At 67.4% G+C, this 56,824-nt stretch carries 47 protein-coding genes and 1 pseudogene (2 of these 48 running past the window's edge); 26 read left to right on the top strand and 22 right to left on the bottom strand.

Going from position 1 to position 56,824, the window contains the following annotated elements; genetic code table 11:
- The 3 genes from ACFXP9_RS11700 to ACFXP9_RS11690 form a co-directional block, all read right to left on the bottom strand.
- Positions 1–646, bottom strand: the 5' portion of a protein-coding gene (locus ACFXP9_RS11700; RefSeq protein WP_397209219.1) for an NAD(P)-dependent alcohol dehydrogenase. It extends 428 nt beyond the left edge of the window; the window shows 646 of its 1,074 coding nt (coding positions 1–646); it begins with the start codon at positions 644–646; its stop codon lies beyond the left edge, outside the window.
- 71 nt (positions 647–717) lie between these two features.
- Positions 718–2,322: a flavin-containing monooxygenase gene (locus ACFXP9_RS11695; protein WP_397209218.1), complete on the bottom strand. Its 1,605-nt coding sequence runs from the start codon at positions 2,320–2,322 to the stop codon at positions 718–720.
- 1,132 nt (positions 2,323–3,454) lie between these two features.
- On the bottom strand, positions 3,455–4,468 hold the full coding sequence (locus ACFXP9_RS11690; RefSeq protein ID WP_397209217.1) for an alpha/beta hydrolase family protein: 1,014 nt from the start codon (positions 4,466–4,468) through the stop codon (positions 3,455–3,457).
- A gap of 113 nt (positions 4,469–4,581) precedes the next feature.
- Here ACFXP9_RS11690 and ACFXP9_RS11685 point away from each other — a divergent pair, with 113 nt between their 5' ends.
- Positions 4,582–5,568, top strand: a complete 987-nt coding sequence (locus tag ACFXP9_RS11685) for a helix-turn-helix domain-containing protein (protein WP_397209216.1) — start codon at positions 4,582–4,584, stop codon at positions 5,566–5,568.
- On the opposite strand, the gene ACFXP9_RS11680 is transcribed toward ACFXP9_RS11685, so the two are convergent.
- A complete protein-coding gene (locus tag ACFXP9_RS11680; RefSeq protein WP_397209215.1) occupies positions 5,556–5,924 on the bottom strand; it encodes a winged helix-turn-helix transcriptional regulator in 369 nt (122 codons plus the stop codon). The two genes, ACFXP9_RS11685 and ACFXP9_RS11680, sit on opposite strands and share 13 nt — an antisense overlap.
- A gap of 86 nt (positions 5,925–6,010) precedes the next feature.
- Between ACFXP9_RS11680 and ACFXP9_RS11675 the strand changes: the two genes are divergently transcribed.
- Positions 6,011–6,649 (top strand): pyridoxamine 5'-phosphate oxidase family protein, encoded by a 639-nt coding sequence (locus ACFXP9_RS11675; protein ID WP_397209214.1) that lies wholly within the window; start codon positions 6,011–6,013, stop codon positions 6,647–6,649.
- A gap of 9 nt (positions 6,650–6,658) precedes the next feature.
- Here the strand turns inward: ACFXP9_RS11675 and ACFXP9_RS11670 are convergent, their stop codons facing one another.
- Positions 6,659–7,033 (bottom strand): carboxymuconolactone decarboxylase family protein, encoded by a 375-nt coding sequence (locus tag ACFXP9_RS11670; RefSeq protein WP_397209213.1) that lies wholly within the window; start codon positions 7,031–7,033, stop codon positions 6,659–6,661.
- On the bottom strand, positions 7,030–8,010 hold the full coding sequence (locus ACFXP9_RS11665) for an aldo/keto reductase (protein ID WP_397209212.1): 981 nt from the start codon (positions 8,008–8,010) through the stop codon (positions 7,030–7,032). The genes ACFXP9_RS11670 and ACFXP9_RS11665 overlap by 4 nt, the downstream gene beginning before the upstream one ends.
- Between ACFXP9_RS11665 and ACFXP9_RS11660 the strand changes: the two genes are divergently transcribed.
- Positions 8,009–9,010, top strand: a complete 1,002-nt coding sequence (locus tag ACFXP9_RS11660) for a LysR family transcriptional regulator (protein ID WP_397209211.1) — start codon at positions 8,009–8,011, stop codon at positions 9,008–9,010. The genes ACFXP9_RS11665 and ACFXP9_RS11660 overlap by 2 nt on opposite strands.
- Before the next feature lie 284 nt (positions 9,011–9,294).
- Here ACFXP9_RS11660 and ACFXP9_RS11655 read toward each other — a convergent pair whose 3' ends face one another.
- The 3 genes from ACFXP9_RS11655 to ACFXP9_RS11645 all read right to left on the bottom strand — a co-directional run bounded on the left by ACFXP9_RS11655 (position 9,295) and on the right by ACFXP9_RS11645 (position 11,232).
- Positions 9,295–10,005 (bottom strand): hypothetical protein, encoded by a 711-nt coding sequence (locus ACFXP9_RS11655; RefSeq protein WP_397209210.1) that lies wholly within the window; start codon positions 10,003–10,005, stop codon positions 9,295–9,297.
- Between the two features lie 302 nt (positions 10,006–10,307).
- Entirely contained in the window at positions 10,308–11,000 is a 693-nt protein-coding gene (locus ACFXP9_RS11650; RefSeq protein ID WP_397209209.1) for a 4'-phosphopantetheinyl transferase family protein, read from the bottom strand.
- A complete protein-coding gene (locus ACFXP9_RS11645; protein ID WP_397209208.1) occupies positions 10,981–11,232 on the bottom strand; it encodes a phosphopantetheine-binding protein in 252 nt (83 codons plus the stop codon). The genes ACFXP9_RS11650 and ACFXP9_RS11645 overlap by 20 nt, the downstream gene beginning before the upstream one ends.
- A 201-nt stretch (positions 11,233–11,433) precedes the next feature.
- Here ACFXP9_RS11645 and ACFXP9_RS11640 point away from each other — a divergent pair, with 201 nt between their 5' ends.
- The 6 genes from ACFXP9_RS11640 to ACFXP9_RS11615 all read left to right on the top strand — a co-directional run bounded on the left by ACFXP9_RS11640 (position 11,434) and on the right by ACFXP9_RS11615 (position 26,853).
- Positions 11,434–17,415 carry an amino acid adenylation domain-containing protein gene (locus ACFXP9_RS11640; RefSeq protein WP_397210223.1) on the top strand — a complete coding sequence of 1,994 codons (5,982 nt, stop codon included), beginning with the start codon at positions 11,434–11,436 and terminating at the stop codon, positions 17,413–17,415.
- Between the two features lie 282 nt (positions 17,416–17,697).
- Positions 17,698–19,779 (top strand): TonB-dependent receptor, encoded by a 2,082-nt coding sequence (locus ACFXP9_RS11635; protein WP_397209206.1) that lies wholly within the window; start codon positions 17,698–17,700, stop codon positions 19,777–19,779.
- A gap of 78 nt (positions 19,780–19,857) precedes the next feature.
- Positions 19,858–22,161 (top strand): ABC transporter ATP-binding protein, encoded by a 2,304-nt coding sequence (locus ACFXP9_RS11630; RefSeq protein WP_397208671.1) that lies wholly within the window; start codon positions 19,858–19,860, stop codon positions 22,159–22,161.
- Positions 22,158–23,939 carry an ABC transporter ATP-binding protein gene (locus ACFXP9_RS11625; RefSeq protein WP_397208672.1) on the top strand — a complete coding sequence of 594 codons (1,782 nt, stop codon included), beginning with the start codon at positions 22,158–22,160 and terminating at the stop codon, positions 23,937–23,939. The genes ACFXP9_RS11630 and ACFXP9_RS11625 overlap by 4 nt, the downstream gene beginning before the upstream one ends.
- Positions 23,940–24,316: 377 nt before the next feature.
- Positions 24,317–25,162, top strand: a complete 846-nt coding sequence (locus ACFXP9_RS11620) for a 3-hydroxyacyl-CoA dehydrogenase (protein ID WP_397208673.1) — start codon at positions 24,317–24,319, stop codon at positions 25,160–25,162.
- Between the two features lie 230 nt (positions 25,163–25,392).
- Positions 25,393–26,853 (top strand): condensation domain-containing protein, encoded by a 1,461-nt coding sequence (locus ACFXP9_RS11615; RefSeq protein ID WP_397208674.1) that lies wholly within the window; start codon positions 25,393–25,395, stop codon positions 26,851–26,853.
- 276 nt (positions 26,854–27,129) lie between these two features.
- On the opposite strand, the gene ACFXP9_RS11610 is transcribed toward ACFXP9_RS11615, so the two are convergent.
- From ACFXP9_RS11610 to ACFXP9_RS11595, 4 genes are read right to left on the bottom strand one after another with little or no spacing between them, the layout of a single operon-like run.
- The gene (locus ACFXP9_RS11610) at positions 27,130–27,807 is read right to left on the bottom strand and encodes a glycosyltransferase family 2 protein (protein WP_397208675.1); all 678 of its coding nucleotides are present in this window, start codon (positions 27,805–27,807) and stop codon (positions 27,130–27,132) included.
- A complete protein-coding gene (locus ACFXP9_RS11605; RefSeq protein WP_397208676.1) occupies positions 27,804–28,379 on the bottom strand; it encodes a DedA family protein in 576 nt (191 codons plus the stop codon). The genes ACFXP9_RS11610 and ACFXP9_RS11605 overlap by 4 nt, the downstream gene beginning before the upstream one ends.
- A complete protein-coding gene (locus ACFXP9_RS11600) occupies positions 28,376–30,052 on the bottom strand; it encodes a ceramide glucosyltransferase (protein ID WP_397208677.1) in 1,677 nt (558 codons plus the stop codon). Before ACFXP9_RS11600 ends, ACFXP9_RS11605 begins: the two co-directional genes overlap by 4 nt.
- A 12-nt stretch (positions 30,053–30,064) precedes the next feature.
- Positions 30,065–30,946 carry a UDP-2,3-diacylglucosamine diphosphatase gene (locus tag ACFXP9_RS11595; protein WP_397208678.1) on the bottom strand — a complete coding sequence of 294 codons (882 nt, stop codon included), beginning with the start codon at positions 30,944–30,946 and terminating at the stop codon, positions 30,065–30,067.
- A 324-nt stretch (positions 30,947–31,270) separates the two neighbouring features.
- Here ACFXP9_RS11595 and ACFXP9_RS11590 point away from each other — a divergent pair, with 324 nt between their 5' ends.
- The 3 genes and pseudogenes from ACFXP9_RS11590 (at position 31,271) to arsB (ending at position 33,296) form a co-directional block, all read left to right on the top strand.
- Positions 31,271–31,606 carry an ArsR/SmtB family transcription factor gene (locus ACFXP9_RS11590; protein WP_397208679.1) on the top strand — a complete coding sequence of 112 codons (336 nt, stop codon included), beginning with the start codon at positions 31,271–31,273 and terminating at the stop codon, positions 31,604–31,606.
- A 29-nt stretch (positions 31,607–31,635) separates the two neighbouring features.
- Positions 31,636–32,049: pseudogene (gene arsC, locus ACFXP9_RS11585) on the top strand (arsenate reductase (glutaredoxin)); the annotation flags it as partial.
- Positions 32,050–32,147: 98 nt separating this feature from the next.
- Complete coding sequence (gene arsB / locus ACFXP9_RS11580; RefSeq protein ID WP_397208680.1) at positions 32,148–33,296, top strand: ACR3 family arsenite efflux transporter; 1,149 nt, start codon at positions 32,148–32,150, stop codon at positions 33,294–33,296.
- Between the two features lie 160 nt (positions 33,297–33,456).
- On the opposite strand, the gene ACFXP9_RS11575 is transcribed toward arsB, so the two are convergent.
- Entirely contained in the window at positions 33,457–34,326 is an 870-nt protein-coding gene (locus ACFXP9_RS11575; RefSeq protein WP_397208681.1) for a fumarylacetoacetate hydrolase family protein, read from the bottom strand.
- A 192-nt stretch (positions 34,327–34,518) separates the two neighbouring features.
- Between ACFXP9_RS11575 and ACFXP9_RS11570 the strand changes: the two genes are divergently transcribed.
- The 4 genes from ACFXP9_RS11570 (at position 34,519) to ACFXP9_RS11555 (ending at position 38,380) form a co-directional block, all read left to right on the top strand.
- Complete coding sequence (locus tag ACFXP9_RS11570) at positions 34,519–35,469, top strand: DnaJ C-terminal domain-containing protein (protein ID WP_397208682.1); 951 nt, start codon at positions 34,519–34,521, stop codon at positions 35,467–35,469.
- Positions 35,466–35,795, top strand: coding sequence for a hypothetical protein (locus tag ACFXP9_RS11565; protein WP_397208683.1), 330 nt, complete (start codon positions 35,466–35,468; stop codon positions 35,793–35,795). The genes ACFXP9_RS11570 and ACFXP9_RS11565 overlap by 4 nt, the downstream gene beginning before the upstream one ends.
- A gap of 130 nt (positions 35,796–35,925) precedes the next feature.
- The gene (locus ACFXP9_RS11560) at positions 35,926–38,085 is read left to right on the top strand and encodes an esterase-like activity of phytase family protein (protein WP_397208685.1); all 2,160 of its coding nucleotides are present in this window, start codon (positions 35,926–35,928) and stop codon (positions 38,083–38,085) included.
- Between the two features lie 112 nt (positions 38,086–38,197).
- Positions 38,198–38,380: a KTSC domain-containing protein gene (locus ACFXP9_RS11555; protein ID WP_397208686.1), complete on the top strand. Its 183-nt coding sequence runs from the start codon at positions 38,198–38,200 to the stop codon at positions 38,378–38,380.
- A gap of 10 nt (positions 38,381–38,390) precedes the next feature.
- Here the strand turns inward: ACFXP9_RS11555 and ACFXP9_RS11550 are convergent, their stop codons facing one another.
- The 3 genes from ACFXP9_RS11550 to ccmI are packed head-to-tail and all read right to left on the bottom strand — an operon-like array spanning position 38,391 to position 40,689.
- On the bottom strand, positions 38,391–38,597 hold the full coding sequence (locus ACFXP9_RS11550; protein WP_397208687.1) for a DUF1289 domain-containing protein: 207 nt from the start codon (positions 38,595–38,597) through the stop codon (positions 38,391–38,393).
- A complete protein-coding gene (ruvX, locus tag ACFXP9_RS11545) occupies positions 38,594–39,061 on the bottom strand; it encodes a Holliday junction resolvase RuvX (protein ID WP_397208688.1) in 468 nt (155 codons plus the stop codon). Before ruvX ends, ACFXP9_RS11550 begins: the two co-directional genes overlap by 4 nt.
- Entirely contained in the window at positions 39,058–40,689 is a 1,632-nt protein-coding gene (ccmI, locus tag ACFXP9_RS11540) for a c-type cytochrome biogenesis protein CcmI (RefSeq protein WP_397208689.1), read from the bottom strand. Before ccmI ends, ruvX begins: the two co-directional genes overlap by 4 nt.
- A 215-nt stretch (positions 40,690–40,904) precedes the next feature.
- Here ccmI and ACFXP9_RS11535 point away from each other — a divergent pair, with 215 nt between their 5' ends.
- The 9 genes from ACFXP9_RS11535 (at position 40,905) to der (ending at position 51,569) form a co-directional block, all read left to right on the top strand.
- Positions 40,905–42,170 (top strand): sarcosine oxidase subunit beta family protein, encoded by a 1,266-nt coding sequence (locus ACFXP9_RS11535; RefSeq protein WP_397208690.1) that lies wholly within the window; start codon positions 40,905–40,907, stop codon positions 42,168–42,170.
- 82 nt (positions 42,171–42,252) lie between these two features.
- A complete protein-coding gene (locus ACFXP9_RS11530; protein ID WP_397208691.1) occupies positions 42,253–42,576 on the top strand; it encodes a sarcosine oxidase subunit delta in 324 nt (107 codons plus the stop codon).
- Entirely contained in the window at positions 42,573–45,497 is a 2,925-nt protein-coding gene (locus tag ACFXP9_RS11525) for a sarcosine oxidase subunit alpha family protein (RefSeq protein WP_397208692.1), read from the top strand. The genes ACFXP9_RS11530 and ACFXP9_RS11525 overlap by 4 nt, the downstream gene beginning before the upstream one ends.
- Positions 45,490–46,023, top strand: a complete 534-nt coding sequence (locus ACFXP9_RS11520; RefSeq protein ID WP_397208693.1) for a sarcosine oxidase subunit gamma — start codon at positions 45,490–45,492, stop codon at positions 46,021–46,023. Before ACFXP9_RS11525 ends, ACFXP9_RS11520 begins: the two co-directional genes overlap by 8 nt.
- A gap of 167 nt (positions 46,024–46,190) precedes the next feature.
- Positions 46,191–46,790, top strand: coding sequence for a superoxide dismutase (locus ACFXP9_RS11515; protein WP_397208694.1), 600 nt, complete (start codon positions 46,191–46,193; stop codon positions 46,788–46,790).
- A gap of 239 nt (positions 46,791–47,029) precedes the next feature.
- Positions 47,030–47,938 carry an EamA family transporter RarD gene (gene rarD / locus ACFXP9_RS11510; RefSeq protein WP_397208695.1) on the top strand — a complete coding sequence of 303 codons (909 nt, stop codon included), beginning with the start codon at positions 47,030–47,032 and terminating at the stop codon, positions 47,936–47,938.
- An 86-nt stretch (positions 47,939–48,024) separates the two neighbouring features.
- Positions 48,025–48,714 (top strand): tetratricopeptide repeat protein, encoded by a 690-nt coding sequence (locus tag ACFXP9_RS11505; protein WP_397208696.1) that lies wholly within the window; start codon positions 48,025–48,027, stop codon positions 48,712–48,714.
- 51 nt (positions 48,715–48,765) lie between these two features.
- On the top strand, positions 48,766–50,088 hold the full coding sequence (locus ACFXP9_RS11500) for an outer membrane protein assembly factor BamB family protein (protein ID WP_397208697.1): 1,323 nt from the start codon (positions 48,766–48,768) through the stop codon (positions 50,086–50,088).
- Entirely contained in the window at positions 50,085–51,569 is a 1,485-nt protein-coding gene (der, locus tag ACFXP9_RS11495; RefSeq protein ID WP_397208698.1) for a ribosome biogenesis GTPase Der, read from the top strand. The genes ACFXP9_RS11500 and der overlap by 4 nt, the downstream gene beginning before the upstream one ends.
- 15 nt (positions 51,570–51,584) lie before the next feature.
- Here der and ACFXP9_RS11490 read toward each other — a convergent pair whose 3' ends face one another.
- From ACFXP9_RS11490 to rpsD, 4 genes are all read right to left on the bottom strand, one after another.
- On the bottom strand, positions 51,585–52,424 hold the full coding sequence (locus ACFXP9_RS11490) for a hypothetical protein (protein WP_397208699.1): 840 nt from the start codon (positions 52,422–52,424) through the stop codon (positions 51,585–51,587).
- Positions 52,425–52,512: 88 nt separating this feature from the next.
- On the bottom strand, positions 52,513–53,442 hold the full coding sequence (locus ACFXP9_RS11485) for a prephenate/arogenate dehydrogenase family protein (protein WP_397208700.1): 930 nt from the start codon (positions 53,440–53,442) through the stop codon (positions 52,513–52,515).
- Positions 53,439–54,539, bottom strand: a complete 1,101-nt coding sequence (hisC, locus tag ACFXP9_RS11480) for a histidinol-phosphate transaminase (RefSeq protein ID WP_397208701.1) — start codon at positions 54,537–54,539, stop codon at positions 53,439–53,441. The genes ACFXP9_RS11485 and hisC overlap by 4 nt, the downstream gene beginning before the upstream one ends.
- A 188-nt stretch (positions 54,540–54,727) precedes the next feature.
- Positions 54,728–55,348 (bottom strand): 30S ribosomal protein S4, encoded by a 621-nt coding sequence (gene rpsD / locus ACFXP9_RS11475; RefSeq protein ID WP_397208702.1) that lies wholly within the window; start codon positions 55,346–55,348, stop codon positions 54,728–54,730.
- Positions 55,349–55,742: 394 nt separating this feature from the next.
- On the opposite strand from rpsD, the gene ACFXP9_RS11470 reads away from it, so the two are divergent.
- Entirely contained in the window at positions 55,743–56,543 is an 801-nt protein-coding gene (locus ACFXP9_RS11470; RefSeq protein WP_397208703.1) for a glycosyl transferase, read from the top strand.
- 2 nt (positions 56,544–56,545) lie between these two features.
- Here ACFXP9_RS11470 and ACFXP9_RS11465 read toward each other — a convergent pair whose 3' ends face one another.
- A protein-coding gene (locus ACFXP9_RS11465) for an MFS transporter (RefSeq protein WP_397208811.1) crosses the window boundary here: on the bottom strand, positions 56,546–56,824 show its final stretch. The gene runs 876 nt beyond the window's last position; 279 of the gene's 1,155 nt are visible here — the last part of the coding sequence; its start codon lies beyond the right edge, outside the window — the gene reads right to left on this strand; its stop codon occupies positions 56,546–56,548.

Raw genomic sequence — 56,824 nt, 5'->3', positions numbered from 1 at the left:
CGTACTCCTCTTGCGCCAGCTTCAGGCGGCGGTCGTCGCCATCCACTGCGATCAGCAGCCCGGCCCCAAGCATGCGCGCGCCAGCGACCGCCATCAGCCCGACAGGACCGCAGCCAAACACCGCGCATGACCCACCCAGCGGGATGTGCGCATTCTCGGCACCCATGAAGCCGGTCGACATCATGTCGGTCGTGTAGGCGGCGGCCTCGTCCGAGACATCGTCGGGGATCGGGGCGAGGTTGGCCTTGGCGTCGTTCACCTCGAAATACTCGGCCATGTTGCCGTCTTTCTGGAAGGTGAACTTGTAGCCGCCCAGCATACCCCCGCATTGCGAGGTCACGCCGTTCTGGCAGTTCTCGCACTGAAAGCACGGCGTCACGGCGTTCACGGCGACGCGCTGGCCGACCTTGAACCCTTGCACATTGGCGCCAAGTTCATGGATGATCCCCACGGCTTCGTGTCCAAGGCAGCGATCCACGATCTCGCCCAACCCGCCATGAATCGTATGCACGTCCGAGGTGCAGACCAGCGCCAGCGTGGTCTTGACGATGGCGCTGTTCGGCCCCGCCTTGGGGATCGCGCGATCCTTCACCTCGGCATCGCCGACCTTATTCATTACATAGGCTTTCATCATGTCCAGAGCCATCAAGTCTGTCCTCTCTTTTCTAGATTGCAGAAATTGGCCGCCACCAGTCCCGCGGCAGCCAGTCAGGAAGGTCACGCAGTCTCGAAACCGGCATATCCGCTGTCGGCGACATCTTGGCATTTCTGCTTATAGGTGCCGGCTCCGCCTGTGTAGGACATGAAGCGCTTGGGCTTGCCCTCGATATTAGACCCGTTATACCAGCTGTCGAACTTGGAAAACAGCGAAGCGTTCACCAGTTCATCGTGGTGCTTGATCCAGGCGCGTTCGAAGCTTTCGGATGGCTCGATGACCTTCTTGCCGTTGTCGCGCAGATGGTTCAGACAGCCGGTGATCCATTCGGTCTGCTGTTGCAGACAGGTGGTCATGTTGCACAGCGCCGCCGACGGGGCCAGCGGCGCGCCGGTCATGAACAGGTTCGGGAAGCCATGAACCTGCATCCCAAGCGACGTGCGGGTCTCTTTGTTCCACTCGTCCCGCAGCGTCATGCCGTCGCGACCGGTGATGTCGATGCGGGACATGCCTCCCGTTCCGGCGTCAAAGCCGACCGCCATGATGATGACGTCAAGGTCATAGACCGAGCCATCTTCCAGCCTTATGCCCTCTGGCACGATCTCGGCAATCGGGTTGTGGCGCACGCAGACCGCCTCGACATGCGGAAGCAGGTAGGTTTCCAGATAGTTAGTCTCCAGCGGGACGCGGACCTTCCCGAAGCCAGCATCCCCCTTTTGTGGAACCAGAATGCGGATGAGCTCCGGATCTTTCAGGCGCGCTTCCATCTTTTCGCGCACGAACTGCGAGATCTCGTCGCTGACTTCTTGATCGAAGAACATCTCCGAGAAGGACGCCAGCCACAGCTTCAGCGAACCGTCATTGTAGATCTCTTCCAGGCGCGCCATGCGCTGTTCATGGGTCAGATCGGCCCAAGCATATTCGAAGTCGTATTCGAAGCCGGTGAAGGTGTTCGGCAACGTCGATTTCAGCTCCTCGAACCGGCCTTTGTATTCCTTGACCTCATCTGGGCCGAATTTGGGGTTGCGCATCGGCAGCGAGAATTGCGGCGAGCGCACGAAGACCTTCAGCTCGCCCACCTCGCGGGCGATGGTCTGGATGACCTGAATCCCCGTCGCTCCGGTGCCGATCACGCCGACGCGCTTGCCACGGATATCCAGCCCGCCCTTGGGGTAAAGACCGGTATGCACGATCTGCCCCTTGAAACTGTCCTGACCCGGGAAGCGGTTCGCCAGCGGTGCCGACAGCATCCCGGTGCAGCCGATCACGAACTGGGTGTCATAGACATCGCCCTGATCGGTCTTGACGGTCCAGCGTTCGGTTTCCTCGTCAAAGGTCGCGCTTTCAACGCGGGTCGAAAACTCGAAGCTGCGGCGCAGGTCCAGGCGATCGGCAACATAGTGCATCCAGCGCTCGATCTCGGGCTGGGCGGGGAAGCGCTCGCTCCAGGTCCAGTCCTTGTAGAGCTTTTCGTCAAACAGATACTGGTAGATATAGCTTTCGCTGTCGAACCGCGCGCCAGGATAGCGGTTCCAATACCACGTCCCGCCCACATCCGAGGCGGCCTCCAGGCCCAGCACATCCCAGCCCTGCTCGCGCAGCTGATGGACCTGATACAGCCCCGAGACGCCAGCCCCGATCACGATTACATCGACTTCTTTGGTCATTCAGACATTCCTCCCTTGTTCCGGTGAGGACGGCCGCTGCCTTAAGATCAAACCTCACCTGACACAAAAGGCTAAGGACGCGGGAATGAGGCTGTCTTGAACAATTAAGGACGATGTTTTGAACAGATCGATGAAGTAAGGTGACACCGTTCAGACAGAAGGAGATGATGATTGGTCATAGATGTTCACCTCAACGCCACCTCAACCCTTGGCTGCAGTTTGATATCTTTCGGGGAAGTGCGAAAGCGCCTGATGCCATCGAGCGCCGGAATGGAAATCGCAAGAAATCAAAGGGTTGCTGTGTAAGGTGCTGACATCACTTGGTTTCACGTTTTCTGCGTTGATCGGCTCATAACCTGAAGGTCGTAGGTTCAAATCCTACCCCCGCAACCAAAAACCCGTCGCAACAGCGGCGGGCTTTGTCGTTTTGGCACCCCTCCCAATCGCGTGCCCCCCGCCTGACCGGGGAGGCTGCGCCAGCGTGCAGCCTGACGCAAATCGCACCGCGTTTGGGACCGGGGGCCAGCACATTCCGATCACGCATCACCCATGTGACCGCGCTTCAGTTCCGTTACGATAAACCACACCCAGCGCAGCACCTAAACCCGCACGCCGCAAGCCGCCGCTGTCAGATGGGTTGCGGATCATGGTCGCTGCGATGCCGCTCTGTCCGCTCAAGCCCGCCGGGTTGGCCTATGGTCCGTCGCCAGATTGCGCAGATGCAGCACCATAGCGGTTGGCAGGCTGCCTGAATGTCCCCCTTCGACCCCAGGTATCAACCGGCGCAGCAAGGCACTGGCCATCGCGCGCGTGTATTCCGCGCAGAAGGCCCGCACGAAATGCGGCGACATCAGCTGATCGCCCAGCGCGTTCCTCACCCCGACCTCAGGCACATCGCGCCCGGATCAGCCGGGCATGGCCGCGCCCGCCGCCCCCTTGCTGGCCCCGCCCCAAAGCCAGACACCATGCATCCCGCCTTCGCCTTCAGCGCAGCGCAGATCCTGAATCGTGGAACCGAACAGGCAGGATGGCGCATCTGGCGTGGCCGGATGCCGGCGGGTCAGGGCTGGCCATCCTGTTGCCTGAAGGGTTGCTGACCGGGTGAGGTCGTGATCCTCACCCGGTCGCGGTATCACAGCCCCAACGCGCGCCCGATATCCGCGATCAACGCCTGATGAAGGGCGGCGCGATCCGTGCCTGCGGGGTCGGTGCAGATCGGATCATCGCCCTCTTCCTTCAGCATCTCGGGGCCGCCGGGTTTGCATTCTGCCAGAAAGCTGAAATGGTTGGCCGGCGCGAAGGTCTGATAGCTGGCGCCGGGCAGCCGCCCCGCGAGGTCATAGCCATCTGGTCCGACATCGACGGCGCCCAACCGGTCAGGGCCTTCGCCCAGATTAATGAAATGCACCGGCACGGCGCTTGGGCTGTCCGTTGCCACCGCCCCGACAAAGCCCGGATCAATCGCAACCACGCGGGTAACGCGCCTGTCACGCGTGTCGGCGTCAAAGCCCTTGGCGGCGGCGAAATCCACCCCTCCGCGAAGGAAAAACCCGCAATCGGCGGCGTCGGGACCGGTCTGGCAATTGGCCTGTTGCATCGCGCCATCGAATTGCAGCCCCCCCAGTCCCAGCGCCGTGGTCCCACCCAGCGAAAAACCCACCGCCGACACGCGGGCCGGGTCGACAAACCCGGCAAAGCCCGGATCAGCCAGAACCGCATCCAGCGCAGCGCTTAAATCCTGCGCCCGCGCCGCCAGATCGACCGATCGGCGCGGCGAGCTGTCCCCAGAGGTCGAGCCAGGATGATTGACCGCCACCACAATCGCACCTCGCGCCGCAAGCCCCGCCGAAAGCCAACCCAGACTGTCGGCATTGCCCCCCGAACCATGCGACAACAAAACCAAAGCATGATGACCAGGCGCCACGGCGGCACCGACAAAGGCGCGCTGCGGCTGAAACAGCGGGCCATCGCCCACCGGCGCCGCATAGGTCGGCGCGGCGGCGGGATACCAGATCGACGCCGCCACCGGGCGGGCGCGATGCGCAGCATCGAGGTCGAACCGGTCATATCCCGGCAGGCCGTCGGCCAGCGCAGGGGCAGCCAGCGCCGGCGTGGTCATCAGGGCAAAAGCAAGGGTCAGTTTCATCATGGCCTCCTTTGGGCATTTGGTGGGGCAAAACTGGCGCAGGGACGCAGATTTGGCGTCCTCAATCCCGGATTCAGGTCGCCTTGATCGCGAAAAAGGACCACACAGGGTGCATGTTGATGCTGCCCATTCCCGCGTTCACCGGTCTGATTCTGCTGTGGCTTGCGCTGCGCAGCGCGTTGCGACGGCGACAGATGCTGGCGCTGTTTCTGACAGCCTGTGCAGGGCAATCGCTGGGGATTGCACTGGCCTTGGGCTATGACGTGCAGGCGCTGCGACCGCTGCTGCCGGTCACGGCTGCGGCGATTCCGGCGCTGGCCTGGGTGACGTTTCGCAGCCTGATGCTGGGGCGGATGCGGCCCACACAGATGGCGCTGCATCTGGCCGGGCCGGGGTTTGTTCTGTTCGCGCGTCTTTTTGCGCCGCAGACGGTGGATGTCGCGGTGGCAGGGCTGTTCGCGGGCTATGGCGTGGCGATCCTGGCGGTGCTGCGGTCCGGCGATCTGCCGCTGGCACGGCTGGAGGCGGGCGGCTTGCCCGCGCTGATCTGGCGGGGCCTTGGCTGGGCGCTGATCTTTTCAGCCGCCAGTGATGGGCTGATCGCGGTGGCCTTCATGGCCGGGCGGCCCGAACTGGCGGGGGTGATCGTCAGTCTGGGATCGTCGCTGTCACTGCTGGCGCTTGGGCTGTTCAGCGTCCAGCCTGCCGCCAGTGGCGAGGCCGAGGACAGGCCCGCGCGCCCCGACCCCGATATCGACACCAGTGAAGACGCCCAGATCATTGCCCGCCTTGACGCCCTGCTGTCACGCGAAACGCTGCATCTGGACCCGAACCTGACGCTGTCACGGCTGGCGCGGCGATTGCGCCTTCCTGACAAGCGCCTGTCGGCGGCGGTGAACCGCGCGACCGGGGGCAACGTCTCGCGCTATATCAACGGCTTTCGCATCCGCCACGCCTGCGGCCTGATTGGGGACGGTGCCTCGGTTACGCAGGCGATGCTGGACAGCGGTTTCAATACCAAATCGAACTTTAACCGCGAATTCACGCGGGTGACGGGCACAACGCCAAGCCAGTGGAGGGCGCAGGATCAGTCACGCTGAGGGCCGAGGGCCAATTGACTGCGCCCCCATTTTTGTAAGGCATACAGCATCGGGGCCAGCGCGGCGCCCTTGTCGGTCAGCGCATAATCGACATGCGGGGGCTGCACAGGGTGAACGGTGCGGGTGATAATTCCATCGGCCTCCAATTCGCGCAGCTGTCGCGTCAAGGTGCGCTGGGTCACCTTTCCAATCGCCTGCCGGATTTCGCCAAAGCGCATTGTTCCGTCCAGCAGGTGAAACAGGATCACGCCTTTCCACTTGCCGCCAATCACCTCCAGCGCGCGCTCGACGGCGCAGCCCTCGGATTGGTCGTAACGCTTGAATCGCGGTGCGCGGGTGCTGGAGGTGTTTTGCATGGTATCAAAATTGTGCGTTCTGGTGGCGTTACGGTCAGTTAACCACACTTGGCGGCGCTACTGAACCAGACTGCACAGGTTAAGATATGTCTGATTTCGACCGGTCCCCCGATGGAATTGCCTTTTCTGAAGCCGTGCGCCGTGTGCAAACGCAGCGCGGCTCGCGCCGGATATACGAGGTTGCGGAATGGCCCATTGATATCACCAAAAACCTTGAGGTGTTCATTTCCGCACAGCGCAGCGCGTTTCTGGCCACGGCCAGTTCGGGCGGGCTGCCCTATGTTCAGCATCGGGGCGGGCCGCCCGGTTTTCTGCGACTGTTGGACAGCCGCACGCTTGCCATGGCGGATTTTCACGGCAACCGGCAATATATCACGCTTGGAAATTTGTCTGAAAATGACCGCGTGCTGCTGTTTCTGATTGATTACACCCACCTGCGACGGGTCAGGATCTGGGGTCGCGCCGAGGTGGTTGAGAATGACATGGCGCTGGTTGCCGCGCTGACACCCGCAGGCGCGCGCGCCGACCGCGCGCTGGTGATCCGTGTCGAGGCGTGGGATGAAAATTGCCCCCGGCATATCCCGATGCTGCTTGAGGCTGACGAGCTTCGCCAACGGCTTGCACAAAGGGATGCGCGTATTGCTGATCTGGAACGCGAGGTCGCCGTCCTGACGCAGCAACTGGCGACCCGCGATATCTGTGGTGACGACCTTTGGTCTGATTAATGCCCCCGATCACGCGCCCTTTGCGCTGGCAAAGGCCTGACGCGCCGCGCTGATCGCGTTCATCGCGGCGGGCACCCCGGCATAGACCGAGACCTGAAGAATGATCTCCACGACCTCATCGCGGGTCACGCCGGTGTTCATCGCGGCGCGGATGTGGAATTCCAGCTGCCCCGGCGCGGTGCCCATGGCGGCCAGCATCGCCACGGTCAGCATTTCGCGGGTGGGCAGGTCAATGGCCGGGCGACTAACGATATCAGCAAAGGCATAACCCAGCATCAGCCCTGCCGCGTCGGGCGTGAAATCGTCCAGATTGGCCTGCACCCGCAATGCGGCGCCGGGTTCAAGCCGTTCCAGAACAGCCAGCGCGTCGGACAGGCGGGTCATGCGTCCACGCCTTTCATCCCCTCGGGGGTATAGCGCGCACCGGCGACGGGGTGGGCGGCAAGGCTGCGCCCGATCCCGGCCATGTCATCTGCGCTTAGCACAATATCAGCCGCTGCCGCGTTGTCGCGCAAATACCCCAACCGTGTCGTTCCGGGGATCGGAACGATGTTGTCACCCTGTGCCAGCAACCACGCCAGTGCCAGTTGCGCGGGCGTGCAGCCCTTGCCTGCCGCGATCTGCGCGATGCTGTCCGCCAGTGGACGGTTGGCCGATACGGCGTCGGGCTGAAACCGGGGCAGGTTGGCGCGGAAATCGCCCTCTGCGAAATCGCCATCCTGAAAGCGGCCGGTCAGGAACCCCCGACCCAGCGGTGAATACGGCACAAAGCCAATGCCCAATTCGCGACAAGCCGGCAGAATTTCGGCCTCGACACCGCGCGACCACAGCGAATATTCCGTCTGCACGGCGCTGACCGGATGCACGGCATGGGCGCGGCGCAGGGTTGCGGCGCTGACCTCGCACAGGCCGATGCGGGCGATCTTGCCTTCGTCGATCAGGCGGGTCAGCCCGCCCATCGTTTCCTCTATATCGCGGCTGCGGTCGATGCGGTGGACATAGTAAAGGTCGATCCGGTCCACCCGCAGGCGACGCAGCGACCCCTCGACCGCGCTGCGCGCGTATTCGGGGCTGTTGTCGATACTGCGCCGGTATTCGCCGGGTGTGCGGACAATGCCGAATTTGCTGGCGATGGTCATCGGGGCGCGGGTTTGCGCCAGAAACTGACCGATCAGTTCCTCGTTGTGATGGGGACCATACATGTCGGCAGTGTCCAGAAAGTCGATGCCCAGATCCGCCGCCGCGTGCAGCACCCGCAGCGACCGGGCGTCGTCTCGGGGGCCGTAAAATTCGCTCATCCCCATGCAGCCAAGGCCGATGGCGGAAACACGCAGGTCCGGTGTCAGGTGGCGATAGCGCATGACGCCCTCTCTCTTGCTTTGGTCGGGGTCACTGTGGCATTTCCGATGGCGGCGGAACATTCCGCAGATCGGTAAGGGGGTTTCCGAAATCGGAAGGGAAGACGGCTTTATCTGGGATGATGTCCACTGCTTTCTGGCGGTTGCACGCAGTGGTTCGCTAAGCGGCGCGGCGGAACGGCTTGGGCTGGGGCTGGCCACCGTGTCGCGCCGCATCCAGCGGTTCGAGGCGGCGATGGGCCAGCCGCTGTTTACCCGGCATCAGTCGGGCTATGCCCTGACCAGTGATGGCCGCGCCCTGATGGGCAGGGCCGAGGCGACCGAGGCCGCCGCGCTGTCGCTGCGCCAGGGCGCGGCGGCGCAGGCCGAGGTGGCGGGACGGGTGCGCCTTGCCACCGCCGAAAATCTGGCCACGGCGTTGATCCTGCCTGCGCTGACGAAATTGCGCGCGCGTCATCCCCGGCTGCTGCTGGAGGTTGTCACCGACATCGCCACCGTCAACCTGCACCGCCGCGATGCCGATATTGCCCTGCGCATGGTCCGGCCCGAACGGGGCAACGTGTCGGTTCAGCAACTGGGGGTGCTAGGCTTTGGCCTTTATGGGGCGCCGTCCTGTCTGGCCGCGCGCAAGGTGGCACCGGATGCGGCGCCCTATGACGGCGATGAGTTTATCGCCTGGTCCGAGGCCCAGTCACATCTGCCCGCCGCGCAATGGATCGGGCGTGTTTTGCAGGGCCGTGCGCCAGCGGTGGTGACGACCACGCTGGCCGGTCAGGTTGCGGCCTGTGCCGGTGGTGTCGGGCTGGCCGTTTTGCCGCATTTTCTGGCGCGGCCCCGCGGGCTGATCTGTGTTGATGGCGATCTGGGGCTGGATCAGCCGATCTGGCTGGTCACGCAGGCCGATCTGGCACAGTCCCGCCGGGTTCAGGCGGTGGCCATATTTCTGCGTGATCTGGTGGCGCAGAACCGCGCCGCGCTGGCAGGGCAGGCGGGTTCGGGCTGATGGTCAGGGCGGCTGATGCCGCGGGCGCTGGCGTGCAACAAAAGCCTGAACAGCCGGCAATCTGCCTGTGGCGTGCAAGACCGCGCCCTTTGCGCAAGACCCCTTACGACCGACCATCCGCTGACCCGCTGACCGGGGCCTGCCCAAGGCTGAACAGGCGGCCTGATCCACGAATGGCCATTGCTGAATCTTTCCCCGCCGCAGCCTTTTGACGATGCGCCTGATGCGTGGTGCCGCGTTGCCCCGGCCCGCCACGCCCGTCCCGTCGTCCGCTGCAAAGGCTGTCAGCGGCGGCGCCATTGCCAGATGGCGTGACCGGCCAGTGCCGCCATGCCCGCCGCGGCCAGTGCGGCGGTCGGCCAATATGCCGCGCTGGCATTCGCGACCACAATACCCAGCAGCGCCCAGCCCACCGCCAGCGGATAGGACCAGATGGACGGCCTGCGCGCCTGCACGGCCAGCGCCACGGCCAGCACCGCCAGCAGCAGCGCCAGCGCCGCCATCTGGCCATCAAGGATGCCATGGCCCGACAGGGTGACCGCCACCGCAACGCCGGTCGCCGCCGTCAGCCAGCCCGCATACAGCCCCGCCGGTCCGGCCTGCCACAAGGGGTCATGCCGCCCGCTGCGCAGCACCGCCATGATCGCCCCACCGGCCATCACCGCAATCATCACCGTGGCCGCGACCGGGGCGGTATTGGCCACGGCGATCCACGGCACGCCCACCGCCAGCGACAGCGCCATGGCGGGCCTCGCCGGGCGCCAGTCCGGGTCATCGGCGCGGCGTATGGCGCCAAAAGCCAGCCCGGCGATCAGCCACAGATAGATCACCCCCCAGATCGAAAACGCCCATGGCGCCGGCTGTGCCGGCCAGTGATCCAGCACCACCGGAAACTGGCCTTTGGTAAAGCCGTTAAACCCGTCGCTGAACAGGGGCGAGGCCGCAAACGCCACCGCAAGCCCCAGAACCAGCCATGCCCATATCCGGTTTGTCATCTCTTCAAGCCTTTCCTCAGTTGCGAACAGGGCCACAGCGGGCCACGCAGATATACCCGCCCGCCCAATTTATAATCGTCCGCCCTGTTTATAACCGCCCGCCGGCTGGTGGGTTGCCAGGGCGGCGGGCATTCCCAGATTTCCGGGGCGGACCGGCAGGGCAGGGGGCCTGAACGGCCCGGCCCGGTCTGGCCTGCGCAGGTGCCGCCCATCGGCGCTGCGACAGGCCTTTCTGCGCGCCGGGCGTGCGCCCTGCCATCGCCACGGCCTGGCCTTGCAATGGCGCAGGTGCCCGTGGGCGGTCATGCCGCGCTGTCCCGAATGCCGGGCACAGGCGGCACCGCAATGGCGGTCAGCACCTGCCCCTGCCACAGGGTCCAGCGAAACCCCAGACATTGCCCGCCCCGCCACGGCGGCAGCGGCGCGGACAGCCGCAGCACCCCATGCCCCGGCCCGATATCCAGCAGCCGCGCCGCGTCAAAGCCAAAGCGCCGCCGCACCGTGGGGTAAAGCGCCTTGAACAGCGATTCCTTGGCTGAAAACACCACGGTCAGCGCCTGCTCCGGGGGCAGCGGCAGCGCCGCCAGACAGCGCGCCTCGGCGGGGTCAAGCACCAGCGGGGCGATCTCGGACGGGCAGGGGATGACCTGTTCCAGATCCACCCCAAGCCCGGCATGGGCCGCGCCAGATCCGGCCAGCGCCACCGCGCATCCGCCGGAATGGCTGATCGCGCCGACAAGCCCCCTGGGCCAGACCGGCGCGCCATCGGCATCGCGGCCAATGACGCCGGGCTGGCCGCGCAATTGCTGAACCGCCCGCGCGGCGGCGCGGCGCCCGGCGATATAGTCAAGCTGCCGCCGCGGCACGGCACGATCCAGCGCGGGCGGCAGTGTCACATAACCGCCCGCCGCGCCGTGGCGGCAATGGGCAAAGACCACCCCCGCAGGCAGGCGCAGGGACTGGGCTGCGGCACCGTCAGCCGGGTGTTGCGGCATTCTGTCGCGCCTGAATCAGCGCCCACCAGGCGTTTGCCGTGGGCTGGGTGATCAGATCCTCGAAGCTGACGGAAATGCCGCGCTGGTGCAGGCGTCCGGCAAAGGCCATGACCCGGATCGAATCCAGCCCATGCATGATCAGGTTGTCATCGGGGTTCGCGGCATCGCCCGGATCGGTCATGGCGGCGATCTGGTCGTTCAGCCAGTCACGGTCCGGTGGGGTCTGGGTCATCGGGATTTTCCTTTCAAAACAGTGCCCCGGCCCTTCGAAACAGTGGTCCGGGCTTTCACAAAAACGGTCCGGGGCCGCCACAGCCCCTGGCCGGGTGAACAGGCGGCAGGCGGGCGTCTGGCGAAATGGGGCTGGACAGCGGCAAATTGACGGTTCAATTATCCGAGTATTTTTATCGGCAAATGTCAAGCGGAGGCCGCGATGACCGATCTGACCCCCATGCAGGCTGCTTACTGGTCGGGACGCCAGTCCGGCGGCATCGCCGCGCATCTTTATGTGGAACTGGATGGTGGCGGCGGTCAGGGTCAGGCTGGTCAGGCTGGTCAGGCGCCGCTGGATGCGTCGCGGCTGGCCGATGCGGTGCGGCGGCTGATGGCGTTGCACCCGATGCTGCGGCTGCGCGTCACCCCGGCTGGCCGCCAGATGGTGACGGATTTTTGCCCGCAACGCCACGGACTGGTGGTCGAGGATCTGTCCGCTGCGGGGCCGCAGGCCTGCGTCGCGGCGCTGACCGCCACGCGCGACAGGATGACCCATCAGGCGCTGGACCTGTCGCGCGGAATCGCGGCGCAGTTTCGCCTGACCCTGCTGCCCGGCGGGGCGCATCGCCTGCATGTCGATCTGGACATGATGGCGGCGGACCCGTCCTGCTTTGGGCGCTTGATGGACGATCTGGCGCGGCTTTACGCCGATCCGCATCTGGCGGCGGATCACCTGCAACCCTGTTATCTGGAACTGCTGACCCCGGCGGCGGCGGATGCCGGGGACCGGGCATGGTGGCAGCGGGCGCTGGCCGACCTGCCGCCGCCGCTGGACCTGCCGGGGCCGGCCACCTGCCTGCCGGTGCCGCGCAGCACCAGCCTGTCGGCGCGTCTGGACGCGGGCGCCCGCGCGGCGCTGACCCGGCAGGCGCGGGCGGCGGCGGTGACGCCCGCGATGCTGTCGCTGGCGCTGTTTGCGCGGGTCATGGCAGACCAGACCGGCCGCGACGATTTCCGCCTGACGGTGCCCGGCTTTCTGCGCCCGGCGCAGCATCCGCATGGCGACCGCATGGTCGGGGATTACGCGGGCATCAGCATTCTGGCGGTGCGGCGGGCGCGTGCCACCGGGCCTGGCGATCTGGGCCGCGACCTGTCGCGCCAGCTGGCGGCGGCGCTGTCGCATGGCGGCTGGCCGGGGGTGTCGGCGCTGCGCGACCTTTCGCGCCAGCGCGGCCGGGTCGAGGCCTCGCCGGTGGTATTTACCGCGGGCTTTGGCCTGCCCGGCGGCTCGATCCTCAGCGGGCGGGCGCGTCAGGTTCTGGGCCGGTTGGGCTGGGCGGTGTCGCAGGGGCCGGGGGTGGCGCTGGATGTGCAGCTGGCGCAAGAGGATGACGGCCTGCTGCTGAACTGGGACCTGCGGCTGGATCTGGTGGACGAAGGCTGGGCGCGGCGGGCCTTTACGCAGCATGTGCAGGCGCTGCGCGCGCCGGTCGCGGATGCGGCACCGGCATTGCGGGCGGGCGAAACCCCGCTGGGCGATTTGCGCAAAGCCTATCTGCTGGGGCGGGGCGATGCGCTGCCGCTGGGCGGCGTGGCGATGCAGGAATTTCGCGAATATCGCGGCGCGCTGACGGTTGCGCAGATCACCGCGCGGCTGGCGCGGCTGGTGGCGGCGCATCCGGCGCTGCGCTGTCGCATCGACCCGCAGGCCGGCACGTCCTGGTGCGGCGATACCGCGCCCGCGCCCCAGATCGTCGATCTGCGCGACCTTGACCCCGCCACCGCCGAGGTCCGCATCGCCGCCGGGCGCAGCGCCTTTGCCCATCATGTCGACGATCTGGCCACCAGCCCATGGGCCTTGCGCCTGTATCAGATGCCGCAAGGTTCGCCTGACGCGACGGTGGCGCAATTGCGTGTCGATGCGCTGATCCTTGACGGGTTCGGCATTGCGCGCATTGCCCGCCAGCTGTTCGGCGGTGATGCGGTCGCGCTGCCCGATGCCGCCCCGACCGATGCGCCAAATCCCGCCGCGCTGCCTGTGGCGACCACCGCCGCGCGTGATGCGGCGGAACGCTGGTGGCGCGACCGGCTGGCGGATGCGGTCGTGCCGCCGCGCCTGCCATGGCGGCAGCCGCCCGACCAGATTGTGTCCTCGGGCTATGCCCGCCGGCAGGTCCGGCTGTCCGCACCCGATCTGGCGCGGCTCAGGCGGATCGGGGCGCGGGCCGGGCTGACGGCCAACAGCATCCTGTCGGTGCTGGTGCTGGACAGCCTGGCGCGCTGGACGCCCGATCTGTCGCTGTGTGTTGCACTGCCGGTCGCGCCGCCCGATCAGGGCGTGCTGGGCAATCGCGCGGGGTTCGTGGCGCTGTGCCATGATGCCGGGGACGCGACACTGCCTGAACGCGCCGCACGGCTTCAGCGAAATCTGGCCGGGGCGCTGTCGCATCTGGCATTTTCCGGTGTCGCGCTGACGCGGATGCTGTTGGCGGGCCGCGATGCGCGCATTGCGCTGCCGGTGGTGCTGACCAACGGTCTGGGCTGGGACGCGCCGGTTGCCGGGGCGCCGATGCGCTGGACCGGGGGGCTGACGCAGACGCCGCAGGTGGCGCTGGACCTGCGCTTGTCGCTGGACGAGGCCGGCGATCTGATCATCGCCGCCGATTATGCGACCGAGGCGCTGGAGGATCAGACCGTTCACGACATTCTGGCCGCGATGGGCCAGACTATGCGCGCCGTGGCCGCCGCCGACAGCCTGCCCGCCCATCTGCCGCCTGGCGACCCCGAACCCGCCCCTGAGGCACAGCCGGGGGCAGATGCGGATGCGGGCGCGGAACCGCTGCCCTATCTGGCGCAGATCGCCGCGCGGCTGGATGACCCGCATTCCGGCACGGCGCTGATCCGAAACGGTCAGGCGGTCAGCTATGCCCGGCTGGGGCGGCAGGTGCGGGCGCTGATGGCCGGGCTGCGCGACCGCGGGCTGGGGGAAGGGTCGGTGCTGGCGATCTGTCTGCCGCGCGGGCGCGACCATCTGGCGCTGCAACTGGCGGCGGCCTTTGCGGGCATCATCTGGGTGCCCATAGACGCCGCATCCCCGCCCCGGCGGCTGGCCTATCTGCTGGAAAACTGTCGTGCCGCGCTGGTTGTCGGTGATGTCTGGGCCACGCCGGGGCTGCCCGCCCGCGCCGTAACCGCCCGCCAGCTGGAGGGCGACCCCGGCACGGTCACGCTGGACCCCGAATTGCTGGCGCGGCGCAGCCATGCGGAAGGGGCGGGGTATTACCTTTATACCTCGGGGACGACGGGGCTGCCGAAATGCGTGGTGCTGTCCAACGCCGCCACCGCCAATGTCATTGGCGCCAGCCTGTCGCGCTGGCGGATCGGGCCGGATGATGTGGTGATGTCGGTGACGCCGCTGCATCACGATATGTCGGTTTTTGACCTGTTCGGGGCGCTGACGGCGGGGGCCTGCATTGTCATGCCCGATGCGGGCGCCGACAAGGACGCGGCGCATTGGGCGCAACTGGTGGCGGCGCATCGGGTCACGGTCTGGGTGTCGGTCCCGGCCATTCTGGACATGCTGACAAGCTGTGCCAGCGATGCGCAGATCGCCTCGTTACGGCTGATCGCGCAGGGGGGCGACTATATCCGCCCCGCCGCGATTGACGCCCTGCGCCGGCGTCTGCCCGGTTGTGTGCTGTATGCGCTGGGCGGTCCCACCGAAACCACGATCTGGAGCATCTGGCACCCGATCGGTCCTGATGACCGGTCGGTCATTCCCTATGGGCGGGCGCTGCCCGGAAATACCTATTCCATTCTGGACCCGCTGGGCCGGCCCTGCCCGCCGGGCGTGACCGGGCGCATCCACAGCGCGGGCCGCAATCTGGCGCTGGGCTATCTGCGGCAGGGCGGGCTGGTGCAGGATGATTTCATCACCCCGGATCAGCCCGGCAATCGGGCAGCACGGCTGTTTCGGTCCGGCGATCTGGGCTGGCGGCGCCGTGACGGCACGATCATCTTTGCCGGGCGCGTCGATGGCTATGTCAAGGTGCGCGGGGTCCGGGTTTCGCTGCCCGATATTGCCGGGGTGCTGTCCGACCACCCCGCGATCAGCGCGGGGGCGGTGGTCGACCTGCCCGATCCGGCCAGTGGCGAAACCGTGCTGGGGGCGGCTTATGTGGCCGGGTCCGGGCTGGCGCCGGGCGATCTGCGGGCGTTTTTGCGCAGCCGCTTGCCGGCATCGCATCTGCCCTCGCGGATGCTGGCGCTGGACCGGCTGCCGCTTAGCCCGAATGGCAAGCCTGACCGGGCCGCGATGCGCGCCGCGCTGGCGCGGCTGGACGGGGCCGCTGCGGCACCTGAGGCGGCACCTGTGGTGGCGGCGGATGTCGCGGATGGCGGCGCTGACAGCGGGCTGACGGCGCTGATCTTGCAGGAATTCCGCGCGGCGCTGGCCGCCGCCGACATGACCGCCGATGATGATTTCTTTGACCGTGGCGGCCATTCGCTGACCGCAACCCGCATTGTCGGACGTCTGGCCAGCCGGCACCGGGTCCGCCTGCGGTTCGAGGATATTTTCGCCCATCCGACCGCCCGCGCTTTGGCGCGCGTGGCGGTGGTGCAGGACCGGCCTGCGCCGGATGTGGGGCTGCGTGTCGACGGATTGCCGCCCGATGGCGCCCGCGCCACAGCGCCCGTCGCTGCGCCCGTGCCCGTCCCCGTCCCTGCGCCCGGACCCGCGCCCGTGACCCCTGCCGGGGGACATGTTGCCAACACCGCGCCCGCCACCCCGGATGGCGCGGGCATTTCACCCGCCCCGACCCCCCACCAGCCCCCCGGCACCATGCCTGCCGGTCCCGGCCCGGACCCGTTGCCACGGCCCGCACCGTTGTCGCTGGCGCAGGCCTCGCTGTGGAAGGTCTATGCCGCGCTGGGCAAGGGCGATCTGTTCAACATCCCCTTTGCGCTGCGCTTTCCTGACCCGGTGGACGAGGTCTGCTTTGGGCAGGCGTTCCGCGATCTGCTGATCCGTCACAGTGTCCTGCGCAGCCTGTTCACCGAGGACGCCGATGGCCGGGTCACCCAGCGGCCCGTGCCTGTGGATGAACTGGACCGCTTTGACTGGTTTTGGACCAGCGAGGCCGGTCACACCCGCACCGCCGAGGCAGGCCATGTCTTTGACCTGTCGCGGGAATTGCCGCTGCGCCTGTGCTTTGCGCCTGAGGGCGGCCAGCAGGTGCTGTCAATGCTGTTCCATCATATCGTGCTGGATGAATGGTCGGTGGATCTGTTGATGACCGACCTGTCCCACGCCTATGCCGCGCGGTCGGCCGGTCAGGCGCCGGTCTGGGCCAGTGACCCGCCGCCCTTTGCCGATTTCGCCCGCGCGCAGGCGGCGGCAGGGCCGGGGGCGGGGCATCTGGACTGGTGGGTGCGGCATCTGCACGATGCGCCGCCACGGCGTGCCTTTACCGACCCGGATGCGACGGATGCCTGCGCCGATGGGGTGGCGGGCGGCGCCGGCACCGATGGCGGCTGGCGCGAAATCGCGGTGCCGGCAGCGGTGGCCGCAGGGCTGCGCCAGACCGCGCGACAGGCCGGGGCGTCGCTGTTCAACGTGGTTTACGCGGCCATTGCGGCGGCGGTGCGGGGGGTGTCGGGGCAGGATGACCTGGTCATCGGGACCTCGGCTGCGGGGCGCGGCGATCCGGCCTTTTTCGACACGGTGGGCTATTTCACCACTGTGGTGGCGCATCGGCTGCGGCTGGCGCCATCGGCCACGGCGCTGGATCTGACGCGGCAGGTGTATCAGATGATCACTGCCTCGCTGCCCCATGAATCTGTCCCGATTGATCTGGTCGAAGAGGCCATCGGCCATTCCGGCCCCGAACATCTGTTCGGGCTGTTCATCCAGATCCATTCCGGCAACCGGATGAATGGCCACCTGACCGGGGCTGACGGCCGCAGGGTCCGCTATCGCCAGATTGACCCGGACAAGACGGAATCGCTGTTGGGCCTGCAATTCGAGGTGCTTGAGGACGTGATCGACGGCGCCCGCGACCTGCGGGTCATGATGAGCTTTCGCAGCGCCAGCTATGGTCCCGGCGATGTGGCGCGGCTGACCCGCGCGGTTCAGGCGATGTTCGCGCGCTTTGCCGACCCGCAGCGCCGGGACCGCCCGCTTGGTCCCGAACCGGCGTAAGGGCAGGGCAAGGGTGAACGGGCCGGGGGATGCCTGCGGGGCATGGGCAGGCGGCTTTGCCGCCGGGCCGCGGCCCCTGGCACGCGGTGATGGCGCGCAGCCATGGTGGGGGCTGGCATGAACGGGCAGCGCAGGGCGGGCTGGCAATTTTGCATCACCGCTGGCGGAACTGCTGGGCAGCCGTTGCCAAAGAAAAACACTTGGGTTCAGCCTTGCGCCGTTCAACAGGGATTCGCAAGCCAGTGCCAGCAATTCCCCATCACCGGATGAAGGGTTTGCAAGATGAGAAAAGGCACTTTTTCAAGGCTTTTGTGCAGCTGTGCCAGCGGGGTGATCCTGTGCGGAATGGCCGTGCCCGCCCTGGCGCAGGACGCGCCGAAAACGGGCCGGGCCGTCGTGCTGGAGGAGATCGTGCTGATCGGGGAAAAGGTCGCGCGGTCGCTGGCACGGACGGCGTCCTCGGTCACCGTTCTGGACAGCCGCGACGCGGCGGCAGCGCCGGGCGATGCCAGCGTGGCCAGCGCCTTGCAGGGGGTGCCGAACCTGATCTTTACCGACAGCGTCGGGGCGCCGATGATCCGCGGTCAGGACAGTCAGGGGCCGAATTCCGGCGCCGGGGCGTTTTTCAGCGGCACGGTTCCTCGGGCCTCGATCAATGTCGACGGGCGTTACCTCAGCTATAACGAATATGCGTTTGGCGCGGCCTCGGTCTGGGACGTGGCCGGGATCGAGGTCTATCGCGGGCCGCAGACGGCGGCGCAGGGCGCCAACAGCATTGCCGGCGCCATCTTCGTGCGCACCAATGACCCCAGCTTCACCCCCGAGGGGCAGGCGCATCTGCAATACGGGTCAGGCGGGCGGCGGCGCGCCGCGCTGGCCTATTCCGCGCCGGTGGCGCCCGATCTGGCGGCGCGGATCGCGCTGGATTACAGCGCCCGCGACACCTTTATCGACTATGTCAGCGACAATTTCGCCAAGGGCAAATCGGATCAGGATTTCGAATCGCGCATGGCGCGGGTCAAGCTGTTGTGGCAGCCCGCCGATCTGACCGGGTTCGAGGCCAAGCTGACGCTGGAACATGACCAGACCAACCGGCCCAGCACGGAATCGGCCTTTGCCCCCTTCGAGGACCTGAACAGTCTGGCCTTGACCATGCCCAGCTGGAAACAGCGCAGCAACGCGGCGGTGCTGGATGTCAGTCAGGATTTCGACAACGGTCTGCGGCTGATCAACCAGTTGCAATATGCCGATACCAACAGCCGCCGGGTGATCGAGCCGTTTCAGGGCGGGTCGGCCAATATCGACCTGCGGTCGGTGTCGAACGAAACCCGGCTGACCTTTGGCGATGCCGGCGGGGCGGGCCTCAGCGGTGTGGTCGGGCTGTTCGTGGCGCGTCGTGATACCGACGAAACGCTTTGGTTGCGCGGTGTGTCGTCCTTTGACGACCAGAAAGACAGCCTTGGCCTTTATACCGAGGTGACATGGCGCGGCGAAAGCCCGTGGTCGGTGACCGGGGGGCTGCGCTATCAGCGCGACCGTGTGCAGCGGCGCGGCAATTCCTCATTCGCGGCGCGACCGCTGGATTACGACGAAACCTTTGACGCGGTGCTGCCGCGTGTGTCGGTGTCCTATGACCTGTCCGACCGCACCACCATCGGCGGTCTGGTCAGCAAGGGCTATAACCCCGGCGGCATCAGCCTGAATCTGCGCAGCGGCGAATATGTGCCGTTCAAGGCCGAAACCGTCTGGAATTACGAATTGTTCGGCCGGACCGAGCTGATGGGTGACCGCCTGATCCTGACCGGCAACCTGTTCTATAGCGATTTCAAGAATGCGCAGCGCTATGTTCAGGTCAGCCTGCCGGAAAATATTGGCCAGAGCCTGACCGTGAACGCGGAAGAGGCGACCTCTTACGGGCTGGAACTGGGGATGGATTATCAGGCCACCGACAGCCTGCGCCTGCGCGGCGGCCTTGGCCTGCTGCATACCGAGATCGGCAAATTCACCAGCGCCATTGCCGATTTCACCGGCAAGGAATTTGCGCGCGCGCCGCGCTATACCGCCAGCCTTGCGGCGGATTGGGACATCACCGCGCAATGGCGCCTGTCGGGCGATGTGCGGCTGACCGATGGCTATTATTCGGATGATGCAAACACCGAAGAATTCAAGATCGGGTCTTATGCCATTGCCAATGCGCGGGTGACCTATACGGCGCAAAACGGGGTCGAGATGTTTGGCTATGTCAACAACATCTTTGACGTGAGAGAGCCGCTTCACAAGCAGGTCAACCGCTCGGTCAAGGCTGTCGAGGCCGCGATGACCCAACCGCGCGAGGTCGGCATTGGCCTGATCCATCGCTTTTGACGGCTTGCGGCGCGGGCGGGCTGTGTCCCCGCCCGCGCCGCGCATCGGTCCGGGCCGTGCAGCAGGGGATTTGAAACGATGACAGGCAAGACATCTGACCGCGCGGTGCCCGCGCCGGACGGGGCGGGGGCGGACCGCGCATGGGCGATCATGGACCCGGTGCGCGGGCGCATCCGGGTGGGGATGGCGCTGGGGGCCGGGTCCGGGCTGGCGGTGCTGGCGACGATGATCTGTCTGGCGATGGTGATCCAGTCGCTGCGCGCGCAGCCGGGGGTCTGGCCGCTGGGCTGGATGCTGGGGGCGCTGGCGGGGACGGTGGCCAGCTATCTGGCGCGGCTGGGGGCGTTCAACCAGTCGCATTACGCCGCTTTCCGGCTGGAACGCCTGCTGCGCAGCGATCTGGCCGCGCGTCTGGCCGAGGTGCCGCTGGGCTATGTTCAGGCCCAGGGCGCCGGGGCGCTGGGCAAGGTCATCCATGACGATGTCAAGGCGCTGCATGTCTTCGTGGCCGACAGCACCCCGCTTTATGCCCGCGCCTATGTCACGCCGCTGGTCACGCTGGCGCTGTTGTTATGGCTGGACTGGCGGCTGGCGCTGGCGGTGCTGGGGGTGCTGTGTCTGGGCCTGCTGGCGATGCGCGGCGCACAGCGGCGCCGGCACGAGATGGCGCGGCTGTATAACGCCGCGCGCGAGGCGGTGGCGGCGGCGACGGTGGAATTCGTGCAGGCAATGCCGGTGGTGCGCAGCTTTGACACCGGCCAGACCAGCTTTGGCCGCTATGACCGGGCGCTGCGCGACTATCTGGCGGTGGTGACGCGCTGGTATCGCGAATCGGGGGCCGGGGTGCGGCTGACCTGGGCGGTGCTCAGCCCGCTGCCGACGCTGGCGGTGGTGCTGTGGCTGGGGGTGGCGCTGATGCGGGGCGGCGATCTGACGCCGGATCGCTGGCTGGCGGTGCTGCTGCTGTGCACCGGCATGGCGGAATCGGTGATGCCGATGATGATGCTGCGCCACATGATCGACAAGGTGCGCCTGTCGATCACCCGCATTCAGAACGTGCTGGCCGCCGCGCCGCTGCCGGTCCCGGCCGTGCCGCTGATGCCGCGCGATGCCAGTGTGGTTTTTGATCATGTCAGCTTCAGTTATGGCGACGGCCTGCCGCAGGTTCTGTCGGATATCAGCTTTACCGCCGCGCCGGGCAGTGTCACGGCGCTGGTCGGGCCGTCCGGGGCGGGCAAAAGCACCATCGCGCGGCTGATCCCACGGTTCTGGGACGTGACTGGCGGGCGTATCCTGATCGGCGGGGTGGATCTGCGCGATCTGCACCCCGCGACGCTGATGGACCATGTGGCCTTCGTGTTTCAGGAAAACTTTCTGTTCGCTGACAGCATCGCGGAAAACATCCGCCTTGGCAGCCCCGACGCGACCGAGGCACAGGTCATTGCCGCCGCCCGCGCCGCGCAGGCGCATGATTTCATCATGGCGCTGCCGCAGGGCTATGACAGCCCGGCGGGCGAACGCGGCGGGGCGCTGTCGGGCGGCCAGCGCCAGCGCATCACCATTGCCCGCGCGATTTTGCAAAACCGCCCCATCCTGGTGCTGGACGAGGCCACGGCCTTTGCCGACCCCGAAAACGAGGCGGCGCTGATCCGGGCCATCGCGGCGCTGACCCGCGGCAAGACCGTCATCATGGTCACCCATCGCCTGCAAAGCGTGACCCGCGCCGACCAGATCCTTGTCGTCGATGACGGACATCTGGTCGAGGCGGGCAGTCACGACACCCTGCTGGCGCGGGGCGGTCGCTATGCCCGGCTGTGGGACAGCCACCGTCAGGCGCAGGGCTGGACGCTGGGGGGCGGGGCAGGGCCGGTCGATGCCACCGCGCCGGATACGCCGCCTGCAACCGCAGCCCCCGCTGCCACGCAGCCTGATGCTGCGGCCCCCCCCGCCGCGCAGCCCGCTGACGCGCAAACACCCGCCGCGCAGCCCACAGCGCCCGCCCCGGCTGCGCGACCCGCTGCTGCCCCCGTTCCGGCCACGCCTGTCCCGGCCATGTCCTCACCCGCTGCGCAAGCAACCGCTGTGCCGCGCCCCGCTGCGCCAGCATCCGCTGCGTCTGCCCCGGCCATGCCAGCCCCTGCGGCGTCAGCTTCTGCCACGCCAGCCCCTGCCATGCCGGGCAAAGCCGTGTCAGACGCGGATGCGCAACCCACCGCCGCGCAACCCACCGTCGCGCAGCCTGCTGACGCGCCGCCCCCGGCTGCGTCAACAGCCGCCGCGTCATCCCCCGCCGCGCCCGGCAAAGCCGCGGCAGACGCGCCGCCGCCCGCGACCGGCACATCACCCTCTGCCGCCCCCAAATCCGACGAGGCCACGTCATGACACCGCCCCCCGCCAACAGGCCCGGACCCACCCCGCTGCGCGTGACATGGCGGCAATTGCTGGACAGCGTCGACCCCGATCAGACCCGCTTTGGCGCGGCGATTGCCGGTCTTGCGGGGGCGGCGGTGCTGCAAGGGCTGTCGCTGGCCGCCATCGTGCCGCTGTTTACGCACGCCTTTGCCGCCGACTGGCCCGGCACCGGGCGCTGGCTGATCGGGACGACGCTGCTGATGCTGGCGGCGACCGGGCTGCGCTGGTGGGCGCAGGGCTATGATTTCGACGGGCGCATGGCCGCCGCCACCCATCGCCTGCGGCTGCGTCTGGGCACCCAGCTGCGCCGTATCCCGCTGGAGGTGTTGGGCAGCCGCCGCAGCGGCGAGATGACCTCGATGGTGCTGAACAATGTCGACGAAAACCTTTTGTCCACGCTGACCATCCTGAACCTGATCTTCATCGCGGTGCTGACCCCGCTGGCCACCGGTCTGGCGCTGCTGGCGGTGGACTGGCGGGTGGGGCTGATCCTGCTGGTGCTGTTTCCCGCCATCGTGCCGCTGTATCGCTGGCGCCGCCCCGCCATCGGGCGCGGCAAGCGCATTCTGGCCGAGGCCCACCAGCAGGCCAGTGCCGATGTGCTGGAATATACGCAGGGTCTGGCAGTGCTGCGCGCGGCCAATTGCGCCGGGGCGCGGGCAGCACGCCTTCAGGCCAGTTTCCGGCGGCTGGAAGACATCCAGACCTATGGCCACCGCAAGGGCGAAAAGCCCAACCTGATCGTGTCCACCACGGTCGAGGCCGGGCTGATGCTGATGCTGGGTCTGGGGGTGGCGTGGGTGGTCGGTGGCTCGCTGTCGGTGGCGGTGCTGGCGGCGCTGTTCGTCATCGTCGCCCGCCTGTCCGAGCCGCTGGCGACCTTCATCCTGTATACGGCGATTCTGGAACTGATCGAGGCCGCGCTGGCCCGCATCAAGGCGCTGCTGGCGATTGCCCCGCTGCCCGACCAGATGCCGGTCGCGCTGCCGCAGGGGCATGACATCAGCCTGCGACAGGTCGGTTTCACCTATGCCGGGGCCGACGCCCCGGCGCTGCGCGGGGTCGATCTGGACATCCCTTCGGGCAGCCTGACGGCGCTGGTCGGGCCCTCGGGGTCGGGCAAGACGACGCTGACCCGGCTGATCCTGCGCCATGCCGACCCGCAAAACGGTCAGGTCCGCATCGGCGGCGCCGATCTGCGCCAGATCCCCGAGGATCACCTGCGCCGGATGCTGTCGGTGGTGTTTCAGGATGTGCATCTGTTTAATGACACCGTGGCCGCGAATATCCGCATGGCCCGGCCCGAGGCCTCGGACGCGGAGCTGCGCGCGGCGGCCCGCGCGGCGCAATGCCTTGATTTCATCGAAAAGCTGCCGCAGGGCTGGGACACGCCCCTGGGCGATATCGGGGAACGGCTGTCGGGCGGCGAACGCCAGCGCATTTCCATCGCGCGGGCACTGCTGAAGGATGCGCCGATCGTCATTCTGGACGAACCCACCGCCGCGCTGGACACCGAAAGCGAACGCGCCGTCCAGCGCGCCATCGACCATCTGGTGCGCGACCGCACGGTGATCGTCATCGCCCATCGCCTGTCCACGATCATGGGTGCCAGCCGGATCGTGGTGGTCGAGGATGGCCGCATCGTCCAGCAGGGCACCCATTCCCAGCTGATCGCACAGCCCGGTCGCTATGGCGCGATGTGGCGCGCGCAGCAGGCCGAAAAACACTGGTCGCCCGAAGGCGCGTGATGGCGCGTTGGGGTGGCCCGGCTGGCGCATTTGGTCTGGTCGTCAGCCGGTGCCGGTGCTGTGTCGGGCAGCCTCGGGCGCCTTTGGCGGGGCAGGTTGCGGGCCAAGGCAGGGCGGCAGCCCGCCCGCTTGAGCCCGCCCGGTCAGCCCCGTGACGGTGACGGTCTGTCATTCATCGTCTGACAATCGCCCCGTTTCTGGCGCGGGCGATCTGTCCTGACGCCACCTTCGCGCCATACCCCGCCGACGGCAGCGGCCCTTGGGCGCGGACCAGCCCGTTGAGCCGCGACATTTCGCCCGCTGCGTGCCGCAGGCTTGCAGGGGGCGGGGGTTTGGCCTTTCATGACGGCATCCATCATTGCCACAGGGGGGACAGAATGGCCATCAAAACCGTTGCCGTGCTGGGGACCGGGGTTCTGGGTGCGCAGATCGCGTTTCAGGCTGCGGTGCATGGGTTTCGCGTCAGGGCCTGTGACCTGACTGAGGCGGGTTTGCAGGCAGCAGGCCGGACCATCGACTGGATGGCCGCCGGAATGCAGCGCGATCTGGGGCTGGCGGCCGGGGTGCTGGCCGATGCGCGCCGGGGGCTGGTGCTGACCACAGATCCGGAACAGGCGCTGGCCGGCGCCGATCTGGTGATCGAGGCGATCCCCGAAGACCCGGACCTCAAGCGTGGGCTGTATGCACAGATCGCGCCGCTGCTGGCGCCGGGGGCGATCAATTCCTCGACCCTGCTGCCATCGGCTTTGGCGGATGCGGTGCCGGACCCGGCGCGCTTTGTCGCGCTGCATTTCGCCAACGAGATCTGGCACCACAATCTGGCCGAGGTCATGGGCCATCCCGGCACCGATCCCGGCGTCATAACGGCGGTGGCCGGTTTTGCCCGTGCCATCGGGATGGAAGCGATCGTGCTGGACCGGGAACAGCCGGGCTATGTCCTGAACACCCTGCTGGTGCCGTTTCTGATGGCGGCGGGCGGGCTGGTGGTTGACGGGGTGGCCAGCCCGCCCGATATCGACAAGGTCTGGCGCATTGCCACCGGTGCGCCGGTTGGCCCGTTCCAGATCTATGACATCGTGGGGCTGCGCACGGCCTTTCGGATCGCCTCGGCGGGCGGGCCGAAATCGCAGGAATTCGCGCGGTGGTTGAAGGCGCATTATCTGGACCATGGCAAAACCGGGCGCGACAGCGGTCAGGGGTTTTACCGCTATGACGCGGGGTAAGGGCGCGGCAGCGCGTGCCGTTCGCGGCGGCTGATTGCCGCGCCGCCCGCGACCGCGCCCGGGCCATCGCGGCCTGCCGGGCGCGGCGCCGTTGGGCGCGGTTCTGGCTGGCATCCGGGTGGGCGGGAACTTGCTGACCGGGCCGCGGCGCGGATGATGCACGGGGCGGTGAATTGACGGGCGGTGATAATTGATTATTTCTATCGGAAATTATCCCCGCCGAGGCCGCGATGACCGATCTTTCCCCCCTTCCGCCCGCATCATCCCCCGACAGCGCCGCGCCTGACCGACCCACCAGCGATGCCCGCACGGACAGTGCCGCCGCCATCGCCCACCCCGAGGATGCCGGCCCAACCGGGGCAGAGACCACGGGCTGGATGCCGCTGACCGCCGGGCAGATGGATTTCTGGGAGGAATTTCGGTTTCACCCCGATCAGCCGGTTTCGACCGTGGCGCATTGCCTTGAGCTTGAGGGGCCGCTGGACAGCGCCGCGCTGGCCACCGCGATCACCCGCACCGTGGCCGAGGCCGACACGCTGGCGCTGCGCTTTTGCGAAACCGCCGATGGCCGGGTGGTCCAGCGCGTCGACCCCGCCTGCCGTCCCAGGCTGACGCAGATCGACCTGCGCCACGATGCCGACCCTGACGCCACCGCGCGGGCGCTGATGCGGGCCGATCTGAACGCGCCGCTGGACCTGCGCCACCAGCCGCTGTCGGCGCAGATGTTGCTGCGGGTGGGGGCGCGGCGCTGGCTGTGGTATTGCCGGGGCCATCACATCATTCTGGACGGGTTCGGCATGGCGCTGATCGAAAGGCGGGTGGCGCGGCTTTACGCGCAGGCGCTGGGGCAGGGCGGGGGCGGGGCCGCTTTTGGCCGGCTGGCCGATTTCCTGCATGAGGAAACCGCCTATGCCGCCAGCCCCGATTGCGCCCGCGACCGGGCCTTCTGGGCCGACGCGCTGGCGCCGTTTCGCGACCGCCTGCCGGTGCTGCGCAAGGGCGCCGAGGATTACGGCACGCCGCCGCTTTGCGCGGGCTTCCGCGCCGGACCAGAGGTCGAGTCCGCGCTGAACGCAGCAGCGGCGCGGCTGGACACGCATTGGGCCGATGCGCTGACGCTGTTATCGGCGGTCTGGCTGGCCTGCCACGATCCGGGGCGCAGCGATGCCGGTCCGGTCCCGGTCTGGCTGCCCTACATGAGCCGGATGGGCAGCCTCAGCGCCAATATCCCGGCGATGGTGGTCAATATCATGCCGCTGATCGTCGACCCCCGGCAGGCACAGCCGCTGCCCGCGCTGCTGGCGCGGCTGGGGAAGGTGCTGCGCCGCCAGCGCCGGCATGGCCGCTATCGGATCGAGGATCTGGCCCGCGATTGCGGGCTGGGGGCGGGGCAGCGGTTCCATTTCACCCCGCTGGTCAATGTGATGCCGTTTGACCCGCCGCGCTTTGCCGGGCTGACGGTGCGGCGTCAGGTGCTGGCGGCGGGGCCGGGCGACGGGTTCAACCTGTCCTTTACCGCCGATGCGCGCGGCGCGGGCCTGACCGCCAGCATCGAGGCCGACCCCGCAACGCAGGACCGCGCCCTGTTCCCCCGCCGCGTCGCGGGGTTTCAGCACTGGCTGCGCGCCACCGTTCACGACCTGGCGCAGGGCGGGGACGGGGCGCGGGCGATGGCGCGCGGCGCTGGCTGACACGCCCTTGGCCCCGGCAAGGCGCGGTGCGGGCCTGACCGCCAGCACCTGACCGTCGGCATCGGGGCCGCCAGCATCGGGTCCGATCCCGCGACGCAGGGCCGCGCCCTGTTCCCCCGCCGCGTCGCGGGTTTGGAACACTGGCTGCCCGCCACCATTCACGACCCGGCACAGCGGGCAGGGCGGCCGCGCCGCGAAATGGCGCTGCGGCATGGCGCTGCGGCTGACCGGTTCCCGGCACGGCATCCGGTGCCGGTCGCCCGCTGCGCGCATGGGTCAGACCCGCATCCGGCGCATGGTGACGATCTGTTGCAACAGCGTCGCCGGGCCCTGGGTGCGCAGCATGTCGGCCAGCATTCCGGCATCGGCGCGCAACCCGCGCCACAGCCCGTATTTGCGATGTTTCAGCGGGCTTGCGACCTCGGGCCAGCGGACCACGGCCAGCGGGCTGCGGGCCTCGATCAGCAGGGCGTTGACGAAGACCTCGAAGCCAAAGGCGGGCAGGTCGGGCAGGCGGTCCAGATGCGGCAGCAACAGCGCCCGCGGCAGCACCCGCTCGCCCGAGATATAGTCCAGCCCGATGCGCCGCCACAGCCCCGGCGCATTGCCGCGCAGGCTGATCGCGGCCTGCGCGCGGCCCTGCGCCACCGGGGCGATCAGCGCGCTGAGGTGGCGCTGGTCCAGCCCGGTCAGGTCGGCATCCAGCAACAGCACATGCTGGCCGCGCGCCTCGGCCAGACCACGGGCCAGCGCGGCGGTCTTGCCGCCATTGCGGGGCTGGCGCAGCAGCCGCAGCCCGTCAATGGCCCCGGCAATGGCGGCGGTATCATCGCTGGACCCGTCATCGACCACGATCACCTCGGCCAGTTGCGGGTGGCGGGCGGCGATGCGGGCCACGGCGGCAATGCGCGGGCCTTCGTTATAGGCCGGGATGATGCAGCTGATGGTGGTCATGTTTCCCCCCTTGCGGCGATCCGGCGCCGGATGGCCCAGATCAGCAGCCCCGACAGCGCCAGCGCCAGCCCCACCAGCGAGGCCTTGGCGATCCAGCCCTCGACCCGGCTGGCCGCGCCGCCGAAAACATATCCGATCAGCAGGAATACCAGCGTCTTGGGCAGGCTGGCCAGCAGGTTCCACAGCAGGAAGCGCCCAAACGGCATCCGCGACGCCCCCGCCCCCAGCAGCACCGCCAGCCCCGCCGTATGGGTCAGCTTGCCGATCACCACGATGCGCGGGCCGTGGTCGCGGAACCGGGCCTTCAGCACCCGCCGCCGCGCCGGGGTCAGGCCGAAACGGCGCTGCCATGCCGGTGGCAGGCCGTGGCGCCCCAGCGCGTAAAACAGCCCATCCCCCACCAGATCGGCCAGCACGCAAACGCCATAGACGGCGGCGATATTCATCAGCCCCTGACGCGCCAGCCATGCGGCGATAACGGTCAAGATCGGGCCTTCCAGCACCGCCACGGGGAACAGCAGCACCAGCCCGTGCGACTGGATGATCTGGGTCAGCGTGGACAGGTCGATCATGCGCTGCCCTTCCCGTCGGGGGCTTTCCTGGCCTGAACCCGGGGGTGGTGCCGGGTCAGGCGGGTGCCCCGGCCGGCGGCCTGTTCGGGGTCGTTCTGTGGCGCGACCGTCTGCTCCGTGTCGGTCCGTGCCGCGTCTGTCTGTGCCGCGTGTGTCTGCGGCGTATCGCCCTGTGCCGCGCCCTGACCGACCGCATTGCCGCGCCAGACCGGCGCCCCGCCCCGCCAGCCGGTCAGCCACAGCGGCAGCAACAGCGCATCGCGCAGCCCCCAGGCCAGCACATCGCCCGCCCCGCCGGGCCAGCCCGCGCGCTGCGCCAGCAGCCATTCCGCACCATACCAGGCCAGCGCAAACCCCGGCAGCAGCCCCGGCGCGGCGACGGCCAGTGCCAGCCCCGGCAGCACCGGCCCGGTCAGCGGTTCCAGCAGGTAAAGCCCCGCGAACCCGTCGCGGCGCAGGCGCGCCCACCGTGCCTGCCGCTGCCAGACCGCGCCCGCCGCGCGCCGCCCCAGCGGCTGGGCAAAGGGCCGCCGCGTCACCGCCACCCGCAGCCCGGCGGCCCGGACGGTTTTGGTGGCGGCGACATCCTCGGCCATTTCGGGGGCCAGCGCGGCCAGACCGCCGCGCGCGTTTAGCCAGTCACGCGCGAAAGCCAGCGTCTTGCCCTGCGCAAAGCCAAGGCCAAGGCTGTCTGCCGCCAGTTGCCAGCGCGCCTGATAGCTGTTCAGAAAGCCCGCCTCGACCCGCGCCCACAGGCCCTGCGCATCGGTGCCAAACGCGGGCGAGGACACCATCCCCACCCCCGGCCCGCGATGGGCCAGCACCTGCCGCAGGTAATCGGGCGGCAGCAACAGGTTGCTGTCGGCCATTACCACCCAGCCCGCTGGCGCGGCGGCCCATCCCTTGACCAGATTGTTCAGCTTGGGATTGCCGCTGATATGGCCGCGCCCGATCAGCAATTGCGCCCTGACCTGCGGATAGCGCGCCATCAGCCGGCGCAGCAGCGGCAGCGCCGGATCGCCCGGATCGTCGATGCAATGGATCAGCGTCAGCCCCGGAATATCCTGCCTGAACCCCGATTCCAGCGTCTGCGCCAGCCCATATTCCAAGCCGCAAACCGGCCGCAGCAGGGTGACGCCGGGCGGGGTCTGGGGGGCGGGGTCAGTTGTTCCAGACGCGGCGTCAGGACCCGCGTGGGGACGGGCTGGCACCGGATACGGCGCAGCGGTCCGGGCGGGCGGGGCAGTCGCGGGTGCGGCCCCGGCCGGTATGGCATTGGCAGGTGTGAGGGCGGCGGGTGTGGTGGCGGATGGACCCGCGATGGGGTGGGGCGATGCGGGTGGCATCTGCTGGGGCGTCGCTGGTGCCCGGCCAGGCTGGGGCGGGGCATCCGCTGGCCTGTCACCCTGCGTCTGGTTGCCCACCGCATGGGCCGCGCCCGCCACAGCCCCGTCAGCCCGCGCGTCCCCCGCCCCCGCGGCATAATCCCGTGCGCCACCAGCCCCCGCGCCCTCAGTCGGCGCGCCCTCTGTCAGCGCCTGATCAGCTTGTTCGGCGCCTGCCTGTGCGGGGGGCAGGGTGGGGCCGGGGCGTGACAGCCGCCACAACACCAGCGCGATGGTCAGCAGATGCAGCGCCAGCAGCGCGGCGGCAAACCCGATCAGCAGCGACATACGCGCCCCCCGTCAGGCCGGTCGCACATGCAGGTCCGGCGCGGTGGCAGACCCCGGCGCGGCCCCCGGAGCGGGCTGTGCCCGGTGGGTCGGCTGGCCAGCGCCGTTCCAGCGGATCAGGCGCAGATTGCCGTCGTGATCCTCGGTCAGGGCGGTGGCGTGGTCGACCCAGTCGCCGCAATTGGCGTAAAGCGGGCCGTGGTCGCAATGCAGCGCGGGCTTGTGGAAATGGCCGCAGACAATGCCGTCAAAACCGCGCTGAGCGGCCATTTGCGACAGCCGGGCCTCGAACCGGTCGCGTGACCGGATCAGCCGGTTGATGCGCGCCAGCGTGGCCTCAAGCCCGTCCCAGCCGTCATGGCCCAACTGGTGGCGCAGCCGGTCGATTCCGCGTCCCAGCCGGCGGATGCCGGTTTCGGCCAGACTGCCGGCGCGCGACAGCATGGCCAGCCGCCCCGAGAAGATGTCGCAGCAATCGCCATGCGTCACCAGCAGGCGGCGGCCATCGGCGGTCAGGTGGGTGGCCTCGGGCAGGATCTGAAAGCCCAGCAGGCTGGTGCCGCAATGGTGGCGGAAAAAGCCGTCATGATTGCCGGGGACATAGATCACCTGACGCCCGGCCTGTGCCTGCCGGGTCAGTTCGCGCAGAACGGCGTGGTGGCTGGCGGGCCAGTTATTGCCCAAGGGCCGCCATGTGTCGATGATATCGCCCACCAGATAAATGGTCGCGGCCTCGTGCTGGCGCAGGAATTCCAGCAGCGGGCCAGCCTTGCAGCCGATCATGCCCAGATGCAGGTCGGACAGAAACAGCGTGCGTCCGGGGCGCGGGGCGGTCGGGGGTGTGGCCTGCATCCGGGCCGTGGGGGCGAGGGTCGGGGAACTGCCGTGATCCATCCTGCGATCCTTGTTGCTGCGCCGGCGGAAAAAGCGGGGCGGTGCCATGTCCCCAACATATGTTTGTGGCAGCGCGATGACAGTCAGGCCGTCACCCCGCGTTGGTTTGACCCGGCTTGCGCCCGGTCACAGGCGGTCATGCGCCCATCGGGGCGGGCCTGTTTTACGGGGCGGGCCTGTTTGCAGATGCAGCATCCGGGCGGGGCAGCGCAAAGTCAAGCCATCGCTGCTGGGGCGCGCGCGGACAGCCGCAGGCAGGGACGAAAAGCGGTTGCGAATCGCGCGGCACGATAATATTTCAATATTTGTTGAAAGGTTGAAATGATGGATCAGACCCAGGCCCTTGCCGCCTTTGCCGCCCTGTCGCAGGACACGCGCCTGCGCATTCTGCGCTGTCTTGTTGCCGCCGGGCCGCAGGGCATGGCCGCGGGGGCGATTGGCGCGGCGGTCGGTGGCCGAGCCTCGGGCGTGTCGTTTCACCTGTCGCATCTGGAACGGGCGGGGCTGGTGGCCCGGCGCCGGGACGGGCGGCAGATCATTTATCGCGCCGTCTATCCGGTGCTGTCGGACCTGATCGGCTTTCTGATGCGCGACTGCTGTCAGGGCCATCCCGAAATCTGTGCCCCGCTGACCGGGGCGGGCTGTGGTGACGCAAGCTGAGGGCGGGCGCGCAGCCGAAAGGAAACTGCATGGATATCGTCATTTACCATAACCCCGACTGCGGCACCTCGCGCAATGTGCTGGGGCTGATCCGCAATGCCGGGGTGGAACCGCATGTCATCGACTATCAGCTTTGCCCGCCGACGCGGGCGATGCTGGTGGCGCTGATCGGGCGTATGGGGATCGCCCCGCGCGCGCTGTTGCGGCGCAAGGGGACGCCTTTTGACGCGCTGGGGCTGGGGGATGCGGGCCTGTGTGACGACGCGCTGATCGACGCGATGGTGGCGCACCCGATCCTGATCAACCGGCCCATCGTGGTCAGCCCCAAAGGGGTGCGGCTGTGCCGTCCGTCTCAAACCGTGCTGGACCTGCTGCCGCCCCAGCGCGGCGCCTTCGTGAAAGAGGACGGCCAGCCCGTCACCGGTGCCGATGGCCGCCCGGTGACGGATGTGGCGGGTGCTGCCGTGGCCAATGCGGCGACAGACACCGCGATGCCGGGTTCTGGGGCAGGCGCCTGGGCTGGCGCAGGAAAGGACGCGACATGACCGGTTTGCACGCATCGCCAGCCCCGCAGCCCGCAACCGGCCCGCAGCCCGCGACTGCCCCGCAGGCGGCAACGGACCCACAGGTCAGGCTGTCCTTTCTGGACCGCTGGCTGACGGTCTGGATCTTTGCCGCCATGGGGCTTGGGGTTGGGCTGGGGGCGCTGTTTCCCGGCCTGCCACCGGCGCTGGAATCGCTGTCGGTGGGCGGCACCAACCTGCCCATCGCCATTGGCCTGATCGTGATGATGTATCCGCCGCTGGCCGCCGTCCGCTACGAGGAACTGCCCCGCATCTTTCAGGACCGCCGGGTGCTGGCACTGTCGCTGGTGCAGAACTGGCTGATCGGGCCGCTGCTGATGTTTGCGCTTGCGGTGATCTTTCTGCGCGACCGGCCCGAATACATGACCGGGCTGATCCTGATCGGGCTGGCGCGCTGTATCGCGATGGTGCTGGTCTGGAACCGGCTGGCGCGGGGCGATGCCGAATATGTCGCGGCGCTGGTGGCGTTCAATTCGATTTTCCAGATCCTGTTCTTTCCGGTCTATGCGTGGGTTTTCCTGACCGTGCTGCCGCCGCTTTTCGGGCTTGAGGGGCAGGTGGTCGATATTGGCTTTGCGCCCATTGCTAAGGCGGTGCTGACCTATCTGGGGCTGCCCTTCGTGGCCGGGTTCCTGACCCGCCGCATCCTGATCGCCCGCCGTGGCGCGGACTGGTATCAGCGGGTGTTCCTGCCGCGCATCGGGCCGCTGACGCTGGCGGCGCTGCTGTTCACCATCGTTGCGATGTTCAGCCTGAAAGGGGCCGAGGTGCTGGCCCTGCCGCTGGACGCGCTGCGCATCGCGCTGCCTTTGGTGCTGTATTTCCTGATCCAGTTCGGCGTCAGCTTTGCCATGGCGCGGTATGTCGGCGCGGATTACCCGCGCAGCACGGCGATTTCATTCACCGCCGCGGGGAATAATTTCGAACTGGCCATTGCGGTGGCCATCGCGGCTTTCGGTCTGGCCTCGCCGGTGGCGTTTGCCGCTGTGATCGGCCCGCTGGTCGAGGTGCCGGTGCTGATCCTGCTGGTCCATGTCGCGCTGCGGCTGGCGCGGCTGTGGCCCGGCGGCAGCGCGGGCAGGGGCAGTGCGGCGGGGGGCGTCTGACCCCGCCTTCAGGCCCCGGTCAGCTGCGGTTCCGTCATGCGTGTCGCATCCGCATTTGCCACAGCCGCGCGCGGGGCATCCCGGCCTGACACGGCCTGCTCGCGCCCGGCCCCCGCCGCTGGCCCCCGTGCTGCTGGCCCCGTGGGGCCGCCCCGCGTGATCAGGCCCGGTCGCCGGGCTGGCGGATGACGCGCTGGGTTTGCTGGCCCAGACCGTCAATGCCCAGAGCCATCACCTCGCCGCCGCGCAGATAGGTCGGCGGGGTCTGGCCCATGCCCACGCCGGGCGGGGTGCCGGTGGTGATGATGTCACCCGGCATCAGCCGCGTGAAGCGCGCGCAATAGGCCACCAGTTCCGCCACCGTGAACACCATGGTCGCGGTGCTGCCCGACTGGCGGGTAATGCCGTCGACCGACAGTGTCAGCCTCAGCGCCTGCGGGTCCGCGACCTCGTCCCGTGTCACCAGCCACGGGCCGATGGGACCAAAGCTGTCAAAGCCCTTGCCCTTGTCCCATGTCGGGCCGTGCCGGGTCTGCCAGTCGCGTTCCGAGATGTCATTGACCACGCAATAGCCCGCGACATGGTCCAGCGCATCGGCCAGCGCGATATCGGTGCCGCCCTGACCGATGATCACGCCAAGCTCGACCTCCCAATCGGTGGCGGTAGATCCGCGCGGCAGGATCACGTCGTCATCCGGCCCGCTGATGCAGCTGGTCCATTTCGAAAACACCACCGGTTCGTCGGGCACCGCCATGCCGCTTTCGGCGGCGTGATCGGCATAGTTCAGGCCGATGGCGATGAATTTGCCCACCGCCCCCACGCAAGGCCCCAGCCGCAGGTCGCGCTGTGGCTGGCCCGCCACCAGCGGCAGCGTGTCCGGGTCCAGCGCCGCCAGCGCCGCCAGCCCCGGCGGGGTCAGCACCGCGCCCGCGATATCGGCCACATGGCCCGACAGGTCGCGCACCCGCCCCCGGTTATCCAGCATTCCCGGCTTTTCCGCCCCTGCCGCCCCGTATCGCACCAGCTTCATGGCCTGCCCCCTGATGTGTCGACGGGTCCAGTGTCGGGGCGCCGGGGCCGCATGTCCAGACCCTGTGATGCGGGTGGGCAGGTCTGTATCGGGGGCAGGTCTGTCTCGGGGGCTGCGGCTTTGTCGCGGGCTTGCGGAAACCCGGCGCGGGCTTATGTCGTTTCATGACCGGATTGCAGAAAGGATGATGCGATGGCCGACGACCCCTATGCGGCGCTTGGTGTCAGCAAGACCGCCTCGGATGCCGAGATCAAGAAAGCCTATCGCAAGATCGCCAAGGCCGACCACCCCGACCTGAACCCCGACCCGGCGGCGACGGACCGGTTCAAGGCGGCCTCGGTCGCTTATGACCTGCTAAAAGACCCCGAACAGCGCCGCCGCTTTGACGCGGGCGAGATCGACGCCAGCGGTCAGGAACGCCCGCAACAGCGCTATTACCGCGATTTCGCGGGCCATGACGACAACCCCTATGCCGGGGGCTGGCAACAGCGCGGCGGCCAGTATGGCGGCGCCGGATACGAGGATCTGTCAGGCGTGTTCGACGACCTGTTCGGCGCCCGCGCCGGTCGCCGTGGCGGCAGTGCGGACGGGTTCGGGGGCGGGTTTGACATGCGCGGGCAGGACCACCGCTTTCACCTGACGGTCGATTTCATGACCGCGGTCAAGGGCGGCAGCACCCGCATCACCCTGCCCGAGGGTGGCGAGCTTGAGGTAAAGATTCCCGTCGGCGCACAGGATGGCCAGACCATCCGCCTGCGCGGCAAGGGCGGGCCGGGCATGGGCAAGGCCCCGGCGGGCGATGCCTATCTGACGCTTGCCGTCACCGATCACCCCAGTTTCAGGCGCGAGGGGGACGATATTCTGGTGACCCTGCCCATCACCCTGGACGAGGCCGTTCTGGGCGCCAAGGTCGCCACGCCCACGATTGACGGCCCGGTGAACCTGACGGTGCCCAAAGGGGCGTCATCGGGTCAGAAGCTGCGCCTGCGGGGACGCGGGGTGCAGGGCAAATCGGGGCGCGGCGACCAGCAGGTCGAGCTGAGGATCGTGCTGCCCGACACCATCGACGATGATCTGGCCGCTTTCATGCAGACATGGCGCCAGACCCACGCTTATGATCCGCGCAAGGGGATGAAGATATGACCCGGCTTTACACCGAACAGGAAACCATCGCGGTAATTGACGATCTGACCGCCCCCCGGCTGACCGGCTTTGTCCGGGCGCGGGTGGTGGTGCCGGTCGGTTCGGATCAGGGAGATCTTTATCGGGAGGTCGATCTGGCCCGGCTGCGCCTGCTGTGTGATCTGGAACAGGATTACCGGCTGGATGACGAGGCGCTGGCGCTGGTGATGTCGCTGCTGGACCAGCTGAACGCCGCGCGCGCCGATATGCGGGCGCTGCTGGCCGCACTGGCCGCGCAACCGCCCGAGACCCGGAAAAGCCTGCGCGCGGCGCTGTCGGGGCAATAGCGGCGGCCAAAGGGGGGCAAAGGGGGGCGGGCAAGCGGGGGCGGTGTCGCAAAACCGTCACCGCCCGGTCACATCGCTGTTACCGGGCGCGGCGATACGCCTTGGATCACATTGAACCAAGGGGTTTTCCATGTCCTTTCGCCTGACGCTGTGTTCGGCCCTTGCGCTGGCCGCGGCTTTGCCCGCACAGGCCGCGCCGCTGTTTGACCGGATCGCCAGCTTTGCCACCGCTGACAATATGGCCGATGGTGCCGACCGCAGCCATGAGACCAGCGCTGAAATTATTGCCGTGACCGATGACGGCAAGACGCTGATCTATTCCGACAGCCCGCTGGGGGCGATCGGGATGATCGACATCACCGACCCCAAATCGCCCGGACCGCTGGGCAATATCGACATGGCGGGCGAGCCGACAACAACCGTGGTGATCGGCGGCACGGCCTTTGTGGGGGTCAATAACTCGGCCAGTTTTGCCGCGCCGTCCGGGGCGCTGCGCGCGGTCGACATCGCCAGCCGCCGCCCTGGCGAAAGCTGCGATCTGGGCGGCCAGCCCGATTCGGTGGCCCGCAATGCCGATGGCAGCCAGATCGCCATCGCGATCGAGAACGAGCGTGACGAAGACCTGAATGACGGTGCCCTGCCACAGGCCCCTGCCGGTTTTGTCGTCACCATCCCGGTGCGCGACGGCAAGGCCGATTGCGCCGGGCTGACCCGGATCGACCTGACCGGGCTGGCACAGGTGGCCCCCGGCGACCCGGAACCGGAATATCTGGCCTATAATCAGGCCGGCGATCTGGTGGTGACGCTTCAGGAAAACAACCACATCGTGGTGATCGGCGCGGATGGCCGCATCGCCAGCCATTTCAGCGCCGGGCATGTCGACCTTGACGCGGTCGATACCGAAAAGGATGGCAAGATCGACCCGACCGGCCATCTGACCGGCGTGCCGCGCGAACCCGATGCGGTGGCCTGGATCGACAACGACCATTTCGTCACCGCGAACGAGGGCGACTGGAAGGGCGGCAGCCGCGGCTTTACCATCTGGTCGCGCGATGGCCGCGTGGTTTACGACAGCGGCAACCTGCTGGAACACAAGCTGATCGAACTGGGCCATTACCCCGACAAGCGGTCCGGCAAGAAGGGGGGCGAACCCGAGGCCGTGATCGCCGCGCGTTATGGCGATGTGCCGATGATCTTTGTGGCCTCGGAACGGGGCAGCATCGTGTTCAGCTTTGACGTCAGCGACCCCGCCGCGCCCCGGCTGGTGCAGGCGCTGCCATCCGGCATCGGCCCCGAGGGGATGGCGGCCATTCCGGGCCGCGACCTGTTCGTGACCGCCAATGAAACCGACCTTGGCGCCGATGGCGGCGCGCGGTCGCATGTGATGCTGTATCAGATCGCTGACCATCCCGCCTATCCGACGCTGACATCGGTGGCCGAGGCGCCGCTTGGCTGGGGCGCGCTGTCCGGGCTGGCGGTGAACCCCGACAGCCCCGACCAGCTATTCGCCGTCAGCGACAGCTTTTATGCCGCCGCCCCGTCGATTTTCCTGATCGACACGGCGGGCGCTGAAGGGCCGGTCATTTCCGGCGCGATCCCGGTGACGCGCGATGGCAAGCCTGCGGAAAAGCTGGACCTTGAAGGGATCACCCCGGACGGGCAGGGCGGTTTCTGGCTGGCCAGCGAGGGCAACAGCGAAAAAGCCGTGCCACATGCGGTGCTGCATGTCGATGCAACCGGCGCGATCATCCGCGAAATCGGCCTGCCCCCGGCGCTGGCGGCGCAGGAAAAGCGCTTTGGCTTTGAAGGCATCGCCATGGTCGATGGCAAGCTGTGGCTGGCGGTTCAGCGCGAATGGGGCGACGACCCCAAGGGGATGGTCAAGCTGTTGCAGCTGGACCCGCAGACCGGGGACTGGACGGCCATGCATTACCCCATCGAATCCGGCGCGGGCTGGGTCGGGCTGTCGGAGCTGGCCGTGCATGGTGACCACCTTTACCTTATCGAGCGCGACAACCAGATCGGTGACAAGGCGGCGCTGAAACAGATCACCCGCGTGGCGCTGGCCGACCTGAAACCCGCGTCTTTGGGGGGCGACCTGCCTGTCGTCAGCAAACAGGTCGTGCGCGACCTGATCCCCGACCTGAAGGCCTTTGGCGGCTATGTCGTCGACAAGGTCGAGGGTCTGGCCATCACCCCGGACGGCACCGCGTGGATTGTCACCGATAATGACGGCGTCGACGACAGCAGCGGCGAAACCTTCCTGTGGTCGGTCCGGCTGGACGGTTGATCAGCACAAGGCCAATCAAAGGCGCGGCACAGCCCGCGCCTTTGCAGATGTTCTTTATTTATAATGACTTGCCGACACTGCTTTCAAAGGGTTGTCCATTTATGGAAATGTCATGCCCTTCGTAAGCCCGTCAGCAACAGGTCGCATTGCGTGGGGGAATGGAACGCTTTTGATCTGGTTCAGGCAAACCGGGCGCTGCGACTGTTCTGGCGTTCCTGAAGATGTTTACCACGCATTTCTGACCGCCGACCCTGAGGGCGGTGTTTGCAATCGTTACATCAAGGACCCTTCCTGAACTGATCCAGCTATGATTGTGCGGCTGGCCCGAGCGTTGGCTTGCGCCCCGGCAGGTCGGCTATGATGGCGCGGCGCTGGTCGGGGGTCAGTCCGCCCCATGCGATGATTTCGTCGATATTGCGCAGACAGCCGATGCACAGGCCGCTGGCCCCGTCGATATCGCAGATGCCGATGCAGGGCGTATCGACAGCTGCGGGGGCGGGCTGGCCGGTCATGCCAGATACCGCAGCCGGTCCAGCGCGCCTTGCAGGATATAGCCCGCCGCGACATGGTCGATCACCTCGGCCCGTCGGCGGCGCGATGTATCGGCCTCAAGCAGGGCGCGTTCGGCGGCGACGGTGGACAGGCGCTCGTCCCAGAAGGTGATCGGCAGGTCGGTCAGCCGTTCCAGATTGCGGGCAAAGGCGCGGGTGGATTGCGCGCGCGGCCCTTCCGAGCCATCCATATTGCGCGGCAGCCCCAGCACCAGCCCGACCAGCCCGCGATCCTGCGCGATGGCCAGCAGGGCCTGCGCATCCTGCGTGAACTTGACCCGCCTGATGGTGTGCAGGGGCGTGGCCACCTGCCGCAGCCCGTCGCTGACCGCCACGCCGATGGTCTTGGTGCCAAGGTCCAGCCCGGCCAGCGCCCCAACGGGCGGCAGCAGGGGGGCGAAATCGGTGATCTCGGGGCAGATCATTCCAGCCCCGCATCGGTTGCGGCTGCCGACAGGGCGGCCAGCGCCGAGGCGTCGCCGTCAAATGCCGCGCGGGCATCGCGCAGCGCGGCGCGGGCGCGGTCGTCCTGACCCAGCACATGCAGCGAACCCACCAGCCGCGCCCATTCCGCGACGCTGCCGCCCTTGTCGCGCAGCCGGGTTTCCAGCCCTTCGACCATGGTTTCGATCATCGCCTGACGGTCGCTGTCCGACATCTGCGCCGCGGCTTGCATGGCGTCGGCATCGGGACCGGGCAGCGCCGCCGCAGGCGCGGGGGTGCCAGACGGGGATGGCGCAGGTGGGGTGGGTGCGGCGTTGCCGTTGGCGTCGTCGTCATCGCCATTGGCGGCAGGTGCGGTCGCGGCATCACCCGCCAGACCGGCCTTGGCGGCGGCTTCATCCAGCATCGCCAGTGCCTCGGGCTGGTCGGCAAAGCGGCTGCGGGCCTCGGCCAGAATATCGGCGGCATGGGCGGTTTCCCCGATCACCCCCAGCGAGGCGATCAGCCGCGCCCATTCCACCGGCGTGCCGCCTTGCGTGGCCAGCCGCGCCTCAAGCCGCCGGACCATGTCGCGCGCCATCGCGTTGCGGTCATCGTCGGACATATCCTGCGCGGCGGCCAGCTGGTCATCGTCCAGCGCCGGCATCGCACCGGTCGCGGCAGGCCCGGCAGGCGGCTGATAGCCCGGCTCACCCGCCAGCCATGCCAGTTCGGTAATCACGGGCCGGATCGCCATGACCCAGGGCGCGCCCGCAGGCCCGCGTTCCAGCAGGTCGCGCCAGATCGGGAAGGTGCGGTCGGGACGGCCGATCTGGGCCTCAAGCAAGCCGGCCATATACCGGGCCGGGCCGTTTTGCGGGTCCAGCGCCAGCGCCTGACGCAGCGCGGCCTCGGCCTCGGGGGTGACCTGACCACCGGCGGCCTCGGTCATCAGGGCGGCCAGCCGGGCGTAATCATCGCCGCTGGCCTGCGCACCGCGCGCCGCGATCAGCTGTTGCTGCGCGGCATAAGCGGCCTTGAAATGGCCCAGATTGGCCTCGTGATCGGCCAGCAGGGTCAGGCCCTGCACGTCATCGGGGCGCTTTTGCACCGCAGCGCGCAACTGGTCGACCAGTTCGACATATTTCGCATCGGCCTCGACCCTGGGGCCGGGTCCGGCCTTGGCTTCGGCCTGGCTTTGCGCGGGGCGGGCGTCATAGGCGCGCTGGGCGCTGGCCAGACGTTCGGCGCGCGGCAGGTCGGGCAGGTCAGGCGCGCCGATGCGGTCGTAAAACACAAACGCCCCGATCAACAGCGCCCCCATCACCCCCAGCGCCCAGAACGGCGTCAGCCCGCGCGCCGCGGTGGGGCTGCCGGTCCGTGCGGCCAGCGCGCGGTTGGCCTCGATCACCTTGCGGCCAATCTCGGCGCGCAGGCGCGCGGCCTCGGCCTCGGGCAGGACACCACGGGCAAGGTCGCGCTCGATCCCGGCCAACTGGTCGCGATAGACGCGCAGATCCCACTGCGCGGGGTCTTCGGCGCGTTCGTCCGCGGGACGGCGGCGCAGGGCGGGCCAGAAGATCGCCAGTGACACGATGACGGCCATTGCCGCGCAGAACAGCCAGAACATGAACAGCCTCGAGCGTTTCCCGTTTCCGGGGTCATACCCATTCGGGCGGCTGCGTGAAACCCCATCGGCACCACAAGCGCGCCGATGTCGCATCGCCTGCCAGATATTTGATCAAAGCGCCCGCATGGGGTTGAAATCGGACGGCCCGCGCGGTTTGGTGGCGGCAAAAGACGACCCGCGCGCACCGCGCCGCGACCAAACAGCCTGGGGGGCACATGACGGCAACTGCGAAACCGCGCCGCTATTCGGCATGGGCCATCGCCCGCGAGGCGCTGCGCTTTCACACCGGCTGGGACCGGGCATGGGCCTCGCCACAGCCGAATCCGCGCTATCAGGTGGTGGTGATCGGGGCCGGCGGGCATGGGCTGGCGACGGCCTATTACCTTGGCCGCAATCACGGCATCACCAATGTGGCGGTGCTGGAAAAGGGCTGGCTGGGGGGCGGCAATACCGGGCGCAACACCACGATCATCCGGTCGAATTACCTGCAAGATGCCTCGGCCGCGATTTTCGACAAGGCGCTGCAACTGTATGAAAACCTGTCGCAGGATCTGAATTACAACATCATGTTCAGCCCGCGCGGCCTGATCATGCTGGCCCAGACCGAACATGAAAAGCGCGGCTATCAGCGCACCGTCCACGCCAATTACCTGCAAGGTGTCGCGACCCAATGGATCGGGCCGGACAAGCTGAAGCAACTGGTGCCGATCATCAATATCGACGGGCCGCGCTATCCGGTGCTGGGCGGGCTTTACCAGCCGCGTGGCGGCACCGCGCGCCATGACGCCGTGGCCTGGGGCTATGCCCGCGCCTGTTCGCGCATGGGCATGGACATTATCCAGAATTGCGAAGTCACCGGCATCAGCACCCAAAACGGCGCCGTGCAGGCGGTTCAGACCAGCCGGGGCCGCATCGAATGCGACAAGCTGGCCATCGTGGTGGCGGGCCATTCCAGCCAGCTGGCCGATATGGCCGGGTTCCGCCTGCCCATCGAATCGGTGGCATTGCAGGCGCTGGTCAGCGAACCGGTTAAACCCTGCATGGATGTGGTGGTGATGGCCAACACGGTCCATGGCTATCTGTCGCAATCCGACAAGGGCGAAATGGTGATCGGCGGCGGCACCGACAGTTTCAACAACTTTACCCAGCGCGGGTCGTGGCACCATGTCGAGGAAACCACCCGCGCCCTGATCGAAACCTTCCCGATGCTGTCGCGCCTGAAAATGCTGCGGCAATGGGGCGGCATTGTCGATATGACCGGCGACCGCTCTCCCATCCTGTCGCGCACGCCGGTGGACAATATCTTCGTCAATTGCGGCTGGGGCACCGGGGGGTTCAAGGCCATCCCCGGCAGCGGCTGGGCCATGGCCGAGCTTGTGGCAAAGGGCCAGCCCGGCCCGCTGGCCGCGCCGTTCGGGCTGAACCGCTTTCGCGAGGGCCGCTTTATCGACGAATCCGTCGCCGCCGGGGTGGCGCATTGATGTCTTCGCCCTGGTGCAAATATCCACGGGGGTCCGGGGGCAGTCAGCCCCCGGCGTCCCGCCAGACAAGGGACCACCGCCCATGCTGATCCTGACCTGTCCCTATTGCGGCATCGCCGCCGAAGAGACCGAGCTTCACGCCGGTGGCGAGGCGCATCTGAAACGTGTCGGCCCCGAAGGCGATGATGCCGCATTCGAGGATTACCTGTTTCGCCGCAGCAACCCCAAAGGCCCGCATCTGGAACGCTGGCGCCACAGCCATGGCTGCGGCAAATGGTTCATTGCCGCGCGCGACACCGTCACCTTGCGCGTCTATGGCACCTATCCGGCGCAAACCACCCAGCCCCCCGCGCAGATCGTCGAAAAGATCCGCGAAACCCACCCGGATTGGAGCTTTGATCAATGACCAGCCATCGCCTGCCCTCGGGTGGCCGCCTGATCGACCGTGCCTGGTCCACCCCGTTCCGCTTTGACGGCCGCCATCTGCGCGGTTTTCGCGGCGATACGCTGGCCTCGGCGCTGCTGGGGGCGGGGATATTGCTGCAAGGGCGCAGCTTCAAATACCACCGCCCGCGCGGGCCGATGGCCTCGGGGGCCGAGGAACCCAACGCGCTGCTGGGGCTGGGGCAGGGGGCGCGGTTCGAACCCAACCAGCGCGCCACCACCACCGCGCTGCTGCCCGGCATGGTGACGGTCAGCCAGAACCGCTGGCCCTCGCTGGATGTCGATATCGGGGCGGTCAATGATCTGGCCTATCGGCTGTTTCCGGCGGGGTTTTATTACAAGACCTTCATGCAGCCGCGTTGGGCGTGGAAACACCTGTTCGAACCGGTGATCCGCGCCAGCGCCGGTCTGGGCCGGCCACCGCGCCAGCCCGACCCGGACCGTTACGAACAGGCCTATGCCTATGCCGATACGGTGGTGGTGGGCGGCGGCATTGCCGGTCTGCGCGCCGCCGTCCAGGCGGCTGATCAGGGCGGGCGGGTGATCGTGCTGGAACAGCGCCCGGTCTGGGGCGGGCGCAGCCCGGTCGATGCCGGTGCCGATGGCGCGGCCCTGATCGAGGCGCTGCTGGCCGATCTGGCGGCGCGGCCCAATGTCACCCTGCGCCGCAACACCATGGCCACGGGGCTGTATGACCACGGCTATCTGCTGGCGGCGGAACATATTGCCGATCACGACCCCAATGCCGATCTGCCGCGCCAGCGGCTTTGGCGCATCCGGGCCGGGCAGATTGTCACCGCCACCGGGGCGCTGGAACGCCCGCTGGCCTTTGCCTGCAACGATGTGCCGGGGGTGATGCTGGCCTCGGCCATGCGCGATTTCATCGTCGATTACGCGGTGGCGCCGGGGCGCAACATCGTGGTGGTGACGAATAATGACGACGCCTATCGCACCGCGCTGGTGGCGCTGGATGCCGGGCTGTCGGTTGCCGCCGTCATTGACGCCCGCCCGCGCCATGACAGCCCGCTGGCCGTGGCGGTGCGCGACCGCGGCGTGCGGGTGCTGAACAATATGGCGGTGGCCAGGGTGACGGGCCGCAAATCCGTCACCGGCGTGGCGGTCTGTCCGATGTCGGGCGATGGCAGCCATGTCAGCGAACAGATCGCCTGCGACGCGGTGGCAATGTCGGGGGGCTGGTCGCCGGTGGTGCATCTGTGGTCGCATTGCGGCGGCAAGCTGATCTGGGACGACGCGGCGTCCCTGTTCCGCCCCGACCCGGCACACCCGCCGCGCGGCGCCGATGGCGCGGCGATGGCCACGGCGGTGGGCGCGGCCAGTGGCGATCTGACCGGCGGTCTGGAAGACGCGCCCGAACAGGCGCCGATCCTGCCGGTCTGGGTGATGCCCGCCAAGGCGGCGCGCCCGCTGCGTTTCAAGATGTGGCTGGATTTCCAGAATGACGTCAAGGTCAGCGATGTGGAACTGGCCGCGCGCGAGGGCTATGAATCGGTCGAACATGTCAAGCGTTACACCACGCTGGGTATGGCGACAGATCAGGGCAAGATCAGCAATATCAATGGCTTGGCAATTCTGTCCGGGGCGCTGAAACAGGGGGTGGCGCAGACCGGCACCACCACCTTCCGCCCGCCCTATACGCCGCTGACCCTTGGCACCGTCGCCGCCGAGGCGCGCGGCCCGCTTTTTCAGCCGCTGCGCCAGACGCCGATGGATGGCTGGCACGCGCGCAACCATGCCGCATGGGAACCGGTGGGGCACTGGCGCCGGCCCTATGCCTATCCGCGCGGCACAGAAACCCGCGATGACGCCATCCGGCGCGAGGTTCTGGCCGTGCGCGGCGGGGTGGGGCTGCTGGATGCCTCGACCCTGGGCAAGATATTGGTCAGGGGGCCGGATGCCGGGCGGTTCCTGGACATGATTTATACGAATATGATGTCGGGGCTGAAGCCGGGGAAATGCCGGTATGGGCTGGTCTGTTCGGAAAACGGTTTCCTGATCGACGACGGCGTGGTCGTGCGGCTGGATGCCGACACCTTCCTGTGCCACACCACCACCGGCGGCGCCGAGCATATCCACGCCCATATGGAGGACTGGCTGCAAACCGAATGGTGGGACTGGCAGGTCTATACCGCCAATGTGACCGAACAATGGGCACAGATCGCCGTCGCGGGGCCGAAATCGCGCGATCTGCTGAACCGGCTTGGCGGCATGGACCTGTCGCCCGAAACCCTGCCCTTCATGGGCTTTGCCGAGGGCGAGCTGGCAGGCATCCCGGTGCGCGTCTATCGCATCAGCTTTTCGGGGGAACTGGCGTTTGAACTGGCAACCCCGGCGCGCTTTGGCCAGCAATTATGGGACCGGCTGATGGAACGTGGCGCGGTGTTCGACGTCACCCCCTATGGCACCGAGGCGATGCATATCATGCGGGCCGAAAAGGGCTTTGTGATGATCGGGGATGAAACCGATGGCACCATCATCCCGCAGGATCTGGGGCTGGACTGGGCGATCAGCAAGAAGAAAACCGACTTTATCGGCAAGCGCGCACAGATGCGCAGCCACATGACCGACCCCGACCGCTGGAAACTGGTCGGGCTGGACAGTCTGGACGGGCGGGTCATTCCCGACGGGGCCTATATCGTGGACCGGGGGCGCAATGACAACGATCAGCGCAATGTGCAGGGGCGGGTGACATCGACCTATTTCTCGCCCACGCTGAACCGGCCCATCGCCATGGGCCTGCTGCGCCACGGCCCGGCCCGCATGGGCGAGGTGGTCGAATTCCACATGGCCGACCAGCCGCCGCTGCGGGCGCAGGTGGTCGACCCGGTATTCTTTGACAAGGAAGGGGTGCGTGCCAATGGCTGAGGTTCTGGCCAATGTGACCCGTCTGCCGATGCCCGGCATGGTGCTGATCCGCGCCCGCGATCAGGTGGCGCAGGCGGCTGCGGCGGCGCTGGCGATGGACCTGCCCGCCACCGGGCGGTTTGTGTCGGATGACCAGCGCAGACTGCTGTGGATGTCCCCGGACGAGATGCTGCTGATCTGTCCGCTGTCCGACACCCCGCAGGCGGTGGCCAGCCTGAACGACGCGCTGGCGGGTCAGTTCGCGCTGGTCGCGGATGTCAGCGATATGCGCGCCCTGTTCGCGGTCGAGGGCGGGCGCGCCACGCAGGCGCTGGCCAAGCTGATGCCGGTCGATTTCGAGGCGCTGCCCGATGACGGGGTGCGGCGGACGCGGGCGGGGCAGGTGGCCTGTGCGGTCTGGCGCGAAACCCCCGATGATGCGCGGGGCCAGAACCTGCGGCTGATCTGCTTTCGCTCGGTCGCGGGTTACATGGCCGAGGCGCTGTCGGGCGCGGCCCGCCACGGTGCCGCGCTGGACCCGCGCTGAACCCCGCAAACCCTTGTTTTTGCGAACCGTTCGCAACACCGCGCCAGCCGGAACCGGGCCTGACCGGCGGACGTTGAGGGGGCAGCACCAGCCCTGTGAACGGGCTTTGCATTCCCCCCGTCGCATGGCACAAGCGCCCACGCGAACTTACTGGAAAGGAAACCGAAATGGCTTTCACGCTTCCCGATCTTCCCTATGCCCATGACGCGCTGGCCGATGGCGGCATGTCGAAAGAGACGCTGGAATATCACCACGACAAGCACCACAAGGCCTATGTCGACAAGCTGAACGAGCTGGTCGCCGGGACCGAATGGGACGGCAAATCGCTGGAAGAGATCGTCAAAGGCACCTATGACAAGGGCGCCGTGGCGCAGAACGGCATTTTCAACAATGCCAGCCAGCACTGGAACCACAGCCAGTTCTGGGAAATGATGGCCCCGGCCAAGACCGCCATGCCGTCCGAGCTGGAAAAAGCCCTGACCGAGGCGTTCGGCTCGGTCGATGAGTTCAAGAAGAAATTCAGTGAGGCCGGTGCCGGTCAGTTCGGTTCGGGTTGGGCGTGGCTGGTCAAGGACAGCGATGGCAGCCTGAACATCACCAAGACCGAAAACGGCGTGAACCCGCTGTGCTTTGGCCAGACGGCGCTGTTGGGCTGTGATGTGTGGGAACATTCCTATTACATCGACTTCCGCAATGCGCGGCCCAAATATCTGGAAAACTTCCTGAATAATCTGGTGAACTGGGAAAACGTCGCCAGCCGCATGTAAGGCTGTCGGCGTTTCCGTGGACGATGGACGGCACCCCCTGCGGGTGCCGTTTTTCGTAACGGCAGGTGCCGGTCGCGCGGGCATGGTCCGGCGCCCGGTGGTGCCGGGGCTTGTGCCGGTCGCGGGGCTGTGGATCATGCCGGTCTGCTGTGCCGGGATGCGGCCACGGCGCGATCCGGCGCGGGTCGCGGCGGGGATCGGGCGGTGCGGAAGGGTCAGCGCAGAACGCGGGGGGCGCAATGACGGAACGCATAAAGGGCCTGTGGGCGATGACCGGCTGTTGCCTTGTCTGGGGCCTGTCAGCGATTTTTTACAAGGCGCTGGCGGTGGTCGGCCCATGGGATGTGCTGGCCCATCGCACTATCTGGTCGCTGATGCTGTTCGGCGCCATCCTGACGGCGCAGGGCCGGCTGGGGGCGCTGTGGGCGATCCTGCGCGGACCGCAGATCGGGCGCATCATGCTGGCGGCGCTGATGATTTCGCTGAACTGGCTGTTATTCATCTGGTCGGTGCAGAACGGGCAGGCGGTTCAGGCCTCGCTGGGGTATTACATCTTTCCGCTGGTGGCGGTGCTGGCCGGGGTGGCGCTGTTTGGCGAAAGGCTGTGGCCCTCGCAATGGCTGGCGGTGGCGATGGCGGGGCTGGCGGTGCTGGTGCTGACGCTGGGGCTGGGGGTGACGCCATGGATCAGCCTTGCGCTGGCGGTCAGCTTTGGCGCCTATGGCATTGTCAAGAAAGGGCTGGATCTGGGGCCGATGATCTCGGTCGCGGCCGAGGTCGCGCTGCTGGCGCCGCTGGCGCTGGTCTGGCTGGCGGCGGGGCATTGGGGCTGGCTGCCGGCGGGCATGGCCGGGGCGCTGCGCTTTGGCGATGATGCCGGGGTGACGGCGCTGATGCTGGCATCGGGGGCGATGACGGCGGTGCCGCTGATGCTGTTTGCCTATGCCGCGCGGCGCGTCGATCTGGCCAGTCTGGGGCTGTTGCAATACCTTAACCCCAGCCTGCAATTTCTGGTCGCGACGCTGGTCCTGCACGAAGAATTTACCCGCTGGCACATGATTGCGTTTGTCCTGATCTGGGCGGCGCTGGCGATCTGGTCGCGCGCGGTCTGGCGGCGGGGGCGACAGGGCGGGGCGCTGGCGGGCTGACCGGGGCTGTGACGCGGCTGCGCTTGCGTCCTTGTTCTGTGCGCGCCCTCAAGTATAAGGGGGCAAAGCACAAAGCCGGAAAGACCATGGCCCACGACAGCGACAGTTTTATCGACGAAGTCACCGAAGACCTGCGCCGCGACCGCCTGTTTACCGCGTTTCGCCGCTATGGCTGGATCGCGGGGCTGGTGATCCTTGGCATCGTCGGCGGTGCGGCGTGGCGCGAATACAGCATCGCCAAGGCGCGCAATGCCGCGCAGGACTGGGGCGATGCGGTGCTGGCCGCCGAAGGTTCGGACCAGCCGGTGGCCGCGCTTGGGGCGCTGGCCGGTCAGGGCGGCGCGGGCCATGCGGCGCTGGCCGATCTGCTGATTGCCAGCCACCAGCAACAGGCCGGGGCCGGGGCGCAGGCGGTGACGGCGCTGGATGGGGCCGTACAGGCGGCGGGCAATGATGTGCTGTTGCGCGATCTGGCGCGGCTGAAATCGGTGATTGTGCAAGGCTCGGGGATGGATCTGGCGCAGCGCGACGCGATGCTGACCGAACTGTCCCAGCCCGGTGCGCCGTTTGAGCTGCTGGCCCTGGAACAAAAGGCCATCGCGCTGATCGGTGCCGGGCGCGACGAAGATGCGGCCACGCTGATCCGACAGATTCAGGCGCGTGACGGGCTGTCGGACAACCTGCGCCGCCGGCTGGCGGAAATGATGGTGACGCTTGGCGAAGAACCCGAACCCGCGGCCGAGGCAAACCCGGCGGCGATGGGAACCAACGGCTGAGGCCCGGCAATGGGCGCGGCAAAGAAACGGGGCGAAGAAATGGGGGCTGGGATGACCGGAAAGCAGATGATCGCGGCGCTGGGTGTGACCGCATTGCTGGCGGGCTGCGCCGAGCGCGAGCTGATCCTTCAGGGCGAGCGGCTGGACCCGCGCGCGGTGACCTCGCCCGATGGGCCGGGGGTGGTGGGCGATCCCGCGCCGACCACGGCGGCGCTGGCGCTGCCGGCGGCGCGCGCCAATGCCGACTGGCCGCAGCGCGCGGGCGGGGCCGCCCATGCCAGCGGCCATGTCGCGCTGGGGGCCGGGACCACCCGCATCTGGTCGGCACCGATCGGCGCCGCGGCGGATCGCCGGCACCGGCTGACCGCCGATCCGGTGGTCGCGGGGGGCGTGATCTTTACGCTGGACAGCCGCGCGCGGGTCACCGCCACCGCCCGCAATGGTGGCCGGGTCTGGTCCACCGATGTCACCCCCGCGGGCGAACGCGGCGACAGCGTGTCGGGCGGCGGTGTCGCCTATGATTCGGGTCATGTCTATGTCACCACCGGCTGGGGCGAGCTGGTGGCGCTGGATGCGCGCAGCGGCGCGGTCATCTGGCGCCAGCGCGTCGGCGCGCCCATCGCCGGTGCCCCCACGGCGGCGAATGGCGTGGTCTATGTCACCGCGCGCAATGCGGTCGGTTGGGCCGTGCGCGCGGGCGACGGCAAGGTGCTGTGGCAGACCAGCGGCAATACCTCCAGCTCGGGGGTGATGGGCGTCTCGGCCCCGGCAGTCTCGGGCAGCACGGTGGTGTTCCCGTTCAATTCCGGTCAGCTGCTGGCCGTCGATGCCGACAGCGGCAGCACGCTGTGGTCGGGACAGGTGGCGGGCGTGCGCCGTGGCCGGTCCATCGCGGTGATTCGCGACCTGACCGGCGATCCGGTGATCAGCGGCGGCAAGGTCTTCGCCGGCAGCTCGTCTGGCCGGATCGACGCTTTCGATCTGGCCAGCGGCGCGCAGGACTGGTCGGCCCGCGACGGCGCCAACAGCCCGGTGCTGCCGGTCGGCAACGCGGTATTCGCGGTCAACGATCAGGCGCAGCTGGTGCGGCTGGATGCGCGCAACGGCGCGCGGGTCTGGTCCGTGGACCTGCCCTATTTCACCGATCAGAAGATCAAGAAACAGGACCGCATCACCGCCAGCTTTGGCCCGGTTCTGGCCGGGGGGCGGCTGTTCGTGGCCTCCAGCGACGGGGTGCTGCGGGTGTTTGACCCGGCCTCGGGGGCACTGGTCGGGCAGGGGGCGATCCCGGGCGGGGCGGCCAGTGCGCCGGTCGTGGCGGGCCGCACCCTTTATGTCACCGGCCGCGATGGCCAATTGCACGCATTCCAATGACCTTCACACTTGCCATTGTCGGGCGTCCCAATGTCGGCAAATCCACCCTGTTCAACCGTCTGGTCGGCAAGCGTCTGGCGCTGGTCGATGACCAGCCCGGCGTCACCCGCGACCTGCGCGAGGGCGATGGTCGTCTGGGGCCGCTGCGCTTTGTCGTGATCGACAGCGCCGGTCTGGAAATGGCCGAGGATGACAGCCTGCAAGGCCGGATGCGGCGCCTGACCGAACGCGCCGTGGACGAGGCCGATATCTGCCTGTTCGTCATTGACGCGCGGGTGGGGGTGACGGCGGCGGATGAATATTTCGCTGACATCCTGCGCAAGCGCGCCAAACACGTCATTCTGGCCGCCAACAAGGCCGAAGGCCGCGCAGGCGAGGCCGGCGCGATGGAGGCTTTTGGCCTTGGTCTGGGCGAGCCGCTGCGCATCAGCGCCGAACATGGCGAGGGGATGGACGACCTGTATCGGGTGCTGGCGCCGCTGGCCGATGAGGTCGAGGCCGCCCGCCCCGCCCCGATCATGCCCGAAACCGATGTCGAACTGTCAGACGAGGCCGCCGAAACCGGCGAAGGCGCCGAGGACTGGCGCCCCAGCGCCGCGCGCCCGCTGCAACTGGCGGTAATCGGGCGGCCCAATGCGGGCAAATCCACGCTGATCAACAAGATTATCGGCGAGGACCGCCTGCTGACCGGACCCGAGGCCGGCATCACCCGCGATTCCATCAGCGTGACCACCGATTTCATGGGCACGCCGATGCGGATTTTCGACACCGCCGGAATGCGTAAAAAGGCCAAAGTGACCGACAAGGTCGAAAAGCTGTCCGTGGCCGATGGCCTGCGCGCCGTCCGCTTTGCCGAGGTGGTGGTGGTGCTTCTGGACGTGGCCATCCCTTTCGAACAGCAGGATCTGCGCATTGCCGATTTCGCTGAGGCCGAGGGCCGCGCCGTGGTCGTGGCCGCGAATAAATGGGACCTTGAAGAGGACAAGCCCGAAAAGCTGAAGGAACTGCGCCAAGCGTTCGAGCGTCTGCTGCCACAGCTGAAGGGCGCGCCCCTGGTGACCGTCAGTGCCCGCACCGGCAAGGGCCTTGACCGCCTGCATAACGCCATCCTGAAGGCGCATGAGGTCTGGAACCGCCGCGTCGGCACCGCCAGGCTGAACCAATGGCTGTCCGCCATGACCGAGGCGCACCCGCCCCCCGCACCGGGCGGGCGGCGCATTCGCCTGCGCTATATGACCCAGATCAAGACCCGGCCCCCGGCTTTTATCGTCAAGGCCACGCATACCGACAAGCTGCCCGACAGTTACCAGCGTTATCTGGTCAACGGGTTGCGGCTTGATTTCGACATGCCCGGCACGCCGATCCGGCTGACCTTCCGCGATCAGGGGGATAAGAACCCCTATCGTCACAAGGCCACCAAGATCAGCCAGTCCGGTGCGCTGTCCAAGCATAAGGTCCGGCAAAAACCAAAGGGCGGCTAAGGCCGTCCGGGGGGGTCATGTGACCTCCAGCACCAGAACCAGCGCGATGGCGGCAATGCCCGCCACCGCCAGCGTCGCCATGGACGGGCTGACCGGCATGGTGACGGCGGCAATGCCGATCAGGCCCCAGATGACCGCCACGGAAAAGCTGACCGTGCCGTGAATGCGCAGCTGAACCGCCATGGCGATCACGATGATAATGCCGATGGCAAAGGCCTGCGTGACCTGCAAAGGCAGGCCAAAGCGATCGGCCAGAAAGGCCGCGAACAGCAGCAGCGTCGACAGGCTGGCCCAGCCGCCGAACAGGCCGATACCGCTGCGCCGGGCCACGCGGCGGCCATCGCGCTGGCCGCGGATGACCGCGATCAGCGCCGCCAGCATCATCACCAGCGCCAGCATCAGCGCCGCCATAGGCGCGGGCTGGACCAGCCACGGCCAGCCCGCCCCGGCCAGCAGTGCCACAACAAGCGGCAGATGTTCGCGCCAGGCCAGATCGGGGCGATGCAGGCGCAGCATATGACGCGGCGTCGGCGGCAGGTCGCTGCGGATGGCGCGCAGATCGGCACGATGGGCGCGGCGCTGCGCCACCCCCAGCCGTCGCGCGGTGGCGGCGACCTGCGTCAGATGCCGCCCCAGTGTGACCCAACAGCCGACCAGCAGCAGCCACAGCGACATGCCGGATTGCGGCCGCAACAACATCTGTGTGCTGTGGGCCATGGCGGTGGCTGTGGCCCCCTCCATCAGCCCCAGCCCCGCCGTGCCCCCCACCGCAGGCGGCAGCAGCGCATAGGCCAGGGTGCTGGCCATGAAGGTCAGCCACGAGACGGCCAGAACGGGCAGGGTCACAGGGCGCATAGCATCCAAACGCCGCGCCGACAGCCGCAGTTTCCCCCGATTTCAGGGCGTCGATAAAAAAATGTTAATCGGGGCGACGCACCGCCGGTTATTTCTGCGCCGGTCCGCCGCTGCGCCCGAAATCGGCGGCCTCGGTATCCTGACCGGCCTCGATAATGCCGCGACGGATGGCGCGGGTGCGGCTGAAATAATCGAACAGGTGCTGGCCGTCGCCCATGCGGATGGCGCGTTGCAGCACGAACAGCTCTTCGGTGAAGCGGCCCAGAATATCCAGCGTCGCCTCGCGGTTATGCAGGAACACGTCGCGCCACATCGTCGGGTCGCTGGCGGCGATGCGGGTGAAATCGCGGAAACCCGCGGCGGAATATTTGATCACCTCGCCCTCGGTCACACGCTTGAGGTGATCGGCCACGCCCACCATCGTATAGGCGATCAGATGCGGGGTGTGGCTGGTGACGGCAAGCACCAGATCGTGATGCGTCGGCTCCATCTCCTCGACATGGGCGCCCATGCCGGTGATCAGCGCGCGCAGCCGCGCCACCGCCTGCGGGTCCGTGTCGGGCAGCGGCGTCAGCAGCCACCAGCGGTTGACGAACAGCGTGGCAAAACCAGCGGCGGGGCCGGAATGTTCAGTGCCCGCCAGCGGGTGGCCCGGAATGAACACGGCGTGATCGGGCAGATGCGGGGCCACGGCGTCGATGACCGATTGTTTGACCGAGCCGACATCGGTGATCATCGCGCCGGGCGCCAGATGCGGGGCGATTTCTGCCGCGACCAGCCCCATGGCGCCGACGGGAACCGCCAGCACCACCAGATCGGCCCCGCGCACGGCCTCGGCGGCGCTGTCCATGACTTCGCACAGGTTCAGGGCGCGGGCCTCGTCACGGGTGGCGGCGCTGCGGGCATAGCCGGTGATCCGCGCCGCCAGACCGTTTTCGCGCATGGCATGGGCCATCGAGCCGGCGATCAACCCCAGCCCGATCAGCGCAACCTGTTGAAAAACGGGCTGATCGCTCATGCTGTGGCCTGTTTCTGGGCCATGAACTGGCCGATCACATGCGCCACCCTGCGGCACGAGGATTCGTCACCCACGGTGATGCGCAGACAATGCGGCAGGCCATAGCTGCCGACGCGGCGCACGATGATGCCCTCGGCCTGAAGGGCGGTGTCACAGGCCTCGGCGGTGGGCTGATCGGCAAAGCGGGCCAGAATGAAATTGGTCATCGAGGTGTCCGAAGGCACCCCTTTTTCAGCCAGCGATTCGGCCAGCCAGACCCGCATCCGGGCATTTTCGGCGCGGCAGCGGGCGACATGGTCCTGATCGCGGATCGCGGCCTCGGCGGCGTCCAGCGCCGCCTGTGACAGGTTGAACGGGTCGCGGATGCGGTTCAGCACGTCGATGATTGACTGCGGGCCATAGCCCCAGCCGATGCGCAACCCGCCAAGCCCATAGATCTTGGAAAAAGTGCGGGTCATCACCACATTCGGCAGTCGCGTTGCCAGATCGGCGCCGCCGTCATAGTCACCGACATATTCGGCATAGGCCGCGTCAATCACCAGAATGGCCTGCGGCACGGCGCGGGCCAGCCGCTCCAGCTCGGGCAGGCCGATCATGGTGCCGGTGGGGTTGTTGGGGTTGGCGACAAAGATCAGCCGGGTGCGCGGGGTCGCCCCTGCGATCAGCGCGTCGACATCGGTGACGCGGTCGCGTTCGGCCACCTGCACCGGCGTGGCGCCGACGGCATGGGCGCCGATGCGATACATCAGAAAGCCGTGTTCGGTGAACAGAACCTCGTCGCCGGGGCCGGCATAGGCCTGGCACAGCATGTGGATCACCTCGTCACTGCCGACGCCGCAGATGATCCGGTCGGCGTCAAGATCGTGGGTCTCAGCGATCGCCTGCCGCAGCGCGGCGTGGTCTGACGAAGGATAGCGATGCAGCTTATGCGCCGCGCGGATCACCGCGTCGCGCGCCTTGTCCGAGGGCCCGAAAGGGTTTTCGTTCGATGACAGCTTGATGGCGTCGCTGCGCCCCGCGATCTGTGCCGCGCCGCCCTGATACAGCGCGATTTCCATGATGCCGGGTTGTGGCTGGATCTGGGGATGGTCGGTCATGGCAGCGGTTCCTCATGGCTTGGAATGATCTCTATGCGCTGGCCGGGGGCTTTGGAAGTCCCGCCGCGGGGCCGGGGGCCGGGGCATGTCAAAAATGTCGCAATTGCACAGGGCACGGCGGCGCAGGGGCAAGTGAAAAGGCCGCCCCAGGGGGCGGCCTTTGAAACAGCGGTCGATTGTCGCGAAGATCAGTTCTTCGCGTAAAATTCGACGACCAGATGCGGTTCCATCTGAACGGCATAGGGCACATCGCCAAGCGCCGGGGTGCGCACGAAGGTCGCGGTCATTTTGCTGTGATCGGTTTCCAGATAATCGGGCACGTCACGTTCGGCCAGGGAAACGGCCTCCAGCACGATGGCCAGTTGCTTGGACCGGTCGCGAACGGCGATCACATCGCCTTCCTTGACGCGATAGGACGGGATGTTCACCCGTTTGCCGTTCACGGTCACATGGCCGTGGTTCACGAACTGGCGTGCGGCAAAGATGGTCGGCACGAATTTGGCGCGATAGACGACGGCGTCCAGACGACGCTCCAGCAGGCCGATCAGGTTTTCACCGGTGTCGCCCTTGACGCGCTCGGCCTCGGCATAGATGCGGCGGAATTGCTTTTCGGTCAGATCGCCGTAATGGCCTTTCAGCTTCTGCTTGGCGCGCAGCTGGGTGCCGAAATCGGACAATTTGCCCTTGCGGCGCTGGCCGTGCTGGCCGGGGCCATATTCACGGCGGTTCACCGGCGACTTGGCGCGGCCCCAGATGTTTTCGCCCATGCGGCGGTCGATCTTGTACTTGGCAGCGGTGCGTTTGGTCATCGCTGATCTCCTTCTTTGTGGTTTCGAAGGGCGTTGTCCTTTGGCCACGGTTCCGGTCATCCCGGTTGCGTGCCCGACAGGCATCCCCTTGCGGGGGCCACCAACACCAATGAATGCGCGCTTATAGCCGCCTGTCCTGCACTGTCAAGAACCCCTTTCCCGTAACCCCGTGATTCGCCGCTGTCACCCAACATGGCGCATGATCCGTTACCATCCGGTTAATGCGGAACATGATTTTTTTCGCGGCTGTAAACGGAATCTCAATCTTTTGCGGTCAGCCTGTGCCGAAGTGACGATGATAGCCGGGAATGCCTGCCGATGATCTGTGCCATGCTTTTGATGTTCTTGTTTGCCGGGGCTTGCCTGCGCCCCTCGGGCAGGCCAGAACATGGGCATGAAACAGGTTATCTGCATCAAATGGGGCACCAAATACGGGCCCGAATATGTCAATCGCCTTTATGGCATGGTGGCGCGCAATATCACGCCGCCTTTCCGGCTGTATTGCTTTACCGACGATGGTGCCGGTATCCGCCCCGAAGTGCAGATCCGGCCCCTGCCGGACTTCGAATATACGGCGCCCACGAATACCCTGGGGAAATGGCCGAAATCACGGTTATGGGGCGATCTGGGCGATGTGACCGGAGTGGTGCTGTTCGTCGATCTCGATTGCGTCATTACCGGCAATCTGGACCCGTTTTTCAGCTTTGGCGACCCCGAGGATACGGTTCTGGCGCGCAACCTTTCGACCCCGTTCGAGAAGCTGGGACAGACCTCGATCTATCGGATGCAGGTCGGGCGGCTGGCACCGCTGCAACAGATGTTTCAGGCCGACCCGCAGGGCATTGCGGATACCTATCGGTTCGAGCAGCGATTTGTCACCCGCAACGCCCCCGGCGGGATCAGGTTCTGGCCGCGCGGCTGGGTGACGCATTTCCGCCTGCAATCGGTGCCGCATTTTCCGCTGAATTATGTGATGTCCCCGCGCATCCCGCGCGGCAGCCGGGTGGTGATCTTTGCCGGGCGCATCAACCCGCACGATGCCGTCAATGGTCGCTGGGGCGATGGCGACCCGGCGCGGACGCCGCTGGACCATCTGCGCGCGGCTTTCGATGGTCGCAGGCGTCACGGTTTGTCGCGGCATCTGCGCCATTATCTGCGCCCGGCAAGCTGGATCGCCAGGCACTGGCGCGAATAAGTTTAATCCGTCATCCGGCCCATCAGCAGCCATGCCAGCGCCGAACAGATCAGCGTCGCCAAGGTGATTGGCAATGCGGTGCCGTCATAGGACAGCCCGACCGGTGCCGCGATGACCACCGCCAGCAGCGTCGAGGCCGCCGCCACGATCGAGGCGGTCATGCCCGCGATATGCCCCATGCGTTGCAGCGCCAGTGCATTCAGGTTGCCAAAGGTGACCCCGGCCATGAAAAAGACGCTGACCGCCCACAGGAAAAAGGCCGGAAAGCGCAGAATATCCGG

The sequence above is a fragment of the Paracoccus jiaweipingae genome (genome assembly GCF_044335505.1).
Lineage (GTDB): Bacteria > Pseudomonadota > Alphaproteobacteria > Rhodobacterales > Rhodobacteraceae > Paracoccus.
The sequence above is the reverse complement of the archived record's forward strand: the minus strand, read 5'-3'. Positions and strand labels throughout refer to the sequence as shown.

Bases quoted from the DNA above. Each gene is read 5' to 3' on its own strand.
- rarD (WP_397208695.1), top strand. From the start codon at position 47,030: ATGACGGAACGCATAAAGGGCCTGTGGGCGATGACCGGCTGTTGCCTT.
- ACFXP9_RS11625 (WP_397208672.1), top strand. From the start codon at position 22,158: ATGACACCGCCCCCCGCCAACAGGCCCGGACCCACCCCGCTGCGCGTG.
- rpsD (WP_397208702.1), bottom strand. From the start codon at position 55,348: ATGACCAAACGCACCGCTGCCAAGTACAAGATCGACCGCCGCATGGGC.
- ruvX (WP_397208688.1), bottom strand. From the start codon at position 39,061: ATGATCTGCCCCGAGATCACCGATTTCGCCCCCCTGCTGCCGCCCGTT.
- ACFXP9_RS11570 (WP_397208682.1), top strand. From the start codon at position 34,519: ATGGCCGACGACCCCTATGCGGCGCTTGGTGTCAGCAAGACCGCCTCG.
- hisC (WP_397208701.1), bottom strand. From the start codon at position 54,539: ATGACCGACCATCCCCAGATCCAGCCACAACCCGGCATCATGGAAATC.
- der (WP_397208698.1), top strand. From the start codon at position 50,085: ATGACCTTCACACTTGCCATTGTCGGGCGTCCCAATGTCGGCAAATCC.
- ACFXP9_RS11640 (WP_397210223.1), top strand. From the start codon at position 11,434: ATGACCGATCTGACCCCCATGCAGGCTGCTTACTGGTCGGGACGCCAG.
- ccmI (WP_397208689.1), bottom strand. From the start codon at position 40,689: ATGTTCTGGCTGTTCTGCGCGGCAATGGCCGTCATCGTGTCACTGGCG.
- ACFXP9_RS11535 (WP_397208690.1), top strand. From the start codon at position 40,905: ATGACGGCAACTGCGAAACCGCGCCGCTATTCGGCATGGGCCATCGCC.
- ACFXP9_RS11590 (WP_397208679.1), top strand. From the start codon at position 31,271: ATGGATCAGACCCAGGCCCTTGCCGCCTTTGCCGCCCTGTCGCAGGAC.
- ACFXP9_RS11520 (WP_397208693.1), top strand. From the start codon at position 45,490: ATGGCTGAGGTTCTGGCCAATGTGACCCGTCTGCCGATGCCCGGCATG.
- ACFXP9_RS11665 (WP_397209212.1), bottom strand. From the start codon at position 8,010: ATGCGCTATCGCCACCTGACACCGGACCTGCGTGTTTCCGCCATCGGC.
- ACFXP9_RS11565 (WP_397208683.1), top strand. From the start codon at position 35,466: ATGACCCGGCTTTACACCGAACAGGAAACCATCGCGGTAATTGACGAT.
- ACFXP9_RS11645 (WP_397209208.1), bottom strand. From the start codon at position 11,232: ATGACCCAGACCCCACCGGACCGTGACTGGCTGAACGACCAGATCGCC.
- ACFXP9_RS11500 (WP_397208697.1), top strand. From the start codon at position 48,766: ATGACCGGAAAGCAGATGATCGCGGCGCTGGGTGTGACCGCATTGCTG.
- ACFXP9_RS11615 (WP_397208674.1), top strand. From the start codon at position 25,393: ATGACCGATCTTTCCCCCCTTCCGCCCGCATCATCCCCCGACAGCGCC.
- ACFXP9_RS11515 (WP_397208694.1), top strand. From the start codon at position 46,191: ATGGCTTTCACGCTTCCCGATCTTCCCTATGCCCATGACGCGCTGGCC.
- ACFXP9_RS11610 (WP_397208675.1), bottom strand. From the start codon at position 27,807: ATGACCACCATCAGCTGCATCATCCCGGCCTATAACGAAGGCCCGCGC.
- ACFXP9_RS11675 (WP_397209214.1), top strand. From the start codon at position 6,011: ATGTCTGATTTCGACCGGTCCCCCGATGGAATTGCCTTTTCTGAAGCC.
- ACFXP9_RS11575 (WP_397208681.1), bottom strand. From the start codon at position 34,326: ATGAAGCTGGTGCGATACGGGGCGGCAGGGGCGGAAAAGCCGGGAATG.
- ACFXP9_RS11680 (WP_397209215.1), bottom strand. From the start codon at position 5,924: ATGCAAAACACCTCCAGCACCCGCGCACCGCGATTCAAGCGTTACGAC.
- ACFXP9_RS11485 (WP_397208700.1), bottom strand. From the start codon at position 53,442: ATGAGCGATCAGCCCGTTTTTCAACAGGTTGCGCTGATCGGGCTGGGG.
- ACFXP9_RS11505 (WP_397208696.1), top strand. From the start codon at position 48,025: ATGGCCCACGACAGCGACAGTTTTATCGACGAAGTCACCGAAGACCTG.
- ACFXP9_RS11655 (WP_397209210.1), bottom strand. From the start codon at position 10,005: ATGACAAACCGGATATGGGCATGGCTGGTTCTGGGGCTTGCGGTGGCG.
- ACFXP9_RS11650 (WP_397209209.1), bottom strand. From the start codon at position 11,000: ATGCCGCAACACCCGGCTGACGGTGCCGCAGCCCAGTCCCTGCGCCTG.
- ACFXP9_RS11470 (WP_397208703.1), top strand. From the start codon at position 55,743: ATGAAACAGGTTATCTGCATCAAATGGGGCACCAAATACGGGCCCGAA.
- ACFXP9_RS11490 (WP_397208699.1), bottom strand. From the start codon at position 52,424: ATGCGCCCTGTGACCCTGCCCGTTCTGGCCGTCTCGTGGCTGACCTTC.
- ACFXP9_RS11550 (WP_397208687.1), bottom strand. From the start codon at position 38,597: ATGACCGGCCAGCCCGCCCCCGCAGCTGTCGATACGCCCTGCATCGGC.
- ACFXP9_RS11695 (WP_397209218.1), bottom strand. From the start codon at position 2,322: ATGACCAAAGAAGTCGATGTAATCGTGATCGGGGCTGGCGTCTCGGGG.
- arsB (WP_397208680.1), top strand. From the start codon at position 32,148: ATGACCGGTTTGCACGCATCGCCAGCCCCGCAGCCCGCAACCGGCCCG.
- ACFXP9_RS11690 (WP_397209217.1), bottom strand. From the start codon at position 4,468: ATGAAACTGACCCTTGCTTTTGCCCTGATGACCACGCCGGCGCTGGCT.
- ACFXP9_RS11525 (WP_397208692.1), top strand. From the start codon at position 42,573: ATGACCAGCCATCGCCTGCCCTCGGGTGGCCGCCTGATCGACCGTGCC.
- ACFXP9_RS11635 (WP_397209206.1), top strand. From the start codon at position 17,698: ATGAGAAAAGGCACTTTTTCAAGGCTTTTGTGCAGCTGTGCCAGCGGG.
- ACFXP9_RS11660 (WP_397209211.1), top strand. From the start codon at position 8,009: ATGACGCCCTCTCTCTTGCTTTGGTCGGGGTCACTGTGGCATTTCCGA.
- ACFXP9_RS11595 (WP_397208678.1), bottom strand. From the start codon at position 30,946: ATGGATCACGGCAGTTCCCCGACCCTCGCCCCCACGGCCCGGATGCAG.
- ACFXP9_RS11560 (WP_397208685.1), top strand. From the start codon at position 35,926: ATGTCCTTTCGCCTGACGCTGTGTTCGGCCCTTGCGCTGGCCGCGGCT.
- ACFXP9_RS11630 (WP_397208671.1), top strand. From the start codon at position 19,858: ATGACAGGCAAGACATCTGACCGCGCGGTGCCCGCGCCGGACGGGGCG.
- ACFXP9_RS11530 (WP_397208691.1), top strand. From the start codon at position 42,253: ATGCTGATCCTGACCTGTCCCTATTGCGGCATCGCCGCCGAAGAGACC.
- ACFXP9_RS11600 (WP_397208677.1), bottom strand. From the start codon at position 30,052: ATGTCGCTGCTGATCGGGTTTGCCGCCGCGCTGCTGGCGCTGCATCTG.
- ACFXP9_RS11685 (WP_397209216.1), top strand. From the start codon at position 4,582: ATGTTGATGCTGCCCATTCCCGCGTTCACCGGTCTGATTCTGCTGTGG.
- ACFXP9_RS11670 (WP_397209213.1), bottom strand. From the start codon at position 7,033: ATGACCCGCCTGTCCGACGCGCTGGCTGTTCTGGAACGGCTTGAACCC.
- ACFXP9_RS11555 (WP_397208686.1), top strand. From the start codon at position 38,198: ATGCCCTTCGTAAGCCCGTCAGCAACAGGTCGCATTGCGTGGGGGAAT.
- ACFXP9_RS11620 (WP_397208673.1), top strand. From the start codon at position 24,317: ATGGCCATCAAAACCGTTGCCGTGCTGGGGACCGGGGTTCTGGGTGCG.
- ACFXP9_RS11605 (WP_397208676.1), bottom strand. From the start codon at position 28,379: ATGATCGACCTGTCCACGCTGACCCAGATCATCCAGTCGCACGGGCTG.